Annotated in this window: 49 protein-coding genes, 1 pseudogene and 1 CRISPR repeat array (2 of these 51 cut by a window edge); of the genes and pseudogenes, 27 read left to right on the top strand and 23 right to left on the bottom strand. The window is 42.3% G+C overall.

Features of this window, described 5'->3' with window-relative positions; translation table 11 throughout:
- A protein-coding gene (locus RM368_RS06470) for a sugar transferase (RefSeq protein WP_416212218.1) crosses the window boundary here: on the top strand, positions 1-513 show its 3' portion. 147 nt of this gene lie to the left of the window's left edge; 513 of the gene's 660 nt are visible here — the last part of the coding sequence; the start codon falls outside the window, past its left edge; its stop codon occupies positions 511-513.
- 565 nt (positions 514-1,078) lie between these two features.
- Here the strand turns inward: RM368_RS06470 and RM368_RS06475 are convergent.
- A complete protein-coding gene (locus RM368_RS06475) occupies positions 1,079-1,390 on the bottom strand; it encodes a multidrug efflux SMR transporter (protein ID WP_322693384.1) in 312 nt (103 codons plus the stop codon).
- A gap of 438 nt (positions 1,391-1,828) precedes the next feature.
- Positions 1,829-2,626 (bottom strand): hypothetical protein, encoded by a 798-nt coding sequence (locus RM368_RS06480; RefSeq protein WP_322693311.1) that lies wholly within the window; start codon positions 2,624-2,626, stop codon positions 1,829-1,831.
- 79 nt (positions 2,627-2,705) lie between these two features.
- Between RM368_RS06480 and RM368_RS06485 the strand changes: the two genes are divergently transcribed.
- Positions 2,706-2,939, top strand: coding sequence for a hypothetical protein (locus RM368_RS06485; RefSeq protein WP_322693312.1), 234 nt, complete (start codon positions 2,706-2,708; stop codon positions 2,937-2,939).
- 195 nt (positions 2,940-3,134) lie between these two features.
- Positions 3,135-3,581, top strand: coding sequence for a molybdopterin-binding protein (locus RM368_RS06490; RefSeq protein WP_322693313.1), 447 nt, complete (start codon positions 3,135-3,137; stop codon positions 3,579-3,581).
- Between the two features lie 257 nt (positions 3,582-3,838).
- Here the strand turns inward: RM368_RS06490 and shc are convergent, their stop codons facing one another.
- Positions 3,839-5,755 carry a squalene--hopene cyclase gene (shc, locus tag RM368_RS06495; RefSeq protein WP_322693314.1) on the bottom strand — a complete coding sequence of 639 codons (1,917 nt, stop codon included), beginning with the start codon at positions 5,753-5,755 and terminating at the stop codon, positions 3,839-3,841.
- A gap of 124 nt (positions 5,756-5,879) precedes the next feature.
- Between shc and RM368_RS06500 the strand changes: the two genes are divergently transcribed.
- Positions 5,880-7,115: a glycosyltransferase gene (locus RM368_RS06500; RefSeq protein WP_322693315.1), complete on the top strand. Its 1,236-nt coding sequence runs from the start codon at positions 5,880-5,882 to the stop codon at positions 7,113-7,115.
- Positions 7,116-7,272: 157 nt separating this feature from the next.
- Here RM368_RS06500 and RM368_RS38710 read toward each other — a convergent pair whose 3' ends face one another.
- Entirely contained in the window at positions 7,273-7,815 is a 543-nt protein-coding gene (locus RM368_RS38710; protein WP_416212217.1) for a pentapeptide repeat-containing protein, read from the bottom strand.
- Between the two features lie 198 nt (positions 7,816-8,013).
- On the opposite strand from RM368_RS38710, the gene RM368_RS06510 reads away from it, so the two are divergent.
- On the top strand, positions 8,014-8,250 hold the full coding sequence (locus tag RM368_RS06510) for a hypothetical protein (RefSeq protein ID WP_099103299.1): 237 nt from the start codon (positions 8,014-8,016) through the stop codon (positions 8,248-8,250).
- The gene (locus RM368_RS06515) at positions 8,247-8,495 is read left to right on the top strand and encodes a hypothetical protein (RefSeq protein WP_322693317.1); all 249 of its coding nucleotides are present in this window, start codon (positions 8,247-8,249) and stop codon (positions 8,493-8,495) included. The genes RM368_RS06510 and RM368_RS06515 overlap by 4 nt, the downstream gene beginning before the upstream one ends.
- Here the strand turns inward: RM368_RS06515 and RM368_RS06520 are convergent.
- Positions 8,492-8,842 carry a helix-turn-helix transcriptional regulator gene (locus RM368_RS06520; RefSeq protein WP_322693318.1) on the bottom strand — a complete coding sequence of 117 codons (351 nt, stop codon included), beginning with the start codon at positions 8,840-8,842 and terminating at the stop codon, positions 8,492-8,494. The two genes, RM368_RS06515 and RM368_RS06520, sit on opposite strands and share 4 nt — an antisense overlap.
- An 80-nt stretch (positions 8,843-8,922) precedes the next feature.
- Here RM368_RS06520 and trxA point away from each other — a divergent pair, with 80 nt between their 5' ends.
- The 6 genes from trxA (at position 8,923) to RM368_RS06550 (ending at position 14,325) form a co-directional block, all read left to right on the top strand.
- Positions 8,923-9,246: a thioredoxin gene (gene trxA / locus RM368_RS06525; protein ID WP_012412473.1), complete on the top strand. Its 324-nt coding sequence runs from the start codon at positions 8,923-8,925 to the stop codon at positions 9,244-9,246.
- A gap of 132 nt (positions 9,247-9,378) precedes the next feature.
- Positions 9,379-10,173 carry an SDR family NAD(P)-dependent oxidoreductase gene (locus tag RM368_RS06530; RefSeq protein WP_322693319.1) on the top strand — a complete coding sequence of 265 codons (795 nt, stop codon included), beginning with the start codon at positions 9,379-9,381 and terminating at the stop codon, positions 10,171-10,173.
- Between the two features lie 202 nt (positions 10,174-10,375).
- Complete coding sequence (locus tag RM368_RS06535; RefSeq protein WP_322693320.1) at positions 10,376-11,488, top strand: alkene reductase; 1,113 nt, start codon at positions 10,376-10,378, stop codon at positions 11,486-11,488.
- A gap of 124 nt (positions 11,489-11,612) precedes the next feature.
- A complete protein-coding gene (locus RM368_RS06540; RefSeq protein ID WP_322693321.1) occupies positions 11,613-12,044 on the top strand; it encodes a YybH family protein in 432 nt (143 codons plus the stop codon).
- A gap of 98 nt (positions 12,045-12,142) precedes the next feature.
- The gene (locus RM368_RS06545; protein ID WP_322693322.1) at positions 12,143-12,808 is read left to right on the top strand and encodes a nitroreductase family protein; all 666 of its coding nucleotides are present in this window, start codon (positions 12,143-12,145) and stop codon (positions 12,806-12,808) included.
- Between the two features lie 227 nt (positions 12,809-13,035).
- Complete coding sequence (locus RM368_RS06550; RefSeq protein WP_322693323.1) at positions 13,036-14,325, top strand: MFS transporter; 1,290 nt, start codon at positions 13,036-13,038, stop codon at positions 14,323-14,325.
- A gap of 14 nt (positions 14,326-14,339) precedes the next feature.
- Here RM368_RS06550 and RM368_RS06555 read toward each other — a convergent pair whose 3' ends face one another.
- A complete protein-coding gene (locus RM368_RS06555) occupies positions 14,340-15,236 on the bottom strand; it encodes a phosphorylase (protein ID WP_322693324.1) in 897 nt (298 codons plus the stop codon).
- A gap of 425 nt (positions 15,237-15,661) precedes the next feature.
- Between RM368_RS06555 and RM368_RS06560 the strand changes: the two genes are divergently transcribed.
- Together RM368_RS06560 and RM368_RS06565 are read left to right on the top strand one after the other, a co-directional pair.
- Positions 15,662-16,918 carry an HhoA/HhoB/HtrA family serine endopeptidase gene (locus RM368_RS06560; RefSeq protein ID WP_322693325.1) on the top strand — a complete coding sequence of 419 codons (1,257 nt, stop codon included), beginning with the start codon at positions 15,662-15,664 and terminating at the stop codon, positions 16,916-16,918.
- 434 nt (positions 16,919-17,352) lie between these two features.
- Positions 17,353-17,604 (top strand): hypothetical protein, encoded by a 252-nt coding sequence (locus RM368_RS06565; RefSeq protein WP_322693326.1) that lies wholly within the window; start codon positions 17,353-17,355, stop codon positions 17,602-17,604.
- Positions 17,605-18,085: 481 nt separating this feature from the next.
- Here RM368_RS06565 and aroF read toward each other — a convergent pair whose 3' ends face one another.
- The 8 genes from aroF to ldpA form a co-directional block, all read right to left on the bottom strand.
- Positions 18,086-19,144: a 3-deoxy-7-phosphoheptulonate synthase gene (aroF, locus tag RM368_RS06570; protein ID WP_322693327.1), complete on the bottom strand. Its 1,059-nt coding sequence runs from the start codon at positions 19,142-19,144 to the stop codon at positions 18,086-18,088.
- Positions 19,145-19,433: 289 nt separating this feature from the next.
- Complete coding sequence (locus RM368_RS06575; RefSeq protein WP_322693328.1) at positions 19,434-19,901, bottom strand: PAM68 family protein; 468 nt, start codon at positions 19,899-19,901, stop codon at positions 19,434-19,436.
- An 11-nt stretch (positions 19,902-19,912) separates the two neighbouring features.
- Entirely contained in the window at positions 19,913-20,182 is a 270-nt protein-coding gene (gene rpsO / locus RM368_RS06580) for a 30S ribosomal protein S15 (RefSeq protein ID WP_322693329.1), read from the bottom strand.
- A gap of 243 nt (positions 20,183-20,425) precedes the next feature.
- Complete coding sequence (locus tag RM368_RS06585) at positions 20,426-20,746, bottom strand: hypothetical protein (RefSeq protein ID WP_322693330.1); 321 nt, start codon at positions 20,744-20,746, stop codon at positions 20,426-20,428.
- Between the two features lie 19 nt (positions 20,747-20,765).
- Positions 20,766-21,668: a CRISPR direct-repeat array (repeat unit 37 nt; unit sequence GTTTCAATCCCTAATAGGGATTTTAGTTGATTTCGAT).
- Positions 21,669-22,024: 356 nt separating this feature from the next.
- Positions 22,025-22,348: a hypothetical protein gene (locus RM368_RS06590; protein ID WP_322693331.1), complete on the bottom strand. Its 324-nt coding sequence runs from the start codon at positions 22,346-22,348 to the stop codon at positions 22,025-22,027.
- A gap of 179 nt (positions 22,349-22,527) precedes the next feature.
- On the bottom strand, positions 22,528-22,707 hold the full coding sequence (locus RM368_RS06595; protein WP_322693332.1) for a chlorophyll a/b-binding protein: 180 nt from the start codon (positions 22,705-22,707) through the stop codon (positions 22,528-22,530).
- Between the two features lie 426 nt (positions 22,708-23,133).
- Entirely contained in the window at positions 23,134-24,867 is a 1,734-nt protein-coding gene (locus tag RM368_RS06600) for a R3H domain-containing nucleic acid-binding protein (RefSeq protein WP_322693385.1), read from the bottom strand.
- Between the two features lie 83 nt (positions 24,868-24,950).
- Complete coding sequence (gene ldpA / locus RM368_RS06605) at positions 24,951-26,111, bottom strand: circadian clock protein LdpA (RefSeq protein ID WP_322693333.1); 1,161 nt, start codon at positions 26,109-26,111, stop codon at positions 24,951-24,953.
- A 224-nt stretch (positions 26,112-26,335) separates the two neighbouring features.
- Here ldpA and RM368_RS06610 point away from each other — a divergent pair, with 224 nt between their 5' ends.
- From RM368_RS06610 to RM368_RS06620, 3 genes are all read left to right on the top strand, one after another.
- Positions 26,336-31,063 (top strand): PAS domain S-box protein, encoded by a 4,728-nt coding sequence (locus tag RM368_RS06610; protein WP_322693334.1) that lies wholly within the window; start codon positions 26,336-26,338, stop codon positions 31,061-31,063.
- Positions 31,060-32,685 (top strand): response regulator, encoded by a 1,626-nt coding sequence (locus tag RM368_RS06615; protein ID WP_322693335.1) that lies wholly within the window; start codon positions 31,060-31,062, stop codon positions 32,683-32,685. Before RM368_RS06610 ends, RM368_RS06615 begins: the two co-directional genes overlap by 4 nt.
- 211 nt (positions 32,686-32,896) lie before the next feature.
- Positions 32,897-33,256, top strand: a complete 360-nt coding sequence (locus RM368_RS06620; protein WP_322693336.1) for a VOC family protein — start codon at positions 32,897-32,899, stop codon at positions 33,254-33,256.
- A 111-nt stretch (positions 33,257-33,367) separates the two neighbouring features.
- On the opposite strand, the gene RM368_RS06625 is transcribed toward RM368_RS06620, so the two are convergent.
- The 3 genes from RM368_RS06625 to RM368_RS06635 form a co-directional block, all read right to left on the bottom strand.
- A complete protein-coding gene (locus RM368_RS06625; RefSeq protein ID WP_322693337.1) occupies positions 33,368-34,561 on the bottom strand; it encodes a Coenzyme F420 hydrogenase/dehydrogenase, beta subunit C-terminal domain in 1,194 nt (397 codons plus the stop codon).
- 219 nt (positions 34,562-34,780) lie between these two features.
- Positions 34,781-35,755 carry a DNA polymerase III subunit delta' gene (locus RM368_RS06630; RefSeq protein ID WP_322693338.1) on the bottom strand — a complete coding sequence of 325 codons (975 nt, stop codon included), beginning with the start codon at positions 35,753-35,755 and terminating at the stop codon, positions 34,781-34,783.
- A gap of 252 nt (positions 35,756-36,007) precedes the next feature.
- Positions 36,008-36,421, bottom strand: coding sequence for a hypothetical protein (locus RM368_RS06635; RefSeq protein WP_322693339.1), 414 nt, complete (start codon positions 36,419-36,421; stop codon positions 36,008-36,010).
- 335 nt (positions 36,422-36,756) lie between these two features.
- Between RM368_RS06635 and RM368_RS06640 the strand changes: the two are divergent.
- The 6 genes and pseudogenes from RM368_RS06640 to RM368_RS06665 form a co-directional block, all read left to right on the top strand.
- Positions 36,757-37,290, top strand: a pseudogene (locus tag RM368_RS06640) (PadR family transcriptional regulator); the annotation flags it as partial.
- Between the two features lie 127 nt (positions 37,291-37,417).
- Entirely contained in the window at positions 37,418-38,275 is an 858-nt protein-coding gene (locus tag RM368_RS06645; protein WP_322693340.1) for a sugar kinase, read from the top strand.
- A gap of 319 nt (positions 38,276-38,594) precedes the next feature.
- On the top strand, positions 38,595-39,455 hold the full coding sequence (locus tag RM368_RS06650; protein WP_322693341.1) for a 3'(2'),5'-bisphosphate nucleotidase CysQ: 861 nt from the start codon (positions 38,595-38,597) through the stop codon (positions 39,453-39,455).
- A 404-nt stretch (positions 39,456-39,859) separates the two neighbouring features.
- Positions 39,860-40,174, top strand: coding sequence for an RNA recognition motif domain-containing protein (locus RM368_RS06655; RefSeq protein ID WP_292779617.1), 315 nt, complete (start codon positions 39,860-39,862; stop codon positions 40,172-40,174).
- A gap of 123 nt (positions 40,175-40,297) precedes the next feature.
- Positions 40,298-40,492 carry a 30S ribosomal protein S21 gene (rpsU, locus tag RM368_RS06660; RefSeq protein WP_069073011.1) on the top strand — a complete coding sequence of 65 codons (195 nt, stop codon included), beginning with the start codon at positions 40,298-40,300 and terminating at the stop codon, positions 40,490-40,492.
- A 730-nt stretch (positions 40,493-41,222) separates the two neighbouring features.
- Positions 41,223-42,134: a polysaccharide deacetylase family protein gene (locus RM368_RS06665; protein WP_322693342.1), complete on the top strand. Its 912-nt coding sequence runs from the start codon at positions 41,223-41,225 to the stop codon at positions 42,132-42,134.
- Positions 42,135-42,328: 194 nt separating this feature from the next.
- On the opposite strand, the gene RM368_RS06670 is transcribed toward RM368_RS06665, so the two are convergent.
- Positions 42,329-47,767 (bottom strand): translocation/assembly module TamB domain-containing protein, encoded by a 5,439-nt coding sequence (locus RM368_RS06670; protein ID WP_322693343.1) that lies wholly within the window; start codon positions 47,765-47,767, stop codon positions 42,329-42,331.
- 857 nt (positions 47,768-48,624) lie between these two features.
- On the bottom strand, positions 48,625-48,825 hold the full coding sequence (locus RM368_RS06675; protein WP_322693344.1) for a hypothetical protein: 201 nt from the start codon (positions 48,823-48,825) through the stop codon (positions 48,625-48,627).
- 654 nt (positions 48,826-49,479) lie between these two features.
- On the opposite strand from RM368_RS06675, the gene RM368_RS06680 reads away from it, so the two are divergent.
- Positions 49,480-50,739, top strand: coding sequence for a DUF4912 domain-containing protein (locus tag RM368_RS06680; RefSeq protein WP_322693345.1), 1,260 nt, complete (start codon positions 49,480-49,482; stop codon positions 50,737-50,739).
- An 84-nt stretch (positions 50,740-50,823) separates the two neighbouring features.
- Positions 50,824-51,750, top strand: coding sequence for a phosphodiester glycosidase family protein (locus RM368_RS06685; protein WP_322693346.1), 927 nt, complete (start codon positions 50,824-50,826; stop codon positions 51,748-51,750).
- A 229-nt stretch (positions 51,751-51,979) separates the two neighbouring features.
- Here RM368_RS06685 and crtR read toward each other — a convergent pair whose 3' ends face one another.
- A complete protein-coding gene (gene crtR, locus RM368_RS06690; RefSeq protein WP_322693347.1) occupies positions 51,980-53,041 on the bottom strand; it encodes a beta-carotene hydroxylase in 1,062 nt (353 codons plus the stop codon).
- 760 nt (positions 53,042-53,801) lie between these two features.
- Here crtR and RM368_RS06695 point away from each other — a divergent pair.
- Positions 53,802-54,224, top strand: coding sequence for a lysozyme inhibitor LprI family protein (locus tag RM368_RS06695; protein ID WP_322693348.1), 423 nt, complete (start codon positions 53,802-53,804; stop codon positions 54,222-54,224).
- A gap of 143 nt (positions 54,225-54,367) precedes the next feature.
- On the opposite strand, the gene RM368_RS06700 is transcribed toward RM368_RS06695, so the two are convergent.
- The 3 genes from RM368_RS06700 to RM368_RS06710 are packed head-to-tail and all read right to left on the bottom strand — an operon-like array spanning position 54,368 to position 57,393.
- Positions 54,368-55,075 carry an actin-binding WH2 domain-containing protein gene (locus RM368_RS06700; protein WP_322693349.1) on the bottom strand — a complete coding sequence of 236 codons (708 nt, stop codon included), beginning with the start codon at positions 55,073-55,075 and terminating at the stop codon, positions 54,368-54,370.
- A gap of 42 nt (positions 55,076-55,117) precedes the next feature.
- Positions 55,118-55,822 carry an actin-binding WH2 domain-containing protein gene (locus RM368_RS06705; RefSeq protein ID WP_322691306.1) on the bottom strand — a complete coding sequence of 235 codons (705 nt, stop codon included), beginning with the start codon at positions 55,820-55,822 and terminating at the stop codon, positions 55,118-55,120.
- A 23-nt stretch (positions 55,823-55,845) separates the two neighbouring features.
- Positions 55,846-57,393 (bottom strand): FAD-dependent oxidoreductase, encoded by a 1,548-nt coding sequence (locus RM368_RS06710; protein WP_322693350.1) that lies wholly within the window; start codon positions 57,391-57,393, stop codon positions 55,846-55,848.
- 89 nt (positions 57,394-57,482) lie between these two features.
- Here RM368_RS06710 and RM368_RS06715 point away from each other — a divergent pair, with 89 nt between their 5' ends.
- Positions 57,483-57,671, top strand: the 5' portion of a protein-coding gene (locus tag RM368_RS06715; protein WP_322691308.1) for a hypothetical protein. The gene runs 45 nt beyond the window's last position; only the first 189 of its 234 coding nucleotides appear in the window; it begins with the start codon at positions 57,483-57,485; its stop codon lies beyond the right edge, outside the window.

Below are 57,671 nucleotides of genomic sequence, written 5' to 3' on the forward strand. Positions count from 1 at the left end.
ATCGCGATTAAGTTAGATAGCCCAGGCTCTATATTTTATAGTCAAATTCGCTGTGGTTTGAATGGGCGTCACTTCCGAATTTGGAAGTTCCGTTCGATGTCAGTTGGAGCTGACCAACTTAAGCATTTAGTTAAGAATGAAGCTGAAAGCGATCGGATATTCAAAAATGAGAATGACCCCCGCATTACCTGTGTAGGAAGGTTTCTCCGCCGCACTAGCTTAGATGAACTCCCTCAGTTTTGGAACGTGCTGCTGGGGGAAATGAGTCTAGTAGGCACTCGCCCTCCTACTCCTAATGAAGTGATACACTACTCAAAGCACCACTGGGAACGTTTGAATGTCAAGCCAGGTATGACTGGTGAATGGCAGGCTCATGGTCGCTCCAGTATTAAAGACTTTGAAGATATTGTTCACATGGACTTAGACTACCAACGTAAGTGGTCTATAGTTTATGATATTAGTCTAATCTTCAAAACTTTAAAAGTTGTGTCAAATAAGAGCGGTGCTTGCTAACGTACAGTTAATAGAAAAAATATTGAGCGACATCAAGCAAAAGCTGAAGCTAAACGCTTTTTAGATTATATTAGAGAGCGCAGCGATCTATTAAATGAACAAGGTCAAGACTGTTATGCTTTTCGGTTGTAATTTTACTTTGGATTGGTTTTAGGATGAGTTATAGACGGTCATTAGCTGATTGCCTTAGCTGTTGATATTCTTCCTGTGTGTAGTTTTAACTTAGTTGGTTTCGTGTGTTGTTAATGAGTCCAACAGAGAAAAACAAATTACTAAGTTCATTATCAATAAATATCAGCTCTTTTGACCATTTTCTATGCATTGCAAAAAATTCGGCGTTGCTGAATTCAGATATGAAAATGATTTTGCGTGATTTCAAAACCCTTATAGAGACGTTGCATTGCAACGTCTCTACACCAAGGTTCATACATCTAATCAGCAACGCCAAAAATTCTATAAATTTATCTGATAGTTTAATTAGTGATTCGTCTGTACAACTAAAATCACCAGATAGCCTCTGTCTGATTCTTTGAATTCCTTACATGTTTGTACTGTAAGCTCACGGTTAATGTGGAGAAACTAGCTTTAGTCCTATCACACCTATGACTATTAAGCCTATGCAAGTAATGCGGCGTACTTCAAGAGGTTCTTGAAATAAAACTATACCTAACAAAACCGTACCAACGGCTCCTATACCTGTCCAGATAGTATAAGCAGTTCCAAGTGGTAGTGTGCGCAGGGCTTTAGACAAAAAAGTGAAACTGAGTATCATCAGGGTAACAGTAGCAACATTATAACCAAACTTAGTAAACCCCTGTGTATACTTCAAACTAATTGCCCACCCTATCTCAAATAAACTAGCAATGAAAAGATAGATCTACGCCATGTCATCGTTTCAATACATTACAACAATCTTTCTTAACAATACTCCTATTTGCGCCATTCAACTTGTTAACGATTCTGACTTTTCCCGTTAAGTCTCGAAGCTTGCTGACAAAGGATTTAGGAAACAGCACCCTATGTACGGTACAGTAATTGAAATTGGGTGCTAAAGGTGATAGGCAATGGTGGACTGGTGGGAGAAAAATTTTGCACTTATGATTTAGGCGAGTAGAATAATATCACAAAGTTTTAAAATCAGGGAATTGAAAAATTTAGAAAGCTCATGAGTTGTGCGCTCGCACTTAAATTTACTCCTTGAAACAGTAATTTTTCGATTGCTGACTCCCAAAAATTTCTTTCTGGTTGATACTCTTGACAAAATCCTAATCTGAGCGAATGAAACAGCCCTGCCGTAGGGAAAGGGTTAACTACTTTACTCAACTTCCTCACAATGAATTAACAGCTTTTCCATCGCCTCTGCTAAAGAAATCAATTCTGTCCAAGAGGAACCACTAACTAAATTTTGGGCGTGAGCTAATCGGTTTCGCAACTGTTCAGCAGACTTGAGAAAACGTTCGCCAAACCGTTTTGATTTGAGTCCTAGTTGCAGGAGAAGTTCTGGTTGATTTAAAATCAACTCTCGCTTATCGCAGAATTGTAGATAATCTAATAAATCGGTGGCTTCGTTTCTTTCCTGACTTTCTCGCCATAGTCGTTGAGCAACTTCTAAGCGCTCAGGTTTAAGGACTTTTTGCCAAGAATCTTGGGGATAGTAAATCCGTACCAGCCGTAGTAAATTCATTTCTAGCAGCGTTACTAAGCCAAATAGTAACATTCGCACGGGTGCTTTTTGCAAGTCACCACAGGTAACAATACCACTTACCTGATTGCAATCTAAGACAAACAATCGTGGAGTTTGTTGCAAAATGGGTAGCAACTTTATCAGTGGGGTGGAAATGGCAATTAGTTCTTTGGGATGAAACACCCGTTGATAGTCGCTACATTTACCTTTTTTGCCTGGGATCAAACTAGAGCGTTCTACATAACCGCTAATAATATCTCCTGTCTCAACGCCAATAACATCAAAATTTTGTGCTTGCATCCAATGCAGCACTTCTTTCGCCTCCGCATCAGCTGGCATAGCTTTTAGGGGTTCTGCCACGTATTCAATGGTGATATTGTTCTCAAATAAACTCCGCAGGTCTTGAGAACGTGATTTTAGGTGTTTCATCCCCTGGCTGTGAACTCACGTTAAATAATCCTACGGCACTCATATCAAGTCCGGCTAATTAGTTTTGCTTCCCGAATCTATGCAGAAAGCCCAAAAGCCCCTCTCCTCTGCACCTGAAGCTCCTCTGCTCCCCTGCCCTTTTAATGATAAGTCTTTAACCGGACATGATATCACGCGATGTCTGCGACGGGCTATTCGGCGTCGCCAGTGGCATTTTCTGTTAGATTATCCTTGCGTAAGCGTAGCTATCCCAACAAATACCATAGACCAATGTTATACCATCTTAGTTGGTATCATTTTAGTGATGATTTAGACAATCTCAAGTAACAAAATATTTCGCATCTAGAAAAAAATAAATATATATGTAGTTAACTATATGAGAATAGTTGATTAATTGCGGTAGAAATGCCGAAAATACCGACAAAAAAATGTTATTACTAAAACGACGTATCGAATTGATACTTGGTAGAATCTTACCAAGATAACCAAAATTGATAATAATATTATTATGCCAAGAAAAGAACAAGGATGGGTTACATTTCAAACCTCAGAGGACGAGCGGAAGATTCTAGAGGAGTTCTGCGAACAGTCTCAACGCACTAAGACAGAGATTCTGCGGGAACTCGTGCGTAGTCTTACTCAGCAGTCCTCAACACCAATATCACCACTAACTCAACAGGAACAACAGGAAGATATCTATTATACTCAAAAGCCGAACATAGAAACTAGTATTCAAAAGAAACCACTAAAAGTTAGCTCTCGCAATATTCTTAAAGGTGTAATTAAACGAGTTGTTTATGGAGCAGTTAATAGTGAGGTTACTTTGGAGATTATTCACAAAGTAGAATTAACTTCGATTATCACCAGAGCTTCCGCAGAAGAGTTAGAATTATCTGAGGGAAAAGAAGCTTATGCAGTTATTAAATCTAACGATATTGTCATTGCTAGAGAATAGAAATACGTTGATTTGGGGCATTAAATATTAAGAGAATAAACTTTCTTTACTTAAGTAAATATAGTTGATGCGATCGCTTATGTAATAACCAATACTTTTGGGTTAAGGGGGAAAGGGGAAAGGGAAAAGGTTTGAATTTACCTTTACCCGCAAACCCATTAGCCTTGCCCCTAGACCAAAAAAGAGATTGTTTGGTTTATCCGAAAAGTATTGATGTAATAGCTGGTTTTCGTATTAATGGAATACACGATAGAATATTAACCTTCTTTAATCGCTGCTTGATAGCGACCTAGTGCGATTAAAGGAAAGTATTGTTGATACAGATGATACTTGAGATAAAAATGGCAAGGGAAACCAGTACCTGTAAAGTCAGCCTCAAACCAAGTACCATCTGGGTTTTGAGTTGTCACCAGATAGCCAATTCCCCGCTCGATCGCATCAAGAGCTAATTTACCAGTTGCTTCACCTGCTGCTATTAAGCCAATTAAAGCCCAAGCAGTTTGAGATGCAGTACTATTTCCTTTGCCTTTGAGACTGGGATCGTTGTAACTACGGCAAGTCTCGCCCCAACCACCATCTGGGTTTTGACATCCAACTAACCAAGCTGCTCCTCGTTCTATATTGAGTTTATACTTTTGAGGATCGATTAACGCCAAAGCTGACAAAACGCCACTGGTGCCGTAGATATAATTTACACCCCAACGACCAAACCAACAGCCTTCAGTTTCTTGTTCGCGCAAAAGATAAGTAAGCGATCGCTCCAAATTATCACTATCAATTGTCAAGTCACAAGCACCCAACATTTCTAGTACCCTAGCGGTAACATCTGCGGTGTTTGGATCGATCATCGCTTTCAAATCACCATAAGGAATGGAATTAAGCCAATCTTGGTCATTATCCAAATCAAAAGCAGCCCAACCGCCTGGTTTACATTGCATAGATGCAATCCAGTTTAACGCACGAGCGATCGCAGCTTGCTTGATTTTTTCATTGGGGAGTTTCGCCAAATGTAGTGCCATCATCACCACCGCCGAGTCGTCTACATCGGGATAAAAGCGATTTTCAAACTCAAACGCCCAAGCCCCTGGTTTTCCTTGGCGATTTTTGACAGCCCAATCTCCGTAATCTAAAATTTGTTTTTGCAGCAACCATTCTCCAGCCTTTACTACAGCCGAACAATCTGGTGCAAAGCCAGATTCTATCAAAGCACGCATTGCCCAAGCTGTATCCCAGACGGGTGAAACACAAGGCTGTACTCGATAGATATTTTCTGTTTCAATCACAAAGTTATCAATTGCTTGCAAACCTCGTTCCACAATCGGATCGCTTCGGTCATAATCCAGACAGCGCAAAGCTAGCATTGAATTCAACATCGCCGGAATAATCCCGCCCCAGTCGCCTGTAGCTTCTTGGCGCTCTAAAATCCACTTTTCGGCGGCTTTGATGCCTTCTTCACGAAAGGGTACTAAATTCAGGCTTTCTGCCAACTTGAACCCTCGATCGAGAGTGAGGAATAAATCTGTCCAATCGCCACTTTCAGGTAATTCCCACCGGACTCGATCGATACCTTCAGCATATAACTCATCTAGGTTGATAGCTGAGTCGGTGAGAAAAACAGGTTTGCGATCGCATACAATCAGTAATGGTACTGTACTAGAACGTGCCCAGCTAGACATTTCGTAGATATTGACAGGGAAAGCTTTTGGCAACAGCATTATCCAAGGTGGTAGCGAGGGAATACCGCGCCAGTTGTAGCAGCCAATCAAGGCTAGGTGCAACTTGGTAAAAATCCGAGTTTTACCGATCCCACCTCGTTGAAGAATAAAAGCTTGCGCCCGAATCATCGCCGGATCTGTTGCTGGTACGCCTAGCAATCTTAGCGCCATGTAGGCTTCAACCGAGGTGCTAAGTTCTCCACCATCACCATAGTAAAGTTCCCAGCCGCCATGTTCTCGTTGCTGTTGACGCAAATATGTTTCAACTTTGTGTAAAGGTCTGGTTTGGTCTGTTCCCCAAATTTTATGCAGGAGGACGACTTCCGCAGTGATGGTGACATTAGATTCCAACTCAGCCCACCAGTAACCTGCCGGATTTTGAATTGAAAGCAGATATTCTTGGCTAGCTGCGATCGCATCTGCAACTTTATTGACTTTTTCCCTGTCTTGTGTCCGCATGAAAAACTATTTAACCTCAACACCCAACACTAGATATGAACACGGTATTACAGCGAAAAAATTTTTTTTCATCTATCAATAGACATAGTATTCTGTCTGAGTCACTGATAATTTGCAATAGGTCATGGATGTAATTGTATTAGGATTGATGCTCTTATCGTTGACAATTTGGTTAGTATTACTGGGTTTTTGGGGACTGTTTTGGCGGACAGACCAGCAATTAGAGGTTACAAAAACTCAGCTAGAATCTTTACCTGTGGTTTGTGCTGTAGTTCCAGCGCGTAACGAAGCTGAGTTAATACCAACTAGTTTGCGATCGCTCCTACTTCAAGATTATCCTGGTTCTTTCAACGTGTTTTTGGTAGACGATCGCAGCACAGACCGGACAGCAAATTTTGCCGAAGGAGTTGCCCACGCTGTTGGTAAACCTCAGCAATTGCATATTATTTCTGGCGTTTCACTGCCTCCTGGTTGGTCGGGCAAACTTTGGGCAGTTGAGCAAGGTATCAAAAGCGCGAGTTTATTAGCACCTGACTATTTTTTGCTGACTGACGCAGATATCGAACACGATCCTGGTAATCTCCGCCGACTGGTTGCAAAAGCTGTGCAGGAAGATTTAGACTTGGTTTCGGTAATGGTGCGACTCAGGTGTGAGAGCTTTTGGGAAAAACTTTTGATTCCAGCTTTCGTCTTTTTCTTCCAAAAACTCTATCCTTTTCGCTGGGTGAATAATCCCAACAATCCCACAGCAGCCGCCGCCGGGGGATCTATTTTGATTCGTAGAGAAGCTTTAGAGCGAATCGGGGGAATTCAAGTGATTCGCCAAGCTTTAATTGACGATTGTGCCCTTGCTAAAGCTGTTAAGAAGAGTGGGGGACAAGGGGACAACGGGACAACGGGACAAGGGGACAGGAAGATTAACTCAATGCCCAGTCAAGGTCGTATCTGGCTGGGATTGAGTGGCTTGACTCGAAGCTTGCGCCCTTATGACTCGCTAGCGACGATTTGGGATATGGTTGCTCGTACTGCCTATACCCAACTGAATTATTCTCCATTAATATTATTGGGAACTTTGATAGGAATGCCTCTGATTTATTTAACTCCACCTGTATGTGTGATTCTCGGTGTAGTTTCGAGTAATTGGGCGATCGCACTTACAGGTTTTTTAGGATGGCTATTAATGACTTTCGCTTACTACCCGACGATCCGCTTTTATAAATGTTCTTTTTGGTTCGCTTTTAGTTTACCTGCGATCGCTTTTCTCTATACTTTAATGACTCTAGACTCAGCACTACGTCACTGGCAAGGGCGCGGCGGCGCTTGGAAAGGAAGAGTTTATCCAAACCCAGATAATTCATAGGTGGGATAAAAGTAGATTTGAAAATTTGAATCAAGAAGCAAAAAACTTTATTTAAAATAAGATGATTTTACGTGTTAATAATAAAAACAAACCTATTGATTCACCTCTTAAATCATCTTTACTAGCTGAGACTTCAATTACTAATGATTTAGCATTGTCAGGGGCTACTATAGTAGAGAAATTCGCCTATTTGCCCGTCAGGAAGGAGGGTTTTGAAGAACAAAGCACCTCTACTACTGGGAAAAGTTATGCCGGGTTGTTCCCAGGGAATACCGAGTACCTTAGCTCCACTGAAGTCAGTATTAGTCAGGATAGTCCAATCCAAATTAATCCCAGCGAACTCAACATTAGTCAAATTAGCACTGTCCAAAACAGCCCCCGTAAAATCAGCATTGGTCAGGTTAGCGCCATCCAAGGAGGAGCAAGTCAAACAAGCACATCTCAGATTAGCGCTGGTCAAGTTGGCATTAGACAAAATAGCTCCTATCAAATAGACACCTCGCAAATTGGTGTAACTCAAATTGGCACGCATCAACCTAGCATCCTCAAAATTGGCACCGATCAGGTCAGCTCCTTGCAAGTTGGCATCCTCCAGAAAAATATATGCCAAATTAGCCTCTCTCAAAGTGGTTCTAGCCAAATTAGCTCCCCTTAATTTGGCTTCACTCAAATTAGCTCTAACCAAGTTAGCTCCTTCCAACTCAACCCCACTAAAATCTCTCTCCCCAGCAGCATATCACTGGAGCAACTCCTCAGCAGTTATCCTCATCTATAGACCTCCGCAATAAATTCTGGAACGAACTATATTTCAATTTCAGTAACATTAACATTTCTTAAGTTTACTCAATTCCTTATAGCTAAAATTAAAGTAAGCTGGAAGTGATTGATTCAAAAAATTATGACAACCGCAATACCAACAAATAATCCTGTTATTGTCCCTAAAAAGCTGCCTTTTTTGGAATCAATTTGTTGGCAGACTGCCGATGTATATAGGTTTACTCCAGAAGAAATGCTGAGTCGCTACGAGCGTGGTTGGCAATATCGCAACCTATTTAATAATCTTGAGGGTGAAGAACTCAATTTTCTTCAGGAACTCGCCAGACGCTATAAATCCTGGTTGCAAGTTTATTTATGACCTCCAGATTTGAACATCATAATAAAATGCTGTCAAATTCCGACCGTTATGCCGATGACAGCGTTGAGGCAAGAGATTTAATCGATCTAGCAGTTCTCAGGCTGCGATCGCCAATACCTCAAGTATCAATTGAGAAAGCTGAAAAAGCATATCAGGTTATGCGCCCTTTGAAAAGAGCGATCGCCCCATGCCCCATACCCCATGCCCAATGCCCAATGCCCCATGCCCCATACCCCATGCCCTAAATCCTTGAAGCTGTTTGTTTAATACTGGCGGGTTCAAGAGGTAATGGTTGAGCGGCTTTCAATACCACATCCAACAACCCTGGAAACAGCACCTCTAAATCTTCACGCCGCAGGATGTTAATATGGTGTGTCCCTTCTTTGCGTGTCAAGACTATCCCCGACTCCCGCAAAATCTTGAAGTGGTTGGACATAGTTGATTTGGCGATCGCAAAATCAAATTTGGCACAGCATTGTTCCCCCTCAGTCGCTAACAGCCGCACAATCTCTAGCCGCACCGGATCGCCCAATGCATACAACACGCCTGGTAAAGAAATATTTTTTCTATCTGGATGATAAAGGAATCTCATAGTTGCATTATCTCATCAGGTGGCATATATTTTTATTATTCGATATTATCGAATTATAGAATTAAGTAGGAAGGCAATTTATGTCATCCATTACAAACGTCACAGAAGCCACATTTAAGCAAGAAGTCTTGGAAAGTGAAATTCCGGTATTAGTAGACTTTTGGGCACCGTGGTGCGGCCCTTGCCGGATGGTGGGCCCAGTCGTTGATGAAGTTGCTGCTGAATACGAAGGACAGGTGAAATTTGTGAAGTTGAACACAGATCAAAATCCTACTGTCGCTAGCCACTATGGAATTCGCAGCATTCCGACATTGATGGTTTTTAAAGGAGGTCGCCAGGTCGATACTGTCGTAGGGGCGGTTCCAAAAACTACCTTGAATAAGACCTTAGCACAGCATCTTTAATCTAGGTACTATTGTGAGACGCATTTAGTTTGCAGTCTTCTTTAGAGGGAGCCAGGAGTCAAAATATATTAGACTCCTGACTCCTGACTTCTGACTCCTGAATTCTGTTTCAAATAACGGGGAAAGAGCGAAATGGACTTGAAATTGCATGGTAAATCCGCACTGGTCAGTGGCTCAACCGCAGGTATCGGTTTGGCGATCGCTCTTGGGCTAGCTCAAGAGGGTGCATCAGTAATTGTCAACGGTCGTTCTGAAGAACGAGTAGCTCAAGCGATCGCTAAAATTAAGCATTCTACACCCGACGCAAAAGTTTCTGGTGTTGTTGCTGACGCTGCCACTGCATCAGGGGTAGAGAAACTCATTCAAGAGGTTCCTGACGTTGATATACTCATAAACAATGTGGGTATTTATGAGCCAAAAACCTTCTTTGATATTACTGATGAAGACTGGTTAAAAATATTTGAGGTTAACGTCCTTAGTGGAGTCCGTTTGAGTCGGCAATATCTGCAAAAGCAGCTAGAGCAAAACTGGGGGCGGATAATTTTCATTTCCAGCGAATCTGCTATTCAGATCCCAGTGGAAATGATTCACTACGGCACAACTAAGACAGCACAACTTGCCATTGCCAGAGGTCTAGCAGAAATGACTGTGGGGACTGGAGTTACAGTAAACTCTGTCCTTCCAGGGCCAACTCGTTCCGAAGGAGTTGAAGATTTTATCACCAACCTGGCACAGGAACGCGGTATTACTCGCGCTGACGTTGAGGCGGAGTTTTTTCAAAATGTGCGTCCAAGTTCCTTAATCAAACGCTTTGCAACAAATGAAGAAGTAGCAGCGATCGTAGTTTACCTGTCTAGTCCCGTAGCATCAGCAACTAATGGTGCAGCTTTGCGGGTAGATGGTGGCGTTATTCGATCGATTGTTTAGTATTTGAACCACAACTGTCCCAGAAGCACAGCAATAGACCAAACCCTTTTTAAATCTCATTTCCAGTCTGAGGCTGGAAATGCACTTCAATTGGGCTGCTGCCGCGAGTTCAGGAGGCGGAGCTTCAACGACGAGCATTCCCAGTCGGAGACTAGGAACGAGGCAAATGACAAATGACTAAAATAATTTGGAGATATAACCAATGACCGCTGAGATCGACTTATTCTTTCCTTACCAATTAGGAAATCTGGAACTACCTAACCGGATAGTGATGGCACCCTTAACCCGAAACCGCGCAGGTGAAGGAAACGTACCACACCAACTGAATGCTACTTACTACGTTCAACGTGCTTCCGCCGGACTGATTATTTCTGAAGCAACACAGGTAACTCCTGAAGGACAGGGCTATCCCGCGACACCAGGAATTCATTCACCAGAACAGGTGGAGGGATGGAAGTTAGTAACCGATGCCGTACATCAGCACGGCGGCAGAATTTTTCTGCAACTATGGCACGTAGGCAGAATTTCTCACCCTGATTTACAACCGAATGGAGTTTTACCTGTAGCACCTTCTGCCATTACTCCTAAAGGTGAGGCTGCAACTTATGAGGGGCCAAAACCCTTTGTTACTCCCCGTGCTTTAGAAACTTCGGAAATACCGCAGATAGTTGAACAGTACCGTCAGGGAGCCGCTAAGGCATTTGCGGCTGGGTTTGATGGAGTAGAAATTCATGCAGCTAATGGTTATTTAATAGATCAGTTTCTCCGCGATCGCACCAATCAACGCACAGATAAATATGGGGGTTCGATTGAGAATCGCGCCCGATTTCTGTTAGAAGTGACAGAGGCGGTAACTAGTGTGTGGGATTCTAACCGAGTAGGGGTACGTCTCTCTCCCAGTGGGACTTTTAACGATATAGGTGATTCCAATCCCTTGGAGACATTTGGTTATGCGGCTCAAGCCTTGAACCAGTTTAATTTAGCATATCTGCATATTTATGAGGCAACAGAAGCAGACATCAGACATGGCGGGATAATTGTACCCACTAGTCATATACGCGATCGCTTTACAGGTACACTGATCGTCAATGGCGGTTATACCCGTGAAAAAGGCGATGCCGTACTGGCAAACAAAGCAGCAGATTTAGTTGCCTTTGGCACATTATTTATCTCAAATCCCGATTTACCCCGACGCTTGGCTTTGAATGCACCACTAAATGAACCAAATCAAGCAAGCTTTTATGGCGGCGGTGAAGAAGGATATACAGACTATCCATTTTGGTCGCCTGCTAACGAACAGGTGGTCAATGCCTAATTCTTCTCATCTAAATAATCAAAACCCACTTTCTGCACTCTAAAGTATCAAATCAAACTGAGGATTTTTAGATTTTTCCTAGATACAACATCAGTAAAATGATTGTAAAAATTGGTTGTGAACTATGAAAGATACTTTAGATGCAGCAAAAATCAAAGAACGCGTTAACGATTGGCTAGCTGCGTTTAGTCCAGGCAACAAATCCTTTGATTTTTCTCTTTTAGACAATCTCTACTGGCAAGATGAACAATTCCTCGCCTTCGATACCCTCTCACCGCAGACCACTCGAATTCAAGGATGGCAATCCTACGAGGAAATATGGAAGCCGTTGATGACAGCAATAACCCAGTGGCAAGTTAAATCAGTTGGGGATATTCAGATATTTCCAGGTGATAACATTACCGTCTCTGCTTTGATCTTCCACAGTACAGCATCCACCATAGGGAATGAGGCGGTTGGAATTACGGCTCATGCGACACTTGTATGGGAGAAGCGAGAGGGAGAATGGCGCATTATCCACGAGCATATCTCTAACCCAGTTAACATTGCCAATTAGAGAGGAACATATTTGGATTGTCCTGCTCTAAAGAGCTTTTAATCACTTGAGATATAAAATCCGAAACCCTCTTATAATCCAACTATCAGGAGAATATCATGAGTTCCGTCATCCAAACCCAACCTTTAGATGTACCCAGTGCGATCGCTCAACGTCGTTCTATCAAAACCTTTAAAACAGACCCCATCGCCCCAGAACTGCTCAAGCAACTGGTAGAGTTAACCGTGGCTGCACCCAGCAGCTATAATATCCAAGACTGGCAAATTATTCTTGTGCAAGATGAAGCGCAAAAGGCCGCACTATCATCAGCATCTTTTAATCAACAGCAAATTGTTCAAGCACCTGTAACTTTTGTCTTTGCCGCCGATCCTAACGCAGGCGAAAAAAACTTGGCCCCAATTCTAGAGCAAGGACTCGAAACTGGGGCATGGAATGAAGGTACGGTAAACTACTTTAAAACCGCCGTCCCCCAATTTCAATCAACGCTAGGCGACAAGCGACGCGAATATGCGATCAAAGATGCGATCATTGCCGCTACCCATTTGGTGCTAGCGGCAGAAAGTCTAGGATTGTCCACTTGTTTTATGAACGGTTGGGTTGAGGATCGGGTAAAACAAGTGATTGGTGCAGGAGATAATCCAGATTTAGCGATCGCTGTTTTAGTTCCTGTGGGTTATGCAGCCGAACCACGCTTAAATCCAGGTCGTTTGCCATTTTCCTCCAACGTCTCTGTAGACAGAATCGGTAATCCTTATGCAGGGTAGCTTTCCCTAAATTGGCAATGGGGAATAGGGAATAGGGAATGAGTCTTTGATACTCGCCGACGAGTCTTTGATACTCGCCGACGAGTCTTTTATACTCATGAATGAGTCTTTGATACTCGCCGACGAGTCTTTTATACTCGCCGACGAGTCTTTTATACTCGCCAACGAGTTTTTGAACCTGCTCCCCCTGCCTCCCCTGCCCCCTGCTCCCACTCCCCCTCCACACCATGTCCTTACCCTCCTTCCTAGCGCGTCGTTCGTTCCACTATGGCTGGATCGTCGCGGGTTTAACATTCCTAGCCTTGTTGGTGGCAGCCGGAATTCGCTCTGCTCCTGGAGTTTTTATAGTGCCTCTCGAACAAGAGTTTGGCTGGAGTAGAGCGACTATATCTTTGGCAATCTCCATTAACTTAGTACTCTACGGATTAATTGGCCCTTTTGCTGCCACAGTTATGGAGCGAATCGGCATTCGCCGGATGATGGTATTCTCACTTGCTGTCATCGCACTTGGTGTCGGTTTAACCACTTTGATGTCAGCTTCCTGGCAGCTAGTTTTGCTATGGGGTGTAGTTGTCGGTTGTGGTAGCGGAGTTATTGCCCTAGTTTTGGGTGCTGTTGTTGTCAATCGTTGGTTTTTGGAAAAACGGGGTTTAGTTCTGGGGATCTTAACCGCCAGTACAGCCACGGGACAACTAGTGTTTCTGCCGATGCTGGCCTCAATAGCCGATCGCTTTGGCTGGCGAACTGCGGCTCTGGCTTTGACTGGTGCAGCACTTCTAATTATTCCAGCGATCGCAGTCTTTATGCGCGATCGTCCGGCGGATGTCGGTTTGCGAGCCTTTGGCGACAACAGCGAAACTGTGGAAGTATTACAGCCCAAAGTCAATTCCATCGCCTCCACTCTTAACGCCCTCTGGCTGGGAATGCGTAATCGAGACTTCTGGCTGTTATTTGGTAGCTTTTTTATCTGTGGCGCAAGCACAAATGGGTTAATTGGAACTCATCTAATTCCTGCTTGTATTGACCACGGTATACCTGAAGTCAAGGCTGCTGGGCTTTTAGCAATCATGGGACTATTCGATTTTTTTGGAACTACAATGTCTGGTTGGCTATCTGACCGCTGGAACAATCGCTACTTATTGTTTTGGTACTACGGGCTGCGGGGTTTATCTTTGATTTTCTTGCCCTTCAGTTTCAACTTTTCCTTCTATGGACTTTCCATTTTTGCCGTCTTCTATGGACTTGATTGGATTGCCACCGTACCACCAACAGTCCGTCTTGTTGCCAACGCCTTCGGTAAAGAAAATGTCGGCGTGATGTTCGGTTGGATTGTCGCCGGACACCAGGTTGGTGCCGCGACAGCTGCATTCGGAGCCGGAGTCTTGAGAACTTGGACGGGTAGTTATTTACAAGCGTTTATTTTATCAGGCGTTCTCTGTTTGATTGCCGCAGTTTGTGTGCTGCAAATTGGTCAAACTCCCACTAAGAATAATTATCTCGTAGAGAAGAATTCGTAGAGTGTGCGTAAGTATTAGGATACAGCAACATTTTTGAGGATAGCCATCGGCCCTTGGGTTTTGAGAATCTCCATTTCTGCTGCGTTTCGCACCAGCAGCGCACCAGCGAATCCTAATGAATTCACAGAGATAGATTGGAAATGCTCTTGCGATCGCGGTACGATTAACATCCATTCTCGTGTCGCTAACAGATTGTAAGCACCAGATTGCTTGTCATCTAAACCTATAGCGTGACGCAAAGTGTGATAAACTTCCAATGTTGCTTGGGCCCCTGCCAATGGCGATCGCACCCAATTAGAATTTAGTGATGCGAAAGCGTGTACAAAAGGAAGTTTTGTTAAAGTTGCGTTCGAGTTTTGAAATTGTGCTGATGTTAGTAAAGCTTCAATCGGTATTTGCAACCCTGAAGGGGCAAGTGGTAGAGGTACTAATTGTAAGTGCTTGTGTCGCTGACTAGCACCTGCGGTTTTGCTACTGTTGTAAAATGCTAAACCATCGAAATCAGCCAAACACGCCCACATAGCCGTAAAATCTTCCAGGGTGAGTAAGCTTTCTTGTTCCTCGAAACCACGAGTGATGATTAGCAGATGATAATCTACAACATTGAATTTATTTAAAATACATACATGGGTATCGGAGATATCCGCCACAAATAAATCCTCTTCGTAGGGCAAAAAAGGATTAAACTCTTCACCAGAAGTAACAGATTGTTTTTCCTGTTTATCTTTCGCTGCTTTTTTGCGATTCAGGTTAGACAAAATCCGTACCAAAAAGCGCACGCCATCCTGTTCAACAAATTCAAATCCTGTTGGAATCGAGAGTAGCGCCCCGCATTGCAAAGCATATTCAGTTCGTTGTTTAACACTTGTCCATAAAGTGTCAGGTTTAAGTAAGATTTTCCCTTGTGCCATTTTCATTCCTTCAGGCATGATGAAAAGTAGACTTCTTGGCATTTGTCGGGTAAAGGGGAAGGGTTAAAGGGGAAAGGATGGAATTTTCCCTTCCCCTTTAACCTTTAACCTTTCCCCAACATCTTGGCATTTGTTACTTTTGTAAGATGTCTAGTGCTAAGTTTCGAGTTCTGAGTTCTGAGTTGAAAGACTGTCCACAAGGAGCCTTGCTCAAACCCAAGTACATAAATACTGAGTAATTCTTAATTTACTCAGCACTAAGTTTGGTAAAGAGTACGCAGCGATGTACGTCTCTACGAATGACTATATTCCAATACGGTTCAATAAAATACCAAAGCTTTCACAACAACGCAATACCTTTGCAACAAAACTGTCATAAATCATATCTACATTAGTAATACATCTAAATATCCTTCCAGACAGCAATGCAAAACGAATCTCGCGACAGAGAACACCCATCAAATAGCATTTTACATAACACTGCTGATGCCAAATATTATAAACCCTGGCGAAAAGCTGCCGCCTCTCTATCGCTGGTGCTGCTGGGATCGGGGATGACATTGGCAGGCGGCTATCTAGCTGGACACTCTCAGCAGGTGTCTGAAAATGCATCTAATTTGGCAGTAAGTCGAGTAAATGCTGCGCCTCCAATACCAGCAGGCACAGATCCTAATTTTGTTACCCAAGTGGTGCAAAAGGTAGGGCCTGCTGTAGTGCGAATTGACTCTTCCCGAACCGTCAAAACCCAGTTACCAGATGAATTTAACGATCCACTTTTCCAACGCTTTTTTGGTTCTCAAATACCACAACAACAGGATCGGGTAGAAAGGGGTACTGGTTCCGGTTTTATTATTAGTGCTGATGGTCGTATTCTCACCAATGCCCACGTAGTTGATGGCGCTGATACCGTAACAGTAACACTCAAGGATGGGCGTAGTTTTAAAGGAAAGGTGTTAGGAAAAGACGAGTTGACCGATGTTGCGGTTGTGAAGATTCAGGCAGATAATCTTCCGTTAGTAGCCTTGGGTAATTCAGATCAACTGCAACCCGGAGAATGGGCGATCGCGATCGGCAATCCCCTTGGATTAGATAATACAGTAACTACCGGAATCATTAGTGCCACCGGACGCAGTAGCAATCTCATCGGCGCTCCCGATAAGCGAGTAGAGTATATTCAAACTGACGCCGCAATTAACCCCGGTAACTCCGGCGGGCCTTTGCTAAATTCTCGCGGCCAGGTAATTGCCATGAATACAGCCATTATTCAAGGGGCACAAGGATTAGGCTTTGCTATTCCTATCAACACAGCACAACGCATTTCCAGTCAACTAATAGCTACAGGTAAAGTAGAACATCCTTACTTGGGAATTCAAATGGTGGGGTTAACACCTCAGCTCAAACAAAATATCAACTCAGATCCCAACAGCGGTTTGAGTGTGAATGAAGATAAAGGTGTATTAGTTGTAAAAGTTGTACCAAATTCACCAGCCGCTAAAGCAGGGATACGTGCTGGTGATGTGATCCAAACCCTTGGAGGTCAAGCAGTCACAGATGCCAGCAGTGTCCAAAGGGCAGTAGAAAATAGCCAAGTCGGCAGCGATTTACGTATGGAATTACGTCGCAATGGACAGAATCTTAACATAGCTGTGCAACCTGGTGCTTTCCCCACGCAAGTGCAATAAAAGTTTTGCTATCATTTTCTATCAATTGAATAAAAGTGAATTTGTGGGATGGGTATTTTACCCGTCCCTTTTTTTCAGTTGGCAAAATTGAATTGCAGTAACCGTATTGCCGTCACGTCGATTTTGGATTTTGGATTAACGTGAGTTCGATGAACCTTCCTCTCCCACGGGGAAGGGAAGAGTAACGAGAAATTAGGGTTTTGGCTCCCCTCTCCGTGTCGGAGAGGGGTTGGGGGAGAGGTCAAAAAAGAACTTGTCGAACTCACGTTGACTTACTTACAATTTTTATCCATGACATTAGTCACGGTTCAACTAATGACCTTTCTCACTAGTAAATAGCTCTTTTCAACCCTAATATTTATTTGTCAAAGAGATTAATATTTGGGCAATTACTAATCTCTTTGATATCAATATCATAAAAGGGAAGTTTGCGAATGAGTATTAAAAGAATGCTTGCTAGTGCAGCCCTGATTTTACCAATTGCTGTTACCATTATTCCTTTTCAAGCCGATGCTCAGATCAGACGACCAATTAGGCGATCTGTTCCAGCTAGAATTATCAGAAGACCAGCGCGATTTAGAGTTTATACCCCTGTTCAAGCGAGAAGGAGAATAGTGATTCCTGGGCGTTGGGTGCAAACAAATCGTGGTCGTCGCTGGATACCTGCTCGCTATATATATCGATAAGAAGTCTTACAATTGCAAAAAAATATTGTCTATCAATATTGATTGCAGATTTATTTTTTCATAGCTTTAGTTAGTGTTTAAAAAACCCCCTTTAGAAATATTCTAAAGGGTAATTATTTCACTTTTACAATAGACCTCTTGCATAAATCAAAAATAAGAAATAACCCCACCCCCCCAAAGCTACGCTTTGTCTCCCCTCCGCAAGCGGGGAGGGGTTGGGGGTGGGGTGTTAGAGACTTTTGCAAGAGGTCTAATAAATAAATAGTTAGGCATAATTAAACATCTAAGAAAATCTTAGTTTGTAGTGAGCGATTTTCCGCTTCTTCAGATTTATCAAAACTCAAGTCCTGACCCAACGGGAAAGTTAGTCGCTTATGGGGGAAACCCCCATCGCCCTTGGCGTCTCCCCTTGGGAGAAGACCGCGCTAACTCACTACAAACCTTAATTTATTTATGCCTAGCAATAAGTTGCAACTGAATTTTAAGCTAGAGCCACTGCTGGTTGCTGCCAGCGTCCCACCGCCTTACCAATCACTGCCAATTCTTGCATCAAGTTATCGAAACGATCTGGTGTCAGAGATTGGGGCCCGTCGGATAAAGCCTTGGCAGGATTAGGGTGAACCTCTATCATCAGGGAATCTGTACCAGCTGCGATCGCAGCCATTGCCATTGAAGGCACAAATTCAGACCAACCTACGCCGTGGCTGGGGTCAATCATGATTGGCAGGTGAGTCAGTTTTCGCAACACTGGCACTACCGATAAATCCAGTGTATTTCGCGTATACTGACGGTCAAAGGTGCGTATTCCCCTTTCACACAAAATTACATTGGGATTGCCAGATGCCAAAATATACTCGGCTGCCATCAACCAATCTTCAATAGTCGCTGCCATTCCTCGCTTCAACAGGACTGGTTTCGGCTGCGCTCCGACTTTTTTGAGCAAGGAGAAATTTTGCATATTTCTTGCTCCCACCTGAATCACGTCAGCAACTTCGGCAATTCTATCCAAGTCTACGGCATCCATCACTTCTGTAATAATCCCAAGTCCGCTAACTTCCCGCGCCTTCGCTAACAAATCCAAAGCACTCTCGCCGTGTCCTTGGAAGGCATAAGGTGAAGTCCGGGGTTTGTATGCCCCTCCGCGCAAAAATGCGGCTCCAGCAGCCTTGACGCGCCGCGCCGTCTCTACAATCATTTCTTCATTTTCTACGGAGCAGGGGCCAGCAACAACTACCAAAGGCTGATGTTCGCCAAATACTACCGCTCCATCAGGAGTATTAACCACCACATCTGAAGCTTCGCCGTGGCGATACTGACGGCTAGCTCGTTTGTAAGGCTGCTCTACCCGTAACACCTGCTCAATCCAGGGGCTAAGTTCCTGAATTTGTAGCGGATCTAAGCTGGCGGTTTCACCTACTAGACCAATAACTACTTTGTGTTGACCAATAATTTTTTCTGGAGTTAGCCCCCAGCTACTAAGTTCCTCATCAATGCGGTTTATTTCCGCCTCTGGGGAACCACTTTTCATTACTATAATCATCTGAAAGTCCCTGATTAATTAATTGAGTAAAATTTTCTGTAAATAGGCTAACTTTATTGTTGCCTATTGGCCTAATTACAAATAGTTAAAAATCAAATTTGTTTACAAAATAAATAGATAAAATGCTGCGCTCAGTCAGTATTTTTACTGCTAAATAACTAGATATGGGGTATAAAAATGATTGTAAAATTTTAACTAGCAATGTTGAAGCGATCGAATTTCAACTTCAACATTAACTTTTTCATTTACCCAATATCGCAGTTACTCAATACCTGAGCGCTGTTCATCATCAGTTTTTTTGCCGAGTTTCGCGCCAAGCTGCCACCATTCGTCCCAAATTGGTGTTGAACTCACCCAAACCCAGAAAACTTCCGACTTTTTCTTCATCCCAAGAGGCAGAGAGAACGCCATAAGTTATTCCTAAAACCCCTAAACCAAATAATCCCATGTTCACCAATAACACGGCGATGGGAGGTAGTCGGATATCAGAGTAGGCAGCAAGCAGATAGCTAGCAACCAAAGCGCTAATACCCAAAGCTGTTGGTACACCAGAGAACCCAGCTACCCGTCGGATCATTCGTTGGCTGACTACTTGGGGAATTGCCATCTCTTGTTTGGTGTAAACCACTTTTTTATCAGCCTTTTTGACGGATTCTTGGGGCTGTGCGGCTGGTTTACTTTGAGCTTTTGCGGGTTTTTGGCGCTTTTTGTTTGGTTCAAAAGGCAAACGACTGCGTTCAGATTCTTCAGCAGACATAAGCGGTAGTCCTATCCACGAATACCGAGACGAGCAATCAAAGCTTGATATTTTTCCCGGCTTTCCTGCGATATGTAAGCTAGAAGACGCTTGCGCTGTCCGATTAGCTTCAACAGTCCTCTTCGGGAAGAATGGTCTTTTTTATTTGCTTGGAGATGTTCGCTGAGGCGGTTAATGCGCTCAGTTAGCATAGCTACTTGGACATCGGCCGAGCCAGTGTCAGTTTCGTGAACTTGGTAGTTGGAGATTATTTCTTGTTTCCGCTGTTGCGTGAGGGCCATGGTCGATTCAGTTTCTAGTTTTTCTAAAGTGTATGCAGCAGTCTCCTATAATATCACAGCCCTCAAGCTGGATGGGGAATGGCCTTTGAAGTAATTTTTGTAATTTTTAATACTATTTTTAGAGGCTAGCTCTCAGTATACTTCGTTCCAATACCTGATAGGGATATTGATTGCAATCGTATTGCCCCATCAGGCGATCGCACCAAGACGATAGAAGATAAGTTTCAATCCATAATAAGGATTTTAATTGATTGCGATCGTTGGATCTTCCCGTCCAATTCCTAAGTCTAGTAACTTACCTTTTACTTCCACTGGCTCAGTTCCACAGTAGTAATATTTTTTGTTACGGAGGTCGGCCAAGTAATAGCCAGCTTTGCCGCTGTTAATTTTGCATAGTTCAACCGCTACCTGTTGCTTGCTGATGCCATACAGAAGCTCAAAGTCGCTCATGTCAACAGCAAATGGTAATGTTGTGTGAAATAATTCACCTTTCTTAAATAACCATCCATTAGAGACGCGCTCAATTATGCGGTAGTAATCAGGATGATAAACAATTGTGTTCATAAGCTATGATCCTGCGGCTTTTTCAATTCCTAATAGGGATTTTAGTTGATTTCGATTCCGCGTTGCCGGACTAACTGCCGGAACTTCCATGTTTCAATCCCTAATAGGGATTTTAGTTGATTTCGATCTTGCCAAGCATTTTTAATATGAGCAACTGCGCCATCAAGTTTCAATCCCTAATAGGGATTTTAGTTGATTTCGATTTAAAAATATTTTCCCTCTTGGGCCAGCGCACTCGTTTCAATCCCTAATAGGGATTTTAGTTGATTTCGATCTTTAATTTGAAATTTGTTGATTCAGCGATCGCTCCAGTTTCAATCCCTAATAGGGATTTTAGTTGATTTCGATTTTAAGTGATAAGGAATAGCAGTAAATCCTTGTCTGTTTCAATCCCTAATAGGGATTTTAGTTGATTTCGATAAGTTCATGAGGATCGACATGATCGATTATTATGTTTCAATCCCTAATAGGGATTTTAGTTGATTTCGATGTTTTGGATTTGTAGGATCTAGCAAAGGGTCTGTTTCAATCCCTAATAGGGATTTTAGTTGATTTCGATCCTACTGCCAAGATTCACTACATCCTCATGCATTGTTTCAATCCCTAATAGGGATTTTAGTTGATTTCGATACTGGAATTGAATTTGATTGAAAATCTAGAACTTGGTTTCAATCCCTAATAGGGATTTTAGTTGATTTCGATCACACTCGCATAAACAATGATGTTCTAACCGTTATCAGTGTTTCAATCCCTAATAGGGATTTTAGTTGATTTCGATGAGTCCACGAGTTTCCTGCTTACAGAATTCAAAAGCTGTTTCAATCCCTAATAGGGATTTTAGTTGATTTCGATGGTAAAAATCCGACTTACCAAGCAAACCTTTGAGTTTCAATCCCTAATAGGGATTTTAGTTGATTTCGATCGCAGGCGTCTGAAAGACTTGTGTTATTTGGTTTTCAAGGTTCAATAGCGCGAATGCAAAAATCATAACATAAACAGTGGCAATTGTGCTAAATGTAAATCGCTGAAACTCAGTCTACATAAGGTGCGCGGATGGTTTGAAGATGCTACAGCCCTCAAAACCTTGCATATAGGGCAATTCAGCTATTTTTGTATTCCCCCCTTCCCCAACACCTACCCATCCGCGCATTTAGCTAAAAAACTAATCCGATTGAAAAGCTGTTTACTATAGATATCCCAAGATATCCCACTCAACTAGGTCAGATGGCTTTAAGGTGATGCCTAGCTTAGGCAATTCCAGCATTCCCATAACTAAGCTTATTTGGCAACGTCTTCAAAATCTGTTATTGCACAAGCAAATTCTCTAAAAGCTGTTTTAATCAAAACCTCTTTCGTTCCTCTTTCCAGAGAAGAGTTACGTATGAGGTCTGTTAATTCTATGAACAACATAGAAAACATAAAACGATCTTGGCGGTCAACTTGTTTCAAACAAGACGATATAAACTGATAAAGCTCTGTTTTTCTGGGTTTGGTTTGTTCATCCCATATTTGCAAACCAAGCCGAAAAGTTCTCAAGCGGATTTCATTGGTGTTGAAGGACGCGTCTTTGTAGCGGACTGATACGCGTTGGGGTAGTTCCATGAGTTTTAGCTATACATATTCAATGTAAAGTAATTATTCACTTATATTTTGGCTCAACCGGAAAAATCTGATATTTTGCACCAATTGCAACAGCCACCATCGGTTAGAAACGAATGACTGGCGTAGAATATAGAGAATTTTGCAGGGTAGTACAGCAGTTCTACCCTGCGATCGCCAATTTAGAGGATACCCCAGAAATGGAGTAGCCCTTGACCAGAAAAAGCTTCAATCAAAATCGCAGAGACAAAACCAATCATTGCAAGCCGACCGTTCCAATTTTCACTCTGAGGAGTGAAGCCAAAACGCACAGCATTAGGATCTTCTGAAACAATAGACGCAGAATTCTTCAAATCTGACATGAGCATAACTCCAAAATTCAAGTGTTGTAGCAGTTATAACTATCTGTAAAGTAATGTAACAGATGTTAAAAAAAATGCAAGATTAAATGAATTAGGACTAACCCACGCTCTACGAATTCTTTGTCTATGAGACGCTGCGTGATGTTGATGATAACAGCGAATTAGTGCGGGAAAATTGGACTATTAGCTTGAGTATAGATAATGATTTTGGCGATTTTTGATGGTTAAAGCGCTTTTCAAATGCATCGATTTTTCTCCTAAAGGACTTCCAAGAAATAAATTATCCATTTTGTGGGGTGGGCAACATGAGCGCCCTAAATCTGGGACGAGTGGGGACACCCATCCCACAAGAAAATTTGGGATGTTTTTTTATTTGGAAGTCCGCCCCTACTATGGGATATTTTTTTAACTGGAAGTCCCTTAAAGTTACGCTGGATAAATCCGTAATCTTCTATTTGGTTCTTCGCCAAAACTATGCGACTTGAGGCGATAATGTTCTACCAGCTCATGTTGCATTTTGCGAACTTGGGGAGAACGTGGCAATAACTCGACTGGCTGTCCTTTAGGAATCACAATTTGCTCAACGGCAAGTCTAGCTTCTTCTAAGGCATCCATCTCATCATCGCTACCATTGTGCAAAAACAATTGCAGTTCTCTATCATCAGCCATTTCTGGGTCGTCGATATTCAGCAACCGCCGCAAACCACGGGTAATTTGGGGAATGGTGCTGGACTTAATCATGTGGATGGGTACATGACGCGCTTTGGCCATTTGGCGTAATTTGGCGTGGTTTTTGACGTGCGATCGCAGTGCTAAAATTGCATCAGCACTATCTATATCTTTTGTCAATACTACGGGCAAAGTTAGCACGCTAATCACCTGTTCTAGTTGGTGGCGGCTCACCCCATAAGGGTAAACGTGCAATGGCAAATCTTCACCATTCGGCCCTGGGTGTCTAGTAACAGCATCGAAATCAATGCTCTCAGAATAGTTGAAGGATTCATCCAGCAAACGGTCAAACTCACTGCGCCCAGTTACCCGCTCTACAGGCAATTGCGGTAGTGCAACCATTTGTCCAGATGAACGCCAGCCATTAGACGGTCGCGCCGGTGGGAAAGAATCCTCCACTGTTCCTAGCTGTCCACCACGACCGTTGACAACAGCTAACTGACGTGTAACTGCAATTTTGCCGTGGTCATCAACGGTTCTGGTTTGTGGAGTAGGCTGACGCCCCCGCAACAGATTATCTACAGTGTCAGCAACACTTTCATGTACTGTCCAGCGTTGGCGTTCCAACATTTCCACCGCAATTTCAAAGGTAGGTGGGGCTTTGCGCTCCAAAACAGTCTTTTGAGAGCCTCGCCGTCTGGCTTCATCGTCTCCCAACGTCACAGCTTGGATACCCCCAACTAAATCAGCTAGGGTGGGGTTTTTAATTAGATTTTCGATCTGATTACCGTGGGCAGTACCTACCAACTGTACGCCCCGTTCCGCAATGGTACGAGCCGCTAAAGCTTCCAGTTCCGTGCCAATTTCATCAATGACAATGACTTCTGGCATGTGGTTTTCCACTGCCTCAATCATCACTTGATGCTGTTCGTTTGGATGAGCCACTTGCATCCGTCTGGCGCGACCAATGGCGGGGTGAGCAACATCACCATCCCCAGCGATTTCGTTGGAAGTGTCAATAATCACTACTCGCTTTTGCAAATCGTCCGCTAAAACACGGGCTATTTCCCGTAAGGCGGTAGTTTTACCCACGCCTGGACGCCCCAGCATGAGAATCGATTTACCAGTTTCTACCAAATCGCGGATCATGCCAATGGTTCCGAATACGGCTCGACCAACGCGACAGGTCAAGCCAATAATCTTACCAGTGCGGTTGCGAATAGCGCTGATCCGATGCAAAGTTTGCTCAATTCCTGCCCGATTATCTCCGCCAAAGATTCCGACTCGTTGAATGCAATCATCTATTTGTTCTTGAGTAACGGGTACTTCGCTCAAATACTCAGCTTGATTAGGAAAGCGAGCCTCTGGGCGACGACCCAAATCCAAGACCACTTCTACTAAACTATCTCGTTTGGGATGACTCTCTAGTACTTGTTGCAGGTCTTGGGGCAAAATGTCTAATAACTTTTGGAGATCGTCTGTAATCGTCATGCGTTCTATGGTGACGTTTTTAGAGATAGCGAGGACATTTGCGTGCAGGAGAACCCGCTCTGGGTATATTTCCGAACGAGCGATTAATGCTCCTGCTGTGACTTGATCTGGGAAACGAGAGAATGGGCAAGTTCTACAGCTTGCCAAAGCAATACTTCATCTTCTTCTAGGCGAACAGTCGCCTTCATATTGGTGTTACTTACCTCCTTATTCTCTAACTGTTCGAGAATTGGTGACAGCAGTACGCGAGCGTAGCTACCGTAGGCGACCCCGGCGATGGAGGCGGAGGGGCAGGGGGCAGGGGGCAGAGGAGAAAAGTTTTCCCCCTTGCTCCCTGCTCCCTGCTCCCTTGCCTCTTTGAGCAGTTCCATTGCCTTTAACTTAGCAACGGTATACTTATTTGTGCCGCCTGCTAACTGCACATATCCTGGTAACTTAGCTGCCAAAACTTTTTGCCCTAATTTCACTGCGGCTATTGTGGTGCCATCGCCAATATCACCACTCATGGGACGACCATCGGTTTGCCAAATTAAAGCACCCTTGAATGGGGCAATCCTTTCGTAGAGCGTTCTTAAGTAGTCAATCATCCCTTCACCATCAGGACAGCTGATGGCTAGTAACTTTAGTTTATCAACCCACGGTGAAATTGCTTGCCATAATCGCTCAAATTCTGCCAATCGCCCGACTTTTGTATGGATTTCTACGGCATCTACTCCCGTTGACATTACCAATGGCGCGATCGCTCCTGGCGTTGTCACGTATGAAGCTGTATAAATTATACCATAAGGGCAAACTGGAATGCAACGACCGCAGCCATAACACTTTTTGGATACTACTCCTGAAAAGTCTTCTTTGATACTGTCAAACACAATCGCTTGTGCCGGACAAATCCGTTCGCAGGGTCTAGGGCAATCTGGAGGACACTCATGAGGATTAAATTCTGCTTTGCGAAAATGGGGGTCTTCTCCACCGTTTAGGCTGACCATCAAAAAGGGTAAATTGCCTTTGTAGTCAAAGCCTCGCTTTTGGGCATCCTGAGCCAGAGATTTGGCTGCTTGTAGCCCTGATTGCGCTGCTGCAATTACTGCTGGATCAGCTGCAACATCTATGCAGTCAGCGCCCGCCAAAGTATAGGCTAACGTTAAACTTCTGACTGCCGGCAAATGCTGGAAGCTGGCTCCGCAGATCAGCTTGAACCAGTCACCTTGTTTGAGAGATTGTAAAGGGGCGAACAGATCAGTCACTATTCTATTATGCGTTTATACGACTAAAAATAGTAGTCTGCGATCGAGAAAAAGTCCGAATTTGCTGATTTAGGGTTTATCGAATTGGGTATGGGACATTGGGTATGGACAAAGGGAAAGGGGTAAGGGGAAAAGGGGAAAGATTAAATTTATTCCTTTTCCCTTTAACCTTTTCCCCTGCTCCTCACTCCTCACTCCCGCAGCTGTCTTAGGAGGGTGACAACATGACAACTGTATTTTTTGTAGAAGACTCTGCTGAAGATAGAGCTTTGTATCGACGCTTCCTAAAGCGGGACGATCGCTACACTTATGATATTTACGAATTTGAATCTGGAAATCAGGCGCTACAAGCTTGTCAAGAGAAAATACCAGATGTGATTTTGTTGGACTATCGATTACCAGATTTAGACGGGCTGGAATTTCTCACTCAGCTACAGAGGCAAACTTCTAATAGCCAGGTTTCAGTAATTCTACTGACGGGACAGGGAGACGAAACGATCGCAGTCCAAGCGATCAAGAGTGGGGCGCAAGATTATCTAGTCAAGGGAAAACTGACTTCTGATAATTTACGTCGAGCGGTTCATGGGGCGATCGAGCAGATGCAGCTAATGCAGCAGCTAAAACAACAACAGGAACAACAAAAGTTAGTAGGAGCGATCGCTCTTAATATTCGCCAATCGTTGAGGCTTGAAGATATCCTTGCCACGAGTGTTCAAGAAGTCCGCCAGTTATTGCACGCCGATCGGGTAATAGTGTATCAATTTACGCCACAAATGCGGGGTAACATCGTCGCAGAGTCGGTATTACCCCAATGGACACCAATCTTCGGACTGGAGATTGAAGATACCTGTTTTCAGGAAAATCAGGGGGGAGAATATCGCCGAGGAAAAATTTGGGCAGCCACAAACATCTACGAAGCAGGTTTAAGTGATTGCCATATTCAACTTTTGGAACGGTTTCAGGTGAAGGCGAATTTAGTTGTCCCGATTTTATTAGAGAACAAGGGGACTCAAACAGTTGAACTTTGGGGGCTATTTATTGCACATCAATGTTCTGCCCCGCGACAATGGCAGACATTTGAGGTGGAATTGCTCAAGCAAATAACAGTGCAACTAGCGATCGCTATCCAACAAGCCGAACTCTATCACAATCTCCAGACTCTCAACACCGAGTTAGAAGCCAAAGTAAAGGAGCGCACTGCCAAATTGCACCAAAGCGATCGCCGTTTTCGTGCGATCTTCAATAATACTTTCCAGTTCATCGGACTGCTAACGCCAGCTGGCATTTTACTGGAGGCGAACCAGACGGCGCTAAATTTTGCCGGACTGAAACTAGAAGATGTCATCAATCGCCCTTTTTGGGAAGCACACTGGTGGACAATTTCACCGCAAACTCAAGCAGAATTAAAACAAGCGATCGCTCGTGCAGCCCAAGGAGAGTTTATTCGCTATGAAGTTGATGTTCTTGGTGCAAATAATCGGGTAGCAACAATCGATTTTTCACTCCGTCCGCTTTTAGATGAGACAGGTCAAATTGTTTTGTTGATTCCAGAAGGGCGAGATATTACCGAACTCAAACAAGCTAAAGAAAAGCTCCAACAAAGTAAAGCACTGCTAGCCACTACTCAACAAATCGCCCATGTAGGCAGTTGGGAATTGAATTTAGAAACGAAAAAGCGCTCCTGGTCAATGGAAACCTTTCGCATCTCTGGTCTAAATCCCACTCAAGACGAACCCGACCAAGCGGAACTTCTGCAAATAATTCATCCAGGCGATCGCGCCTTGGTCAAAGCCCAACTCGAAAAGATCGTGTCTACAACGGGCTATGCCTACGCTCAACAAGCCCCTTTCAATCTTGAGTATCGAATTATCCGACCTGATGGTTCGGTGCGCTACGTTGAATCAAAAGCAGAGATAGCTTATGACGCTCAAGGACAGCCAGTTAAACTGTTGGGAGCGGTTATAGATATTACAGAACGTAAACGAAATGAGTTAGAAATCATCCGTAGTCGTGACCTGCTAGAAGCTGTTTATAACGAATCCGCTGATGCACTTTTTTTGGTAGATGTTGAAACATTACTGATCGCTGACTGTAACGATCGAGCAGTGGAGCTATTTGTAGCCTCTAGTAAAGCTGAACTGATTAATATTGAAGGTAATACTCTGCAAAAAGAACCGTTTACTTCCAATGAAATCGCCACCTTTATGGAAGAAATTAAGCAGCAAGGGTTTTGGAGTCGAGAAATTGAATATATTACTAAGCAGGGCAAACCCTTTTGGGGAAATATCGCCGCCAAACAAATTACAGTCGCTGGTACTGTGATGCAACTGGTACGAATCACGGATATTACTGCCCGGAAGTATGGTGAAAAAGAGCAGCAACGAGCAGAAATCGCTCTGCGAGAAAGCGAGGAACGACTACAATTAGCCCTTGAAGCTTCTGGAGATGCTTTATGGGACTGGAATATTTTGACTAAAGAGGTGTATTACAGCCCTCGCTATTTAGAAATGCTCGGATACCGCTTTGATGAACTCCCACAGAATTTGAGTACTTGGGAGCGATTAGTTCATCCAGACGATCTATCTTGGGTGGAAAAAATCTTGGCAGCTCACCTCAAGGATAGTTCAATACCGTACAAATTTGACTATCGACTTTGCACTAAGTCAGGGGAATACAAATGGATTGCCAACTACGGTAAGGTTGTGATGCGAGATGCAGATGGTAATCCTCTGCGAATGACTGGTACTCATCGAGATATCAGCGTTCGACAAGCCGCACTACGCGAACACAAACAAGCCGAAGTAGCCTTAGCCAAAAGTGAAGAACAACTGAGACTAACGTTAGAATTTAATCACATCGGTCTTTGGGATTGGAATATTCAAACAGGCGAAGTTATCTGGAACGACAACCATTTTCGTTTGTTAGGTTTAGAGCCAGAAATATCAGCCAGCTATCAATTATGGCGCGATCGCGTGCATCCAGAGGATGTTGACGGAATTGAACAGACTGTATCAAATGCACTGGCACAACATATTAATTTTCAAGCTGAATATCGAGTGATTTATCCCGATGGCAGGGTTCGCTGGCTCACGGGAAAAGGGCGTGCTGCTTACAACGAAGCAGGCGAACCTGTACGGATGTTAGGAGTAATTATTGATGTCAGTGAACGTAAACAAGCAGAAGCAGCTTTGCAAGAAAGTGAAGCTCGATTCCAGGCATTTATGAACAACAGCCCAGTGCTAGCTTGGATAACTGATACAGATGGGCGTGTACTTTACTTAAATCAAACATACCTGCGGACATTTAAATTACTACCCGAACAGGTGATTGGGCAATCTATTTCTGACCTCTACCCAGATGAAATTGCTCGAAAACATTTCGATCACATTCGCACAGTCATAGAGACAAACCAGGTAATTGAGGTGATTGAATTTGCTCCTCGACCAGACGGTTCTCTCGGTGAGTTCTTGGTATACAAATTCCCAATTCTGGGATTGTCTGCACAAAAGCTAGTGGGTAGGGTGGCGATTGATATCACAGAACGCAAAATTCTAGAGCGAGAACTAGCTCACAAGCAAAAGTTATTGGATACCTTCATCAATAATGCACCTGTTGGGATAACCATTCTCGATCGGGAACTGCGTTATTCATTCATTAATGAAGCATTAGCAGAAATTAATGGCATTCCCGCAGCAGAGCATATTGGCAAGACAACGTGGGAGATTGTCCCTGATATAGCACGGAACCAAGATCGAGTCTTTCGACAGGTCTTAACAACGGGTGAACCGATTCTGGATTTGGAAGTCAGGGGAGAAACCCCAAAATTTCCAGGTGTAATCAGGACTTGGCTAGCTTCCTATTTTCCGATTCAGTCTGAAGCTGATGAACCTATGAGCATGGGCATTGTAGTAGTTGAAATCAGCGATCGCAAACGCACTGAACAGATGTTAGAGTTGCAAGCAGTCATTACCCGCAACATGGCGGAGGGAATTTGCTTAGTTCGTGCTACAGATGGCGTGTTTGTCTACGCCAATCCTAAATTCGAGCAGATGTTTGGTTATGAATCTGGTGAATTAATTGGTCAGCACGTATCGATTGTTAACTATGGTGATGAAAACAATACACCTGAAGATGTTAATCAGGCGATTTGCACTGCTATTTTAGAACACCGTGAAGCAATTTATGAAGTCCACAATATTAAAAAAGATGGCACTCCATTCTGGTGTAGCGCTACCGCTTCCGTTTTTGAACATCCTGAGTATGGAAGTGTCCTTGTGGCTATCCAACAAGATATCACCGAGCAAAAGCAAGCGGAAGAAAAAATCAAAGCCTCTCTAAAAGAAAAGGAAGTATTACTCAAAGAAATTCATCATCGTGTTAAGAACAATTTAGGAATTGTCAGCAGTTTGCTGCAAATGCAATGCAGACGAACACAAGATCCTGTGGTGACAGCTATTTTGCGCGATAGCCAAAACCGCATTGCTTCCATTGCCCTAGTTCATGAAAAACTATACCGTTCTGAAGACCTCGCTGATATTGATTTCGCTCAATACATTCCAGATTTAACAACTCATTTATTTGATTCCTATAATGTCAGTTCCAGCCAGATTCAATTACATATTCAAGTGGATAATGCTAGCCTTGACATCGAAACCGCCATTCCTTGTGGCTTGATTATTAATGAACTGGTTTCTAATGCTTTAAAATACGCTTTTGTTGGTAATCATGGTGGTAAAATTGAGGTTAAGTTTTATCAAGAATCCGCATCTACTTTGACACTCATTATTAGAGATAATGGTGTTGGCTTACCCGAAAACTTTGATAGTAAGAAAACTAAAACACTGGGTATAACACTTGTCCAGGGTTTAGTCAAGCAGCTAAGAGGAAAACTTGAAATTGACTCTCAACAAGGAACAGAGTTCAAAATTACTTTTACAAACAGCCGGATATGAACATAATTGACCTCTCACCAAACACGCAGAAAAAAGAGACAGTTCGAGTCCTTGTTGTTGAAGATGAATATATCCTTGCTATCAACTTACAAGAAACTTTAGAGTCTTTAGGATATGTTGTTTTAGATATTGCCGATTCTGCCGAAGAGGCAATTGCAAAAGCAACTGAATTACGCCCAAACTTAATTTTAATGGATATCAGATTACGCGGTGAAATAGATGGTATCCAGGCATCAGAGCAAATTTGGCATCATTTGCAAATCCCGATTATCTACGTCACCGGTCACTCCGATCAAAGTACTGTTGAGCGAGCAACGCTGACATCCCCCTTTGGGTATATTCTTAAACCCATTAAAGAGCAAGAACTTTACGTTGCTATTCAAACAGCACTCAATCGCTACGATCGCGAGCAATTTTTGAGTTCTGTGCTTCGAGGAATGGGCGATGGGGTAATTGTAGTCGATACTAAATTAAATATTAAATACATCAATCAGGTAGCTGAAGCTCTAACAGGGTGGCAATGGAATGAAGCTAAAGACAAGACGTTAACTGAAGTTATCAAAATCATTGATGAACAAACTCAGTTGCCGACAGAAAATCCAATTATTGCAGCCCTCCAACAAGAAACTACTATATATTTAGGCAGTGGTGTTCTACTAGTTGCTAGAAACGGGACAATTATACCAATAGCTGATAGCGCTACTCCCCTAAGAAATAATAATGGTGTAATTACAGGAGCCGTATTTGTTTTCCGAGATGACACGCAACGACGGTTAACCGAAGAACGCAATCTCGCATCTGAACGCGCCCAACAACTAGAAATTCGTGTGGCAGAACTGCAACGCCTGAACCAATTAAAAGAGGATTTTCTGGCAACAACTTCTCATGAAATGCGAACGCCCTTATCAAACATCAAAATGGCAATCTCTGTGCTAGAAAATATTCTCGATCGCCAGGGTATCTTAAATTCAAACACACTTCCCCCATCTGAATCTGTAGACCGCTATTTACGTATTGTGCGCGAACAGTGCGAACAAGAACTGGATTTGGTTGACAATTTACTGCATCTACGAATGATTGATGCAGATGTCTATCCATTGGAATTAACATCAATTCAACTCCAAAACTGGCTACCTCACGTTGCCGAGTATTTTCAAGAACGCGCTCAAGCTAGAGAACAGTTTTTGCAAGTTAGTGTTTCTCCAGATTTACCACCTTTAGTTTCAGACTTGGCTAGCCTGACTGAAATTATCTCAGAGTTACTCAACAATGCTTGTAAATACACTCCACCTGATGGACAGATTGTGTTAAACGTTCAGCTAATTTATATCACAAAAAGTCCGATCGATGAGGATGCTAAATCTGGTGTATTAGATAATTTTCAAGTTCCTTATTTTCAAATCACATTTAGCAATTCTGGGGTGATAATTCCGAAAAAAGAACAATCTCGAATTTTTGAGCCGTTTTACCGAATTCCTGAAAGCGAACGCTGGCAACAAAGCGGCACAGGATTAGGTTTAACATTGGTTAAGAAGTTAGTAGAATATCTCCAAGGCACGATTGAAGTTACCAGTTCTCAGGGCTGGACAACGTTTACAATTCAGCTGCCTTTAAGTTTGTGATGTCATTTGTCATTTGTCATTTGTCATTGGAAAAGAGGAGGCAGGAGACAGAAGTTCTAAAATGTTTGAATTTTGAATTTTGAATTTTGAATTTTGAATTTTGAATTTTGAATTTTGAATTGATTTCTCCCCTGCCTCACCCTTCAAAAGAGTTTAAACTACGCCAAAATTTAAATAAACGCGATCGCATCTTACTAACATCTTATTAACAATGCAGATTACCCAAAGTCTCCATACAGCGATTCTTGTGACTGACTTAGAACGCTCTGAACATTTTTATGGCAAAGTATTGGGATTATCCAAAATAGATCGTTCTCTAAACTACCCTGGTGCATGGTATCAAGTCGGCGACTATCAAATTCACCTGATAGTTGCAACCACTGTCCCCACGGAAAACCCAAACGAAAAGTGGGGACGTAATCCCCACGTTGCCTTCACAGTAGCTGACTTAGACGCGGCTAAACAGGAATTCCTCAATCATAATTATCCCATTCAAGCTAGCGCTTCCGGTCGCGCTGCCCTGTTCACTCAAGACCCTGATGGGAATATTATCGAGTTGAGTCAGCAGTGAGGGGGAGTGGGGGAGAAATCAATTCAAAATTCAAAATTCAAAATTCAAAATTGAAAATTCAATCCCCATGCCCAATACCCAATACCCAATCCCCAGTCCCCAATCCCTCTTCTATTCTGGTAATTTATATTGCCCAACAATACGCTTGGCAAATTCTGGAACGTGCGCTTCTAATTTCTCTGGATGATTGCGCTTTACATACAAATAATTCCGGGTAAAGTGAGAATCAATGGAAAATCGTGCGTATTCTAGACCCTTGGGGCCGATTTTTTCGATTACCACACCCATCAGTTTTGCTGCCCACATCGGTAGAGTAACGCCTTTATCGTAAGCGGGAATACTTTGTTGTACGGCTTCTTTGCGGTTGCCTTTAGACGTTACTGGTTGGGTATCTAACTGGTCTTTCACTAAATCCAGCATTTCCTTACCTGTGTCATTTCTAACTACAATCCATTGCCAGCCGAAGGGTGCGCCCATGTAACCAACAACTAAGTCAGCTAGGGAGTTGACGTAATCAAAGCAACTCATACAGGATGGGGCAAAGACATCTTTGAGTTGGTTAGTCTTCAAGCCAAAGAAAGGCACTGTTTCTGATGAGCCATCTTCATGTTTGAAGTGAACCCGGAAGTCTTGCATAAATTCGTAATGCACAACTGTATCAGGCGATCTGCTGGTGGTTTCTAAGAATTTTTGCAGTCCGGCGCGGTTAACGTTGTCTACGCAGGGCGTACCCAAAACATACAGCTTTTCTAAACCAAGTTGTTTTTCTACGGCTCGTAATGCCTGAATTTGACAACCAACCCCAATTACCAACAGCCGCTTCATCCCCGATTTTTCCACCTGTTCTAATATGGAAAGGTTCGGGGAAAGTGTTGGTTTATTTACTCGTGCTGCTAGTATTTCTTCTGGAGTCCGGGCGATGACGGGCATGGGTTGAAAGCGGTCTTCTTTGGTGTTTTGCACGCAGACTACACCTTCAACTAAGCCGCGATTCAGCATTTCAATGGCAATGCTGCTCACAATACCCGTCCATTGTGCGCCTTCAATGGGCTGTTGTTTCTTCGCCGCTATCATGTCTTGATGAACACCAAAGTAGAGTTCATCGGGGTTTTCGAGATGGCGCGATCGCGTGTGTGTTTCAAGTTCTAGTTCGCCTATTTGTTGATTAATAAAAGCGCAAGCTTCCTTGACATAGTGAATATAGTATGTATCACATAGCCCGCACTCGCTACAGAGTTCCTTTGCAGGGCGGCGGCTGCTAGGTTTTAAGGCTCTGGCTTTTTTGTGAGGAGAAACTGAGGTCATATAAACTTTTTGTTTTATCCAGGAATCGCTTTTATTACAATACCTTCACTCGCTATGAACTTGACGATAGAGGATGAACAAGAGATTGTAATATTTTGAAACGCAGAGGGACGCAAAGTAAACGCAAAGTAACGCAGAGTTTTGCCTAATTTATTTCGCTACAAATTAATTAATATTGTACTGAGGCTTTGATGAGGAACTATAGAAATGCAATTTTACTCAGCGATGAGTAGAAGAAATAGAATTTGATTTTTGATACACAGATAAAAGCAGACATTCCCAAACTAGTCTCGGTTGAGCGTAAGAAAGTAAGTATTTTCGAGATTCTTCTAGCTGGTTAATGATACTAGGTTGATGCCACTGCTGCCAGTAAGATTGCTGAAGATAATCAATTAACCACAGTTGTGCTTCTGTATCTAAATCCTTATCAATTGTCTTGGCTAATTCTAAGGCGTTACGGTAAGATTTAGGCGCTTTTTTCAAGTCTTCGAGTAACTCAGGGGGAATTGCTTGTAATTGCTTGTAAGATGCGATCGCACTTCCCGCACTCCCATCTGCTATGCTCAATACTGCCTGATTTGACAAAATTTCCTGATGGCCTGTTTGTGTGAGTACAACAGCCAAAGACTGTGCATCTAAACGATAAAAAGGAATGCGTTGACAGCGTGATACCAAAGTCGGCAACACAGATTCAAGTGTCGGTGCAATTAAAATTAATGTCGCCTGTCCCGGTTCTTCTAAGGTTTTAAGTAAAGCATTCGCTGCGGCTTCTGCCATTGTTTGCGCTTCTTCCAGCACCACCACATTTCTCGGTGCTTCCAAGGGCGGACGACCTAAAAACTCGGTAATTTCCCGAATTTGCTCTAGTCTAATTACAGGTGGTGCTTTACGCTTGAGTCCTTTTTCGGCTGCTTCTGCTGCTGTTAATCGTTGTCCCTGGTATTGGTACGTTGGTTCCACCCATAATAAAGCTGGATGGTTCCCCTGACGCAAACGGTTTTGTAAAGATGCAGTAACTCCCATCCCATTAGAAAATAGCAATTCCACAAAGCATCTGGCTGCTAAACTCCTGCCTACACCATCTGGCCCCACAAATAAGTAGGCTGGAGGAACCCGGTTTTGTCTGACAGCCTGAGTGAGTAATTCTATAGCTTGCTGTTGTCCGATAACTGGTGCAAATGGATCGTTAGTCATTAATCGACGTGACAGGACAATCGCTATGGCATAAAGCTGAAATACCTCAGCCTTTGGTGGCAGTTGATTAAACTTCTTGGCAAAAGTCGGGAAAAGGAGGAAAGGTTTGTTATTTTCCCTTTCCCCTTTAACCTTTACCCTTTTCCCCTAAGAGTGCAAAAAGCACAAATGCCAAGAGGTCTATTGATGAGTGCCCAAGTGCTGAGTACGATTCTTACTTTTGTACTCAGCACTGTTTGGGTAAATTAGCAATCAAACCTTAGACGTGAGAAATCTGGATATCTCCGCGTGTGCCAACACAGCACCAGGTTCGCGCTGGAGAGCGTTGTAATACTTTCTCTCGAAGGTATTACCCGTCTCTAACGGTACAATGAGTGTACGGACATCAGCAATCAATTTTTGGAAATCGTCCAGCAATATCGGTTCATCTGCTTGGAGCATTTCATCAACTTGCACAACCATCTCAGAAATGCGATGTAGCCAAGCAAATTGTTCGTGAGCGATGACTAGCTGAAGAAGTTCTCCACTTGATACTCGTCCACTAACCTGTTCGTAGGCAATGCGTTCTGTCTCCAGCAACATCTTGTGAAGGTCGAGTAATTTGTTTCGTAAATCACGCAGATATTGATGCTGACGTATTCTTTCTGTAAGTGTGTTATAAGTCAATGTTACTTATCCTCTCGTTACAATAGTCTTCAATGGCTTAAGTAATTTCTAAGCATTGAGAATTAGGCATTGGGATGGAATTAGGAAAGAGGTAACAGGTGATAGGGAATAATCTATACCCTGTAACCTTTAACTTATTCCTTTCTTTTTCCCCATGCCCTGGTGAATGGAGTTTTTTATCTATTTGGTTTCCTTGCTAAGAAGCATTATAATAAGCATATCTTTTTATAACCGTTATGTCTTATATCTGATTAATCATATATTAGCATAAAATTATAAGAAGTACACAGTGTAGAACCGAGCCAGAAAATATCAATTATGGGAAAACCATCTTCATGTCGCTAGCAAATGTAATTTTAGGTCTTCTTCAGCAGCAAGAAATGACGGGCTACGACCTGAAAACGAGCTGCTTCGATCAATGCATTGCCCATTTATGGCCAGCAGATCAGGCACAAATTTACAGAACTCTCGATAAGCTAGTTGAGCAAGGCTGGATTACCTGTAACATTGAGATTCAACACGATCGCCCCAACCGCAAAGTCTACAGTGTGACGGAGCTAGGGAAAGCGGAATTTAGGCGATGGCTAGGGATTCATCAGCCCTTACCGACTATCAGAGAACCTTTACTCGTCCAGTTGCATTTTGCAGATCAGTTGTCGAATGAAACCATCATTGACCTACTAAAGCAACAATTAGCGGCTCGAAGCAAAAAGCTGGCTGAATGTGAAATCATCGATTTGCCATCAATCGGTGATGAATCTGCCAACCGCAACCAGGTGATGCAAAGGCTGGTGCTGGAGTTGATCATCCGAAGAGAAGAAACTTATATTGATTGGTTAAAAACAGTAATCGAAGTTGTCAGTCGTCAAGAGCCATATCCATTTACCAAAAAAGAATTCAGGAGTCAGGAGGTCACTGAGCAACTTGCCTTGAGCGAAGTCGAAAGGAGTCGAAGTGAGCCAGAATTCTCCAATTGAATTTTGAACGAAAGAGCAGATGAATCGTGGATTATTTGTAGGTTTAGTAACTTTAGATTTGATTTACCTTGCTGACTCTGCCCCTAAGAATAATCAGAAGATTGTTGCTACTGACTATACTGTAGCGGCAGGGGGCCCAGCAACAAACGCGGCTGTAACTTTCAATTATTTAGGAAATCGGGCTACAGTCTTGGGTGTAGTGGGTTCTCACCCAATGACGCAGCTCATTCGGGATGACTTAGCAAATTACAAAGTTGCGATCGCAGACCTTGAGCCTACCACTGATTTAGTACCGCCTGTATCTTCGATTATTGTCACTCAAGCTACAGGTGAACGTGCTGTGGTTTCGATCAATGCTGTCAAAACTCAAGCTAGCAGCGCCTCTATCCCGTCAGATATTTTGCAAAATGTCGATATCGTACTAATTGATGGACATCAGATGGCGGTTGGTAATTCCATAGCTCAAATGGCTAAAGCCAATAATATCCCAGTAACGATCGATGGTGGTAGTTGGAAGCCTGGATTTGAGCAAATTCTACCGTTTGTGGATTACGCTATCTGTTCAGCTAATTTTTATCCCCCCAACTGCCAAACTAGAGAAGACGTATTTAGCTATCTCAGTGGATTTGACATTCCTCATATCGCCATTACCCACGGACAAAAACCAATTGAATACTTGAGTGGCACTAAAACTGGTATCGTAGATGTGCCGCAGATTCAAGCGGTTGATACGTTAGGGGCTGGAGATATTTTCCACGGTGCTTTTTGTCATTACATTTTAAGCCAAAGCTTTACTGATGCACTGGCACTGGCAGCTAATATTGCTGCTGATTCCTGTAAATTTTTTGGTACTCGGCGCTGGATGGATTTAAGATAATTCGTAATGACGCTCCTGCGGACGCTCGAGTACTCGCTACCGCTACGCTAACGCTAACGCTACGCTAACGTAATTCGTAATTCGTAATTTAAGACTTTGAATTACGAATTAGTAATTAGTTAAATTAAGTATCGCTGTGCGCCTCTAATCACGTTATATAGCACAAGCCTTGGTGGTTAGGACATCAACAGATGATAAAACTTAGATACAAAAAGACTTTTCATCCAGTCCCCATTTACCCCTTATCCTCTTCAGGAACCCCACCTTCCCCAGTCCCCAGTACCCAGTCCCCAGTCCCTTACTATATATATTTTTAAAAATGAAAGATTTACAAGAAATATTAGCGATCGCTCGTGAGGTAGGTTGGGGCGCAGCAGATATACTGCGATCGTATTACCACGGTACTGCAAAAAACCCTAATTTAGAAGTCCAATATAAGCAGAATGAGCCTGTCACTGTTGCCGATGTAGCTGTAAGTCAATACATTTTGCAGAGGCTACAAGCAACTTTGGGTAACGAAGATTTTGCTTACATCAGCGAAGAAACTTATCAATCGTCAAGTAGTGGTAGACAGGCTTCTGCCCCTTGGGTATGGATAATTGACCCTTTAGATGGCACGCGAGATTTTATCAAAAAAACTGGCGACTATGCAGTTCACATTGCTTTAGTCAAGGAAACACGCCCAGTGTTGGCAGTGGTGGCAGTACCAGAGGCTCAAAAGTTATATTACGCTACCAAAGGTGGGGGTACATTTGTAGAAACTCGTAACGAATCTGTTCCTTTACAAGTGTCTTCAGGTAAACGAATTGAGGATTTAACCTTAGTCGTTAGTCGCTCTCACCGCAACCAACGATTAGATCATCTACTACAAAATTTACCCTGTCAAAATCAGAAATCTGTGGGTAGTGTAGGCTGCAAAATCGCCACCATTGTTGAGCAACAGGCAGATATTTACATTTCTCTTTCCGGCAAGTCTGCGCCCAAAGACTGGGATATAGCCGCTCCAGAATTGATTTTAACAGAAGCTGGTGGTAAATTTACTCACTTCGATGGCACGCCGTTGCAGTATAACACTGGTGATATCAATCAATGGGGAGGTTTGCTAGCTAGTAATGGTGAATATCACGAACTACTATGTAAAAAAGCAGAAGGTATCTTAGCGCAGTTTGATCATAGCTAACGGGATACTGGATGATAAATATTTTTTAATTTGCTTTAATTTGCTTTTAAGACTTTCAATCGTGGTATGATTAATCTGATTACGAATAATAATCTTTACCTATTAGTCCACAGCTTAATTTTGAAAACACTAAATATCTGGGCGATCGCAAGTTAATTACGATTTCCGATTAAAAGTGTAACTTGATATAGTACAAGCAAAAAAGCCAGTCTTTAGAAAGTCTGCAAACCGTCTTTAAAGGTTTGATTTGTGAATAAAATTCACTATCAGACAATATTCAAAGGCTGAAGGCTGTGCTACACTCATGGACATAAAGATTATTTTCGGTTGAGTAACTCGTTTTGATTTCTAAAAACCGTCTCTCCGAATTTAACTCTCTACACTCCCTGAATTCGGAGATTTCTATGTCAATTTACGTCGGAAACCTGTCCTATCAGGTTACAGAAGATGACCTAAAGCAGGCTTTTGCAGAATACGGAACAGTAAACCGTGTTCAACTCCCCACAGATCGGGAAACAGGCCGGCCGCGTGGGTTCGCTTTTGTGGAAATGGAATCAGACACACAAGAACAAGCTGCCATTGATGCACTTGATGGCGCTGAGTGGATGGGACGTGATTTGAAAGTGAACAAAGCTAAACCTCGTGAGGAAAGAAGCAACTCCTCTCGCGGTAGCTGGGGTGGCGGTAATAATGCCCGCCGCAACAACAATCGCTACTAAGTCGATTCCTGAAAATTTCACATTTAGAGTCTCCAGCAGATAAAGCCAAAGGCTCCATTCTGCTGGAATATTTTATTTGGTATCTAGTCTTGAACTATTCATCCATATTAAGGAGGAATGAGAATGACACAAGTAGTTTTAGGAGAGAATGAAGGTATTGAATCAGCCTTGAGAAGATTTAAACGGGAAGTTTCTAAAGCAGGAATTTTCCAAGATATGAGAAAAAAGCGTCACTTTGAGACGCCGATAGAAAAAGAGAAGCGTAAAGCAATTGCTAGGCACAAACAACGTCGTCAACAACGTTCTCGCTTCAATTAAAAGTCCAAGCAAATTTGCGCTTCGATTTGACATCTAGCCAACATCTCTTCATTGTTGCCATAGCACTGGCAAGCCACAAGTAATTAGCATACATCAATCAATAAACAACATTGTTCGTAGTATCGCAGTATTTACTTTCGGCGCTACTGAATTATACATGTTTTCAATTGCGTGAAGTATGGGCTTACAGCTAGCTATGCGCCCCTAACTAATATCGTGTCCGGTAAAGACTTATCATTAATCCCGCAGTTCTTGCTGGGGGCTTCTTAGCTGGGGGAAAGAGGAATTTTCTTGTTTCTGCATAGATTACGGGAATTATAACTAATTAACCGGACATGATATTACTCATCTTCGCACTCACTACTTTGATCGTAAGCGATTATCCGGACATGATATAACGATTACCTAGCATTTCTCCAGGTTACGGTTATACTGCTATCATTGCTGGCTCTACTGGTCAGCTAAATTTACTGAGTATTATTTTATTCAGTAGAATCAGGGTGGCAAATTAGTACTGACTAAATTGAGACATACTTTAGCTGGAATGTTTCAAGGTATTTTATTGTTTTCTTTTTTCTTTCAGCAATAGATATATTAATTACAACAGGCTAAGAATAATATCAAGTCCGGGTAATTCCAGTTTAATAAGTAATCACGCGGACATGATATAAGGTATGGGAACATCAGGGAGAAACCAATCCCCAATAACTAATATTTGAGGAGATTTAATGTGTCTAGTCGTAAATTATCTTTATTACTGAAAATAATAATTGTTATATTGGTTACTAGTGCTAGTAGTTTAGGTATCAGCTTGCTTTTAACCACAAGCGGATTTGAGCATTTGTTGGGAATTCTCAAGCCAAAAAGCGAGAATGCTAAAGCGAGTCATAACAAGCTGATGAGTGCAGATGCACAGAACATAAATCCAGTCACAGAGCAGATGAATGAAGTGCCAAAGGCATTTCAGGGAGCAATCGTTTATCAAGGGAAACTAAAACCGAATGAGAAAGTTATTGCCCTAACTTTTGATGATGGCCCCAGCCCCAAAAATACAGCACAGATTTTAGAAATCTTGAAGAAAAATGATATAAAAGCCACATTCTTCATGATCGGGGAAATGGTGAAATATTTTCCTCAAGTTGCCAAGCAAGTGGCTGCTGATGGTCACATAATTGGTAATCACACATGGCATCATTGGTATCGCCACATGGACTTAGCTACTGCGGCTAATGAAATCGATCGTACAGCAGAAATCATCTACAAGACTACTGGAGAGAAAACTACTCTATTTCGTCCTCCTGGGGGTTTTCTGAACAATGGGCTAGCCGAATATGCCAAAAACGAGAAATACGCTGTCATGATGTGGTCAGAACAATCGGGAGATGCTGAACGTCGTTCGCCTCAAGTTCCAGGGCTGGTTAAAAATGTGCTGAAATATGCAAAACCTGGTGCAATTGTACTGTTGCACGATGGGGGTGGCAACCGTTCCAAATCTGTCAAAGCTTTACCAGAAATGATCGCAGGTTTAAAGGCCCAAGGCTATAGATTTGTGACAATTCCCCAACTACTGGAAATACAAGCCCAAGAAAAAAGTGTGGAGACAGCAGCATCACCCCTAACAAATCAAGAACATCCAAACTAACAACTTAATCATCAGTGATATCCCAATACAGTTCGGTTAAGGTTTTTTGATGAAAATTATTGCTCGTCAAAGACGCGATAAATCGCCGTCTCTTGCCTTGACCAAACAGTATTGAGTGATATCATGTCCGGGTAATTAGTTAGTTTATTGGCCAGCAATGCGATTGTTTCGGCTGACAATGCCAATACAACAATCTAAAATCGGGTTTCATACTCAACTTGGAGTTGATTTTCATCCCCCACATCAGTTGAGCCTCGCATCAAAATTTCGTCATTGACTCGATAGAGGACATTGAAACGGAAAGATTCATCGCTAGAAAGAGCGCGTGATAAAGAGGCAGAGAAATTTTTATTAATATCAAACACACCTTCCGCTGATAAATTCAGAATTGAAGCTCTTGATGTTTTTGATTCATCATTATTAATCGATGGAGTCGGAAATATCCGAAATTCACTGAAACCAACAGCTTGTCCGATCGCAGTGATAGTTCCTTGTAAACTACCTAAAATGGTAGAACTAGCGAAATTAGTCAGCCCTTGGCCTGCATCTGCTTGACCGAAAGAACCCAGAATTGAGCCACCCAGCAAAGCAACTATTTCTCCCTTACTACGGCTAGGTTCGCTCGTCAGTTCTAGATTCTCACCCAATTTACTAGCTGGGCCGTTCACCCTCGCTTGAACGGTAACGCTACGTAAAGTCCCAAAGTTGTTTACAGAAACATCACTGACTTCAGAAGACAATGGTGATTCCAAAGTTTGAGTGTTCCTTGCTGATGCTTCCGGTACAATTGCCGTCAGTCGGACATCCAAAGTCGGGTCAAGTCCTTGACTTGGAGTAAACCGCGCAGTTTGTTCATAGCCCCGCGCCAAGGTAAACTCAGTAGAAAATAAGCTCAGTCGTCCTCCTGTCAAACGAATGACTCCTTCAGGAAGCGGTTTGGCTAATGTACCATTAATGGTCAAGTCGCCTGTTGCGTCAAACCTCAATAGGGGCTGACTTAATGCCGCTCCTCCTGGTACAAAGCTTAGAAAGGACTGAGTTGTAACCCGAATATCTTTACCTAAAATCAACTTTAAATCTGCAAACGTTACAGGTAAGTTGGGTGGAGTTGCGGTGTTAGTGCTTGCGTCTGTTGTCGCCACTGGCTGAGTGCTTCCATCCACTGTAACCACTGAGTTAGTGCTTCCGTCCACTGTAGCTACTGAGTTAGCGTTATTATCTGCTGTTGGTGTGGCGTTAGGGTTAACTTGTTGTCTATCTAGATTTATGACCTTAGTGTTAGACTCTGCTGTAGCTGCTGATTTTTTTGCAGTAGTAGGCGAGTTGCCAATAATTACCTGACCATCACTCAGTTGAATCTCTCCACCAATTACAGGTTTTAAGGCTGTGCCGCGAATCACGACATCGCCACCAACACCACCTTCATACAGTCCTGCAAGCTTAAAATTGAGTTTGTCTGCAATTGATACCGTCAGGGGATTCGCTGCGGCTTGTTGAGCATCAAAAATTGGCAAGATACCTGATGCAGTTACTTGCCCTTGATTGTAATTACCTTGGATATTTTCAACGCTTACCGTCCTACCATTAAATAGTGCTGTTCCTGTGACATTCGTTAAAGGATCGGATAAGGCTTGAGCGCTAAAAGTAGCATTATTAAATGTGGCGTTGCCGTTAATAATTGGTTCGGTTAAAGTACCTTTAACGTTTAAATCTACTTTTCCTTGACCGTCTACCCAAGCGACTTGATTGTTGGTCAACAGATTTAACAGTGCCAATCCTTCATTTTGCACATTGGCGTCAATGTTAATTTGATTGCTATCAGGTTGCACTTTGGCAAAAGGCAAAGGAGCAGGTACGCTACCTGTAATTGCAACTGGCTGGGTTCCGGTCACGAGTAAAGTACTATCAAAATTCAAGCGAGCTTTGTTGTAATCAAAGTTCACCTGTCCTGTTTGTACGGGTTGTTTGTTAAGAGTCGCATTCGCTAGCGCCACTTTTCCTTGAACTCTGGGGTCTTGCAAACTACCTGCTAAAGTGGCATCAGCATTGACATTACCAGTGATATCTACGGGGTATTTTTCGATAAAAGGCTCTAAAAGTGATAGAGGCAGACTGGCTACATTCAATTTTCCAGATACTTGGTCAGTTCCTAACTGTCCTGAAAACGCCACTAGTCCTCGGTCAATCCCCACACTCAAGGGTGAAAGGGTGACGATACCATCGGCGAAAGTACCTTGAGCAACGACTGGATTGATGGAATAATTACCCCATTTCCATTTAGCACCTTGAAAATTAAAGCCAACATTCAACCCAGATTTTAACGAGCCATTGGCTGTAATTGCTCCGCTTAAAGCACCTGTTAATTCTGCAAGGCTGGGTAAAGATGCGGTTTGTTTTTTCTCTACTTGCTGTTCTTTGGCGATCGCTGTTGTAACATTCGAGAAGTATGCTAACTGTGTTTTCAAATCTGCATTCGGCAAGCTGACAGGCTCAGTTTCCAGTGCTTCGGCACCAGCTAACGTCGGAGGCTGCAAGCCGGTACTAAGGTCTTGAAAGTCGAAGATATTAAACGCTTGTAAAAGTCTCTGGATATTGGCTTGAGCAAAATTAGCTTGGAATTGAAATTGCGGGTCATTCCCTGCTTGCACATTGCCACTGAGAGCAATGTTGCTATCGCCAATCCGCAATAGACCATTAGCCAAGCTAGCTGTACCATCAGCATAATTGATGTTGCCGCGAAATTCATCGGCTGCAACTCTGGCAACACGAGGCCCTGCGATCGCCACATCTCCTGCAATGGCATAATTATTCAGATTGACAACTAAATTACCCGATAATTGCCCGCCCAGTGGTTTCAATTGATTGTTAGGTAAAAAGCCGCCAACCAGAGCGATGGGAAACTGTTGGGCGTTAATTATCAAGTTATCTCCCTCAGTTCTACCCGTAGTAACTGCCTGATCGCGTTTAACTAAAAATGAAGTGGGACGATAATCTGCACCTAAATTAAGGGCAATCCGGTCTTGTTTTCCAGCTAATCGCAGACTTCCTCCTTGTCCCCCTTGAAAATTCACGTTTCCAGTTAAAAGTCGGTCAAACGCCAAGTTACTCACATTGAAATTCCGCAGCCGGATATTGCCATTAGCTTGGGGGACATCTGGAGTTCCTGTAACTTTTCCATTAAAATCTAGTCGCCCTGCTATTGCTACATCCCCAGGAACTTTAAAGCCACTATTTTGTAAGTTGAAATTCTGCGCCAGTACATTTAAATCAAATCCGGCAATTTGGGGTGCGCCAGTTGGGGGAGACTGAATCGCGATCGCACCATTAGCAGTAAATCCTGCGGTACTTGCGTTTTCAACGATAATCTGCTGTCCATTCCACTGAAATCTTGCAGTCAGCGGTTTTGCCAGTTGCGCTACTCCTTGGGGAAGGCTGATTTGTCCGGCAGCGCGAATATCTGCAAGTTGGAAAGATTGGGTTGTGCCTGCTAACTGAATATTGCTATTCAGCCGTCCTCGCAGTTGTGGTGAAAAACGGCTGAGTTGAATTTGAGAAGTTTTGACAGATCCTTGCCAGCGTTGTTGTGCAAGTTGACCTTGAGCTGTGATTGTCCCACCGGCGACGTTCACAACTGCATCGGGAAAGACGATATTCTCTCCTTGTTTGGTAACAACAACTCGTCCGCTAGTGGGATAGGTGGCACTAGGCGCTTGCACCCGCGCGACTGTTTGCAGATTGCTCAAAGTGCCAGAAATATCGGCATTTGCCGAGACATTACCAATGGTAATGGAGGGTGAGGAATTGTAGGCTTTGGCGATCGCATCCCCTGGTATATTTTTTGCTTGCACATTCAACGCCACCCTACCTTGGGGTGCAAGCTGAACTCGTCCGCTAGCTGTAACTTGCCCTCCTACGTCTGGATTGGCTTGAACGCGAGCAACGTTGACATTTAACGGTGTACCCAGAGAACCAGTAATTTTAGCGTTCGCAGATATACCACCAACATTAATCGGAGTTGAAATGCTGTAACCTTGAGCGATCGCATTTCCGGGAATACCTTGAGCTTGAATATCTACGCCTACCTGACCTTGGGGAGCCAGTTGAATTTGACCATTGGCGGTGATTTGTCCTCCGGCTGGCGGCGTTATCTGAACATCGGAAACATCAAGTTTTAAAGGCTGCTTGCGAAGTGAGCCAGAAATTTGGGCTTTTGCGGAAACATTCCCGACTGCGATCGGTAAAGTAACGCCGTAGGTGCGTGCTAATATATCCCCTGATATTCCATCAGCTTGAGCATTAAATATTACCCCATCTTTAGCTCCCAAATTAGCTTGACCGCCGCCGATAATTTCACCGCCAGCTGCGGGGACTATTTTCAGATTAGAGACAGTAAGTTGAGACGCAGTTTTGGATGCATTCAAGCGAAAATCAGTGTTGATGGTATTAAATTGAACGCGGTCGACTTGAATCGGTTTGGTGTTACTTACCGTACCGCTGACTACTGGTTGCTCAAGTGCGCCGCCTACCTGAATTTTTGCTTGAATTTCGCCACTAGCTGGGACTGACGAATTTACTTTCAGGGTATCTAAGATATTTTTCGCACTAACTGGTTTGATCAGAGCAGAGACATTAAAACCTGTTTTAGTATTAATTGTTCCATTAGCCACAATCGGAACTTTGCCAAAGTTCGTACTCAGATTATCTAAAGTAACTGTCTGACCTTGAAATAGAAATTTCCCATTAAAATTAGAAACCGGCTGAGGAATATTTTGAATTTTAGCGGTGACTTGATTAGCTGTAGCTGTTCCCGTAATTGCGATGTCTGACAGCTTGGGTGGAATCTGCACCCCTAAATCAGCATTTAAATACCCTGCTTGCAGAGCGATCGGCAACTGAATTAATCTAGTGATATCGGATGCTTGTAAATTTTGGGCTGAAAGTTGCAGGTTAGTTTGTTGAGCTTTTACTAGGGTTTCGCCAACAATTTTAGCAGTGCCTCCCCTAGTGAATTGAGTATTGAAGTCATAACCGATCCTTTGATTTTGATCGGAAAATCGGGCAATCCCACCAACTCGATCTAATATGACTGAGCCTTTGGGTTTAGTCGGTGCAGTAAATGGCACTAACTCTATATCGCCATCTTGAATTTGAAGTGACTGCAACTCAGTTTGAATAAAACCTTTTCCTTCCCCAGCCTTAACTTGGGCTGTCACCCAACGACCATCTTTATCTTGTTGAATATAGACGTTGGGTTGAACTAAGGTGACATTTAATGCCAGTTTTCGACTAAGAAGAAGTTGCAACGGCGAGAACTGCACATCCAAAGCTTTTGCTACCACCCGGTCTGCATCGCTGGGAGTGGCTGGTATCGATAGAGAGCTAAATCTCAGACTAGAAAGCGAAAAACGTTCAACGTTCCCAACTTTTACTGGACGCCCCAGTAATTGCTCAAGATTTTGCTGTACTAACGGTGCTAAATCTTTGTATACATAGTTTCTAGCCCACCAAGCACCAACTATAATTCCAACTAGTAAAACCCCACCCAAAGCCAAACTGGTACGTCCTAAAAGCAGGAGCCACAGACGACGATTAGATGGTTCCTGATTGTTTTCTGAATTTGGCGATCGCGTCATGATTGTTAGTACTACCAGTAATTTTTCTGGAGTGAGGCTAGAGACAAATTAGTTAGTTGTATCAGCAAGTTACAATTTATGGTTTCACAATATCAGGACTTACGCAAGAACTTTGTGGCAAGCTGCTTGTATTTTCGAGGAGAGGCTGCGCCAATAAGACGCATTTGCAGTGCGTCTATGTTATTTCATGATTTTGTCTAATTCCTGAATTTATTTCGATTAATAATTTTTCACCAGATGTTAGTTTTGTTCGTTTTGAGATTTGGAAACTTTGCTGGTATAGATATTATCTTTAATACAGTCAGTAATATTTGATTAAATGACTTTATAATCGCTCCTGTATATACGACCCTGGTTATAAACTTTAACTTTCCAGAATCTAACTTAGTATAGATGACAATGATAATTTAGCCTGCCATTATTCAAGAGGCAAATGTATCTACGAACACACTTACAAAATATCTATAAATAAAGCTTAGAGGATGTTTGAAAACTGGTATGTTGTATTAATCGAATTATTACCCCCCTTAATCCCCCCGATATATTGGGGGGAAAAAACAAATCTAGTTCCCTCCCCTTTATAAGAGGAGGGTTAGGGTGGGGTAAAAAAATATTTGATACATCAATCATAATTTTTCAAACATCCTCTTGGATTGACGCCAAGTTATTAAATAATTTTATCCAGGAATTCATTAAGTTAAATTTGATACTCAGGCTGTGCTATTAGACATCAACACCCCGGAAATATATCGAGAATAACTACATAATCTTGAATAACAACACATTACTAACAAGATTCGCTACTTCTCTACGAAGTAGCGAATTTGAGCTTTTCGATTACTGTTTTGCAAACTCAATCAATCATTATCAGCTGGATCGTCAATCATTTCTGGTACCAAAGCTGGGTTACTTCTACGTTCTGCTGGTGATTGCTCTCGAATAACATCGTCTATTCTTGCAGGGTGTTTGATTTTATCCAATACCTCTGGACTTAATTGTGATGGATCGCCTTCTGGATTAGACTTTTCAGCTTGACTAGGAACTGTTTCCTTATTCATAACTATTTCCCTAAACCCTAAACTTATATGCCAAGCTTAAGTTCTTCTATGGTGGCTACACACTATCTTGGGACTTAATTTCACATAACGGTGGGTGAAAAAGGCGATCGCTTAACGAAACTGAATAAAGGCGTCAGTCACCAGAAATCACTTGGGTATTTTGAACGAAAGAGTTGATAGTGCAGCGTCTTTGGCTTTGCTTTTAAATTCTGACTTCTGAATTTTTCTTCAAGAATTGGGGTTTTTGGCTAACCCAGAAAGTAATGTCAGGAAAATTTGACATTGTCGCCGTTGCTAAACACACAAAACGCGATAATTGTCATGATTTTATGACAATAAGATCCCAGAAGGGCTGATAAATTCGTGAAACAGTCAAAAAACCTACTTCTGACCCCTTGATCCCTAGATATGCTTAGTGGTTAATATAGACTTAACAAACAGAAATCCTCCGATCCCAAAGAAATGCTAATTTCGGCATTATGGGGAGAGGAATTGAAAAGATGTTGGCTCATTTAAAAACAGATTAAAAAACTTAAAAACTGGGCAAGACCAGGAGTCAGTAATAAGAAATTCATCTGGAATGGATGAGATTTTACATAGCATTCTTTAACCAGGGGAAATCATTTACCGCTTAAACTACTGGAGGCCAAATTAATGGCAAAAGAACGCCCGCCACTAGAGGAGATGACCTTACGTCAACTACGCAAAGTTGCTAGCGAATATAGCATCTCTCGCTATAGCAGAATGCGTAAATCACAACTGCTGACATCAATACAAGAAGTCCAGCGTAGCAAAAACTTACTCAGTCCATCTCGTTCATTGGAGGCACAAGAAACCGTGGAAGCTGCAAAGTTTGAATTAGGTCAGGAAGATCGTACTGGTGGATCTTTAGCTGATGTTGATGAAGGACTCGCAGATTTGCCCTCTGGCTATGGTGAAAGCCGGATTGTACTCTTACCGCGCGATCCTCAATGGGCTTACACTTACTGGGATGTTCCCAATGAACACAAAGAGGAACTGCGTCGGCAAGGCGGACAACAACTGGCACTACGGATTTATGATGTCACCGACATCGATATCGAATACCAAAGCCCACATAGCATTCAAGAATATCCCGCTGATGAACTAGCTAGAGAATGGTATCTACCAGTTCCAGTTAGCGATCGCGATTATGTGATTGATATCGGCTATCGTGCTGCTGATGGTCGCTGGTTAGTACTAGCTCGTTCTAGTAAAGTACACATTCCTCCCGTCTATCCTTCTGATTGGATTGAGGATGTCCTGATCACTGTAAATTTTGAAGAAGATTTACGTGGAAAAACTCAGTACGAACTAGTTCCTCCCGCCAAGAAGGTTGCAGCTACCGCCAATGGTAATGTTGGTAATGCTGTAAATGGCAACAGCAACCCCATCTACGACGAAATATTTGGTTTAGCAGAATCTGCCGAAGCACTACGGGTTGCTGGCTCTATCTTCGGCTCCCAACAAGGTGCAGCGCGTCCCGAACAAGCTATTAGCTCCTACATTTTCCCATCTGGTGTGGGTATGTGGGCTGTTCCTACCGTGTCTGGTTTAACCGCTTCCGGTGCAGGAATGTCAGGTGTTGGCTTCTCGGCTTCCGCCGTACCAGTGCGTCCGCGCAAGTTCTGGTTAATTGCCGATGCTGAGTTGATAGTCTACGGTGCAACCGAACCCGATGCTACTGTAACTATTGGTGGCCGTCCAATTAAGCTGAATCCAGATGGAACATTCCGCTTCCAGATGTCCTTCCAAGATGGTTTAATTGACTACCCAATTTTGGCTGTAGCTGCTGATGGCGAGCAAACCCGCTCGATTCAGATGAAATTTAATCGTGAGACACCATCTCGGAATACCAACACCAAAGAAGAAGCTGTCTTAGAATGGTTCTCTTAAGTTTTGGTTCTGAGATTGACTCCAGACTGAAATTTTAAATTATTCCCCGCTATAGTAATTCTGTAGCGGTTTTTTTGTATTATTATGTTTACAAAAAAAATATTTTTGTTATTTATTTTGATAATCAGTGCAAGCTTATTATCAGGTTGTCAAAAGATGGAAGCAAATTTAGTCCCAAAAGCGTCTAAAAGTTGCCCTGGCAAAGATGCCAAGTTCAGTATTGATTTTTTTAAAACCAATAATCAAGGTAAAAAAAATCCTAAAGGTATTAACAATGTAATTATTTTTAATCCCAAATCAGCAGAATTAGATTTTAAAGTTAATGTTGGCTTATCTCATAAACTTTACGCCAAAGATAGTAGAGGTAAACTGCGTAAAGAATATGTAGCAAAACAGTTTCATGAACTTATCGCCGATGAAAATGCCAAGTTAAACGGACAGCTACCCATTGGTGCAATTAATGCCGACTATATAGATACTGAAAATAAACCCCAAGGCTTAAATATTTCTCGTGGCGTAGAGTATTCAGGAGCATTTAAAAATAAACGTTCTTCCTTTGGGATATCAGGAGGTACACCCCAGCAGCGACAGGCTACTATTCAAGCTGGCAGAAGAACGAACAATATTCTCAATTATAATTTAGTGGGCGGTAATGGCAGATTCTATCGTCAAGGTAAGTTTAAAGATATTTGTCAAGATTTGGGAGAATTTGCTTGTAAAAATGCAACTAATCGCTCTCTAGCAGCTATCACGAATCAAGGCTATGTAATCTTATTAGTTAATGACTTGAAAGCTAATTCTGAGATTGAATTATCGCAACTTAATCAAGAGTTACTGCCAGATATGTTTGATAATGTCTTAGAAGGTATTGCTAGCAATAACTGTTTAGGTAAGATTCAAGAAGGGATTTTATTTGATGGAGGTATGTCTCCAGGATTGTATTATAACCAGAAAACTTATGTAGAAAACCTTGGACCGATTGGTTCAGTTTTTTTGATTTACAAAAAATAAAATAGTTATATAGCAAGGGACTGGGGACTGGGGACTGGGTGAAAAGCCTTTTTGTGTCTAAGCTTTATCGTCTGTTGATGTCCTAACCACCTTGACTGTTGCTATAATTTCCCTCGTTCCCAGTCGGAGACTGGGAACGCATTTATTGAGTCTCTGGCTCAATTCCAGACTGGAGGCAGAGCCTCAACGAGGGCATTCCCATGCTCTGCATGGGAAGGAGATAAAATGCTTATTTAAGACTTTGTAATTCATCTTGATTTTTAGTTTTTTGATGAGAAAAGCGAATTCCTACAAAGATGTCGTAAATAAACTCTAGAAAGTCTTTCTTTTGTAGCAACCCCGAAGTTTGATAACAACCTTTTTCATCTAACAAAGGCTTCATCAGATAGTATGTAGACTGATACTTGTACCAGGGAATACAAGTCCATAAATGATGAATTAAATGGTAGTTCTGACCTAAAATCAGGATGTTAAGAATTGGGCTAGGGTATACACGAGCATTTTTCCAGCGATCGCGTTCAACAAAGGGACGATGGGGCAAATAATCAAAAAATAAGCCCAGTATTAATCCCACTATACCAGAAGGTACAACCCAAAAATTGAGAACGTACATTAAAAAATGATACTGAACTGAGATATAAACAATTGCAACAACAATTAAGCGGCTAATTAACCATTCCCATAGCTCATATTTGCGCCACAGTCGCCGTCGAAAGAAAAATACCTCGTGGGACAAGAATCGAAATGCAATCATCCACAACGGGCCACCAGTAGAAACAAAATGATCTGGGTCATCTTTGGGATGGTTAACATGAGCGTGATGCTGCAAATGTACTCGTGTGAACACTGGAAAAACGAACCCTAGCATCAAGGCGCTACCATGCCCTAGTATGGCATTAATGACTCGATTGCGGTGAGCAGATTGGTGACAAGCATCATGAATTACTGTTCCAGCACAATGCAAAGCAATAGTGTTAGAAACAAAACACAGCCAGTCTGGCCATTGCCAAAGCCAGTAACCGCAATGAGATGACACTAGTATTGTCACAGATGCAAAAAACAGTAGTAATGTAGGATTGAAATCACCAGGAGGCGCTAACAATTCCTTTGGTGGAGCTTTCAGTAGTTTTTCTGCTTTTGAAGTTACCGTTCTTACTTCTGGATCTACTACGTCTTTAAAGATGACTTCCAAGTTGTTGCCATTTAGCTTTTTATAGTCATCAACGGCTGGGTCGATGATGATTAGGCTTTTGTCCGGGATGTCAAAAAAATTAGGATCTAAAGAGGTCATAATTTTCCTGGTCTTGATTCGTTGATAAAATAAGTTTGAAATCCCAAACTCAGCCAGCACAGAATAGATTTCTTGCCCCGATTAGAGAGATGAAAAGATTGAAAATTTAGCCAATACTCTTCTCTATTCAAATTAGGTATGGACTGTAAGAGATAGGGAATAGTAAAAATTTTTGAATTCCTTGCTACACTACACGCATAAACAAAATATTTGATTTTTCATTTTGAGAGTTGCTCCTGTTACTCAATAATGCCAGCAACAACAGCATACATAGATTTTGGTTTGATATCGACATTTATCGATTTGCCCAGTCAATGTTTTTTGCGATGTGCTGAAATTGTGCTTTGTTATTGCTTTTGTGAAAAGCAATTTTCAACAATATAAAGAATACAGTTATTTTAACGATCGATGCAAGAGTTTTATCGGTATTTGGCGTATAATAAAAATATTTTAGACACAAATATCATACTTCTAACAAAAATATATATTTTATTTGCTTAAATAAAAAATTCATCCCTGGCTCTGGATGATGCAATAAGTATATATGCTTGCGATCGCTTATCCTCTTTCGATTCCATGCAGTTGCTGTCTTCTTCTTTTAACCAAAACTCCATCGCTGGAGTTTACTGGTAGGCAGAATAGGCAAAGCTTCGTGCAAACCATGACAGTTCTTTGTGGAGCATACCACTTTCTACTCTGATTCTGAGTTCGAGACCACCAAAAAGATCAAATTTCTATATTTAAGAACAAAGATTTTGCTATGCGTCAATTATTACTAGTCTTGTCCAGTATACTAACTCTCAGCAGTTTAAATCCCCTCGCCATGACAATAGCAGGCACAACGCCTGATTTATCTGAGGTGCGCTTAGTTCAAAAGCTCAACTGCAATAATCCTCAAACTCAAGCAGCAATTAATGAATGTACGAAGTTGTCTTATCAGAATGCAGATAAAAAACTGAATCAGGTTTATCAACAATTGATATCTTCATTAGAAAGGCCTAGAAAACAAAAATTGATTGCGGCACAACTAGCATGGATCAAGTTTCGAGATACCAATTGTGAGTTTGAAAGAAGCAGTTATGAGGGTGGAAGTATTGCTTCTAGCATTTATTTTGGTTGTTTGGAAGATACTACAAAACTGCGTACCCAACAATTACAAGAATATTTAAAGCCCTCACCCTAAATCCCTCTCCCAAGCTTGGAAGAGGGACTTTAAAATTTGCATTTGTGCAAGAGGTTTATTGAGTCAGAGACTCAATGAATGCATTCCCAGGCTGCTGCCTGGGAACGAGGAAATGGGAACTAGAGTAATTATCTTTTCTAAGATTAACGCAAACCTAAAATTTCGGAAATCGCCGCTACAATATCTAAATAAAAGTTGCCTTTCACCGCCCGAAATAACTCAAATTTAGAGTCGGGGGCACCAAAAAATGGTCTGAGAAACCATCCTAATTGCATACCAACAAAGGCGTAAAGCAATAACCAGGATCTTAAAATAGTGGTGCGGGTTTTTTTACCAACTTCATCTTGTTGAGAAAGTAACTGCATTCCTTCATACAGGAATTTCACGCCAAATATACCTGTAATACCAAAAATGAACACATTCAGCAGTTTAAAAAATTGATAAGAATCGGGTGTCGTTATTAGAAAAAATAGCGTAACGGGTGCCAAGCTAAATAAAAGTACGCTAATCACTGACACAGATGTGAGTAATACAACGAAATGCTGTAGAATACTGCTCCGAGAACCAAACAAAACATTAAAAAAGAACAAAGTCGGGAAACAAATAATCAGTGTGATTAAATAGAACACTGGAAGTTTAATTGCACCAGATAATGCCTGTGCCCAACTGTGGGATGCACCGATAATTCCTCCATAAAGGGCAAAGAATATAGAACTAGTTACAAACAGAGAAGTAATTTTATTTTGTAATCGCACTCCCTGACGAATTTCTTCTAAGAATGATTGGCGATCGCGCAGTAAATTAACTAAAACTCCAAATTGTTGAATTCCGCGATTTTGCTTTTTCAGCATATTTTTTTAGGTTGTATATTTTGGGGAATTGCTAACGACTAATTAACGGAATCCAAAGAGATAGCTAAGAGATTTAATCACGCTTAAATAGAAATTACCTTCTCTTTCGCGGAATAGTTCAAAAACAGAACCAGGTGTGCCAAAAAATGGTCTGAGAGTCCATCCTAACTGACTGCCTACAAAAGCGTAAAGAAATAGCCAAAATTGTAAAATTTTCTGGCGTGTCTTGCTACCTTCATTATCTTGTTCTAAAACTAAACTTGTGGCTTGATATAAAGATGAAACACCAATAAATCCAGTGATGGCAAAGATAAAGACATTTAACAAAATTAGAAATTGGTAATTATTGGTGGTAATTAAGAAAAACAGCGTGATTGGAGCAAAGCTAAATAAAAGTACGCTGGTGACTGAAACCGCAGTTAAGACTAGTGCTAAATGCTGGGCAAAACTCCGTTTGGAACCAAAAATAATGTTAGCAAAAAACAACGTCGGGATACAAATCAAAAGTGTGATTAAATAAAGAGCCGGGAGTTTAATGGCGGAAGACAAAGCTTGCATCCAGCTATGGTATGCACCAATGATTCCACCATAAGCGGCAATAAATAAGGAACTGCAAACTAGCAGCGAAATGATTTTATTTGGTAATCTCGTACCTTGGCGAATTTCCTCTAGAAAACCTTGGCGATCGCGCAGGAATCCAATCAGCACTGCAAAGTATTTGATTCCTGAAGATTTCCGTTCAATCATGTTATCCTCACACCGATATTATTCTAAGTTTCATCTGAGTAATCACCGCCAGAACCATATTTCCAAGCATCAATCAAACGATGCCAATAATATTGTTGTTCGTTCGGTTGATTCTTAATCCATGTTTCTAGCATTGGACTTAGCGAAAACAAGGCAGTGTATACACCTAAATTACTGTAATGTAACATCCAATCTAACAAACTTGCCAAACCTACTTGCGGAATTATCTTGACAACTAATACAGGATGATATAAACCAGTTTTTAACAGTGTTTGCGTTAATGCCGAAAATTGCACTATATCTTGTAAAAATGGTTTTAACACTGGCGTACCCAACTGTTGCATTTCTTGAAATACTGCTGAGAGTAATTGGTTAATTTGATCTGGGGCAATTTTCTGATTTACACCAACACTCATCGCCCTTTGAAACAACCAAGTAACAGTCAAACTTGGCTGATAGGGTTGCAGCAGTGTTAACGCTTTTGCAGATAATTGTTCTGTTTCTAGCGCTTCATCAATGCCATAAGTTAAACGCTTCAGGTGACGCACCATTGCCCCAAAACCACCAAAACTTAAAGGAGATTGACTACCACTGCTATCTCCGGCTGGTAGAATGCGATTCCAAGGAGTTTTTAGCGGACTTTGGCGATAGGTGGGAAAGAAACCAAATAACGCCCGTTGAAATTTCAGCTTGCTCAACTCCACTCCCTGATATTCTGGTAACAGACGCAGATATTCTTCAAATAAAGCTTCTAAACTCAAACGTTGAGGTTCTGCATCCATGTAGGTAAATAAGTAAGTGGTTCTGCCATCCCTAGCTGGGAAGGCTTCCCAGAAGTACTGGCATTGATTTTGCAACTCAGTGAATGATAATAATAGATCGCCTGAGTTATTTTCTGGAAAACCTTGGGCGCAAGTTCCGACAACCAAGCATAAAGCGTCTGGTTTTTTGCCTTGGCGTGCTTGTTGGGTGATGGGTGAAAAATGTCCCATCGCATCGATTAATAACCGAGTTTTGAATTGGTTATTTACCATTACCCCATCGGGATGAACCACTGCTTCGCTAAAGGGTGTGTTTTCTAACAACTTTCCCCCGGCGGCGAGAAATCGCGTTTTCAAGGTAGCGAGTAGATAAACTGGATCTACGCCGATATTCAAAACATCCTCTACCCAAACTTCTGTACCGCCAGCAAAACTAACTCGCGCTGGGTTATATTGAGTGGCGATCGCACTTGCTAATTCATCCTCACTCAGCAACTTTAATTCCACAAATACATCTAATTCTTTGCGAGAAATATTCCACTCTTGTTCCCTCCCCCGCAAAACTCCCCGTTCCAGCAACGCTACCCGCAACCCTTTCACCGCCAAGGCGCAACCAATTAAAATCCCTAAAGTGCCACCGCAGATTAGCACATCGAAGTCTATATCGCCTAAAAGCTGTTGACTTTCTTTAACTAACGTTGGTACTGGTGCGGAGTTTTCGCGCACAGATGTTAAGATGCGATCGCCTTGGCGCAATCCTTTTAAAACATCGCCTGGTAATTGGGAAAGAATTTCTTCAGTTAAAGACATTTTGGAAAAATTCAACTCTACATTCCAAAACTACCTGAGAATGAAGAAAGTAGATGCGATATTATTTCTTTTATTAGGATAAAAATACGATGGATAGTATAAAAATCCGGTCGCATGTGGGTAAAGATGGTATTTTACATTTAGATATCCCAGTAGAAATGCCAGATACAGAAATTGAAGTTACAGTAACAATTCAAAGAGTTACACCACAACAACGGGGCTGGATGCCTGGGTTTTTTGAAGAGGTAATTGGTGGTTGGGTAGGAAAACCGCTAGAA

It is taken from the genome of Nostoc sp. DedSLP03 (genome assembly GCF_034530815.1).
Taxonomy (GTDB): domain Bacteria; phylum Cyanobacteriota; class Cyanobacteriia; order Cyanobacteriales; family Nostocaceae; genus Nostoc.

Coding starts and splice junctions, on each gene's coding strand:
- RM368_RS06560 (WP_322693325.1), top strand. CDS start 15,662: ATGCAAAACGAATCTCGCGACAGAGAACACCCATCAAATAGCATTTTA.
- RM368_RS06490 (WP_322693313.1), top strand. CDS start 3,135: ATGCCAAGAAAAGAACAAGGATGGGTTACATTTCAAACCTCAGAGGAC.
- RM368_RS06585 (WP_322693330.1), bottom strand. CDS start 20,746: ATGAACACAATTGTTTATCATCCTGATTACTACCGCATAATTGAGCGC.
- RM368_RS06575 (WP_322693328.1), bottom strand. CDS start 19,901: ATGTCTGCTGAAGAATCTGAACGCAGTCGTTTGCCTTTTGAACCAAAC.
- RM368_RS06590 (WP_322693331.1), bottom strand. CDS start 22,348: ATGGAACTACCCCAACGCGTATCAGTCCGCTACAAAGACGCGTCCTTC.
- RM368_RS06645 (WP_322693340.1), top strand. CDS start 37,418: ATGAATCGTGGATTATTTGTAGGTTTAGTAACTTTAGATTTGATTTAC.
- RM368_RS06610 (WP_322693334.1), top strand. CDS start 26,336: ATGACAACTGTATTTTTTGTAGAAGACTCTGCTGAAGATAGAGCTTTG.
- crtR (WP_322693347.1), bottom strand. CDS start 53,041: ATGACCTCTTTAGATCCTAATTTTTTTGACATCCCGGACAAAAGCCTA.
- RM368_RS06535 (WP_322693320.1), top strand. CDS start 10,376: ATGACCGCTGAGATCGACTTATTCTTTCCTTACCAATTAGGAAATCTG.
- RM368_RS06670 (WP_322693343.1), bottom strand. CDS start 47,767: ATGACGCGATCGCCAAATTCAGAAAACAATCAGGAACCATCTAATCGT.
- RM368_RS06500 (WP_322693315.1), top strand. CDS start 5,880: ATGGATGTAATTGTATTAGGATTGATGCTCTTATCGTTGACAATTTGG.
- RM368_RS06595 (WP_322693332.1), bottom strand. CDS start 22,707: ATGTCAGATTTGAAGAATTCTGCGTCTATTGTTTCAGAAGATCCTAAT.
- RM368_RS06520 (WP_322693318.1), bottom strand. CDS start 8,842: ATGAGATTCCTTTATCATCCAGATAGAAAAAATATTTCTTTACCAGGC.
- RM368_RS06615 (WP_322693335.1), top strand. CDS start 31,060: ATGAACATAATTGACCTCTCACCAAACACGCAGAAAAAAGAGACAGTT.
- RM368_RS06680 (WP_322693345.1), top strand. CDS start 49,480: ATGGCAAAAGAACGCCCGCCACTAGAGGAGATGACCTTACGTCAACTA.
- RM368_RS06620 (WP_322693336.1), top strand. CDS start 32,897: ATGCAGATTACCCAAAGTCTCCATACAGCGATTCTTGTGACTGACTTA.
- shc (WP_322693314.1), bottom strand. CDS start 5,755: ATGCGGACACAAGACAGGGAAAAAGTCAATAAAGTTGCAGATGCGATC.
- RM368_RS06630 (WP_322693338.1), bottom strand. CDS start 35,755: ATGACTAACGATCCATTTGCACCAGTTATCGGACAACAGCAAGCTATA.
- RM368_RS06480 (WP_322693311.1), bottom strand. CDS start 2,626: ATGAAACACCTAAAATCACGTTCTCAAGACCTGCGGAGTTTATTTGAG.
- RM368_RS06625 (WP_322693337.1), bottom strand. CDS start 34,561: ATGACCTCAGTTTCTCCTCACAAAAAAGCCAGAGCCTTAAAACCTAGC.
- RM368_RS06600 (WP_322693385.1), bottom strand. CDS start 24,867: ATGACGATTACAGACGATCTCCAAAAGTTATTAGACATTTTGCCCCAA.
- RM368_RS06550 (WP_322693323.1), top strand. CDS start 13,036: ATGTCCTTACCCTCCTTCCTAGCGCGTCGTTCGTTCCACTATGGCTGG.
- RM368_RS06710 (WP_322693350.1), bottom strand. CDS start 57,393: ATGTCTTTAACTGAAGAAATTCTTTCCCAATTACCAGGCGATGTTTTA.
- RM368_RS06685 (WP_322693346.1), top strand. CDS start 50,824: ATGTTTACAAAAAAAATATTTTTGTTATTTATTTTGATAATCAGTGCA.
- RM368_RS06700 (WP_322693349.1), bottom strand. CDS start 55,075: ATGCTGAAAAAGCAAAATCGCGGAATTCAACAATTTGGAGTTTTAGTT.
- RM368_RS06540 (WP_322693321.1), top strand. CDS start 11,613: ATGAAAGATACTTTAGATGCAGCAAAAATCAAAGAACGCGTTAACGAT.
- RM368_RS06675 (WP_322693344.1), bottom strand. CDS start 48,825: ATGAATAAGGAAACAGTTCCTAGTCAAGCTGAAAAGTCTAATCCAGAA.
- RM368_RS06705 (WP_322691306.1), bottom strand. CDS start 55,822: ATGATTGAACGGAAATCTTCAGGAATCAAATACTTTGCAGTGCTGATT.
- RM368_RS06695 (WP_322693348.1), top strand. CDS start 53,802: ATGCGTCAATTATTACTAGTCTTGTCCAGTATACTAACTCTCAGCAGT.
- rpsO (WP_322693329.1), bottom strand. CDS start 20,182: ATGGCCCTCACGCAACAGCGGAAACAAGAAATAATCTCCAACTACCAA.
- trxA (WP_012412473.1), top strand. CDS start 8,923: ATGTCATCCATTACAAACGTCACAGAAGCCACATTTAAGCAAGAAGTC.
- aroF (WP_322693327.1), bottom strand. CDS start 19,144: ATGATTATAGTAATGAAAAGTGGTTCCCCAGAGGCGGAAATAAACCGC.
- RM368_RS06530 (WP_322693319.1), top strand. CDS start 9,379: ATGGACTTGAAATTGCATGGTAAATCCGCACTGGTCAGTGGCTCAACC.
- RM368_RS06565 (WP_322693326.1), top strand. CDS start 17,353: ATGAGTATTAAAAGAATGCTTGCTAGTGCAGCCCTGATTTTACCAATT.
- RM368_RS06485 (WP_322693312.1), top strand. CDS start 2,706: ATGCAGAAAGCCCAAAAGCCCCTCTCCTCTGCACCTGAAGCTCCTCTG.
- RM368_RS06655 (WP_292779617.1), top strand. CDS start 39,860: ATGTCAATTTACGTCGGAAACCTGTCCTATCAGGTTACAGAAGATGAC.
- RM368_RS06545 (WP_322693322.1), top strand. CDS start 12,143: ATGAGTTCCGTCATCCAAACCCAACCTTTAGATGTACCCAGTGCGATC.
- RM368_RS06510 (WP_099103299.1), top strand. CDS start 8,014: ATGACAACCGCAATACCAACAAATAATCCTGTTATTGTCCCTAAAAAG.
- rpsU (WP_069073011.1), top strand. CDS start 40,298: ATGACACAAGTAGTTTTAGGAGAGAATGAAGGTATTGAATCAGCCTTG.
- RM368_RS06650 (WP_322693341.1), top strand. CDS start 38,595: ATGAAAGATTTACAAGAAATATTAGCGATCGCTCGTGAGGTAGGTTGG.
- RM368_RS06515 (WP_322693317.1), top strand. CDS start 8,247: ATGACCTCCAGATTTGAACATCATAATAAAATGCTGTCAAATTCCGAC.
- RM368_RS06555 (WP_322693324.1), bottom strand. CDS start 15,236: ATGGCACAAGGGAAAATCTTACTTAAACCTGACACTTTATGGACAAGT.